We start from the raw sequence: 56079 nt of genomic DNA on the forward strand, positions 1-56079 counted from the left end.
GTCAGGATGATTCCACCGGAGGTGATGGCGGAGCATCGCGCCGCCGCGGCGCTGGCGGACGAGCGTCCGGTGAGCCGGATCGCCGCTGCCGTGATCATTTGCGTCTGGTGCCTCTCGATCGCCCTCGCGGCCTGGCTGGCCTATCGCCTTGTCGCAGCCTGAAAGGCGCCGCGGCGCGTCCCGCATGCGCCTTTCCCTCGATCTCGGTTGCAAATCGGAACGGCGCCTTCGATAGAGGGTTTCCAGACTGGACCCGCGCCCGCCTTGATGTGGCGGGCATGATGGTTCATATGTAAACTAATTCGATCGAGCCGTGAGGCTTTGCGGAGGGCAGGATGGATCTCGAGGAAGCGCAGAGCACCCCGCGCGAGAGCATGGACTATGACGTCGTCATCGTCGGTGCCGGCCCGGCCGGCCTCGCCGCCGCGATCCGTCTGAAGCAGCTCGACGAGACCATCTCCGTCGTCGTGGTCGAGAAGGGCGCCGAGGTCGGCGCGCATATCCTCTCGGGCGCGGTGATCGATCCGATCGGCCTCGACAAGCTGCTGCCCGATTGGCGGCAGGACGAGGCACGGCCGCTGCATACCCAGGTGACCGAGGACGTCTTCCTGTTCCTCACCGAGCCCAACGGTATCCGCCTGCCGAATTTCGGCATGCCGAAGCTGATGAACAATCACGGCAATTTCGTCGGCTCGCTCGGCCTGGTGACGCGTTATCTGGCGGCGCAGGCCGAGGCGCTCGGCGTCGAGATCTATCCGGGCTTCGCTGCGGCCGAGCTGCTCTATAACGAGGACGGCTCGGTTGCCGGCATCGCCACCGGCGACATGGGCATCGCCAAAGACGGCACGGTCTCCGATCGTTTCACCCGTGGCATGGAGTTGCGCGGCCGCTATACGCTGCTCGGCGAGGGCGCGCGCGGCTCGCTGTCCAAGATCGCGATCAAGCGCTTCGCCCTGGACGAGGGCCGCGAGCCGCAGAAATACGGCATCGGCCTCAAGGAGATCTGGCAGGTCAAGCCGGAGAAATTCCACAAGGGCAGGGTCCAGCACTCATTCGGCTGGCCGCTCGACAATGGCACCGGCGGCGGCTCGTTCCTCTACCATTTCGACGACAACCTCGTCTCGGTCGGCTTCGTCGTGCATCTCAACTACGAGAACCCGACGCTCTCGCCCTTCGACGAGTTCCAGCGCTTCAAGACCCACCCGCTGATTCGCGACACGTTCGAGGGCGGCAAGCGCCTGTCCTACGGTTCGCGCGCCATCACCGAGGGCGGTTGGCAATCGGTGCCGAAGCTGACCTTCCCGGGCGGCGCGCTGCTGGGCTGTGCGGCGGGCTTCGTCAACGTGCCCCGCATCAAGGGCAGCCACAATGCCATCCTGTCGGGCATGCAGGCGGCCGAGCATCTCGTGCCGGCGCTTGCCGCCGGGCGCGCGCATGACGAGGTCGTGGAGATCGAGACCGGCTGGCGCGCGTCGGAGATCGGTGCCGATCTCAAGCCGGTGCGCAACGTCAAGCCGCTCTGGTCGAAATACGGCACCGTCCTCGGCGTCGTCGCCGGCGGCATCGACATGTGGCTGAACCAGCTCTTCGGCTGGTCGCCCTTCGGCACGCTGAAGCATGGCAAGCCCGACTACGCCACGCTGAAGCCGATCAGCGAGGTCAAGCCGATCGTCTATCCGAAGCCGGACGGCAAGCTCTCCTTCGACAAGCTGTCATCGGTCTTCCTGTCCTCGACCAATCACGAGGAGGATCAGCCGGCGCATCTGAAGTTGACCGACCCTTCCGTCCCGATCGTGCAGAACCTGCCGCTGTATGGCGAGCCGGCACGACTCTATTGCCCGGCCGGGGTCTACGAGGTGGTCTACAAGGATGCCGAGGCGAAGACCGAGCCGCGCTTCGTGATCAACGCGCAGAACTGCGTGCACTGCAAGACTTGCGACATCAAGGATCCCGCTCAGAACATTACCTGGACGGTGCCCGAGGGCGGTGGCGGGCCAGGTTACTCGAATATGTGATCGCGCGTGATCTGTTGCGCCTCACAAGAAAAGGGCCGCGCCAAGCCTGGCGCGGCCCTTCTTCTTTGGACTGACTTGGCTCAACCCTTGCGGATCACTTTCGGAGCCGGCTCCGGCTGAGGCGTGGCGCAACCGGCAACAAATCCAGAAAGCAACATGACAGTGGCAACGGAGAGAACGATCTTTTTCATTGGAATGATCCTGAACGAATCGTCGCGACAGATGCGAGCGCCAAGATGTTAGAAGCGAATGCTTGACGGCTTGTAGGGGCGGCGCGCCCGAATTCGTCTGTCAGGCCAAGCTTTTGCTCGATTGTTGCGCGGCTGCTACGCCTCCCGGCTTGCCGCTCCGGCCTGCTTGCCGACATGCCCGGAAAGAGCCATTTTGAGCGCCTATGCGAAATGGTCGCAGTTTCGCCAAGCGAAGGGCTAGTCTTGGAGCGGAAGACACTTCGTTCCAGGTCGTCTCGGGTGGTAGTGAATCTGTCTTCAATCAGCATGTCGACCATGGTCGGGCGGAACGCCGCATTCCCCCTTCGCCGATGATGGTTTAGCGAGGCGACGGACCGAGGAGATTGCCAGTCGTGACGTTTCGGATGAACGGCCGTGGGCGCAGCGCCACATTGGCCCTGGCGCTGCTGATCGCGCTCAATGTCGGCGCCTCGGCACAGGCGACGACGACTCGCACCACCGAGCCGCTCGAACCGGCCGATAGCCTGGAGGGCAATTACCTCGCGGCCATCGTCGCCGGTGCCGGGCGCGACCTTGGCGCGGCCTCGGTCTATTTGCGCGAGGCGATCAAGGGCGATCCGCAGAATAACGACCTGCTCGAGCGTGCTTTTGTCGCCTTCCTCGCCGATGGCTCGATGAACGATGCGTTCCGCGCCGCCGAGAAGCTGATCCAGCGCGATCCCTCCAACGGACTCGCCCAGCTCGCGATCGGCATCCGCGCCATCAAGCAGAAGAATTACTCCTCCGCCCGCAACCACCTGCAGCGCGGCGGACGCGGCCGCTCCGCCGACATCACCGCGACCTTGCTCTCGGCCTGGTCCTATGCCGGTTCCGGCCAGACCAACCGCGCCATGGAAGCGCTGGACCGCCTGAAGGGCGAGCCCTCCTACAATCTCTTCCGCGACTACCATGCCGGGCTGATTCTCGACATTGCCGGCCGCAAGCAGGATGCCGAGAAGCGGCTCAAGTCGGCTTATGACGCCGAGAAGACCACTTTGCGCCTCGTCGATCTCTGGGCCCGCTTCCAGGCGCGCAATGGCGATTTCGAGGGCGCGGCCGCGACCTATGGCGGCTTCGACCGGCTGCTGCCGAACCACCCGGTGATCCGCGACGGGCTTGCCCGCGTCGCCGCCAAGGAGCAGCTCCCGCGCACCGTCGCGACGCCGCAGCAGGGCGCGGCCGAGGTGCTCTACGGCCTTGCCAGCGCCGGCAACCGCCAGGGCGACGAGGCGGCTGCGCTGCTCTATCTGCGCTTCGCCATCTATCTCGATCCCAATCATGACCTCGCCGTCCTGACGCTCGGCGACATCCTGGAGCGCGGCAAGCAGCTCGAGGACGCGGTCGCGGTCTACAAGGGCATGCCGGCCAATTCGCCGCTGCGTCCCAATTCCGAGATCCAGGCGGGCCTCGCGCTCGAAGCGCTCGGCAAGTCGGACGAGGCGGTCAAGCATCTCGAAGGGCTGATCGCGGCCAAGCCTGACGACGTCGACGCGCTCTCGGCGCTCGGCAATATCTATCGCTCGCGCAAGCGCTTCGCCGAGGCAGCCGAGGCCTATGACAAGGCGATCGCCAAGATCGGCACGCCCGGCCGCGCCAACTGGGACCTCTACTATTTCCGCGGTATCGCTCGCGAGCGCATCAAGCGCTGGTCGGAGGCCGAGGAGGATCTGCGCAAGGCGCTGGAGCTGATGCCGGAGGCGCTCGGCCGCGAGCGCGCGCTGGTGCTGAACTATCTCGGCTATTCGCTGGTCGACCAGCACCTCAAGCTCGACGAGGCGCTCGGCATGCTGCGCCGCGCCGTCGAGCTGCGGCCGCGTGACGGCTACATCACCGATTCGCTCGGCTGGGCCTTCTATCGGCTCGGCCGCTACGAGGAGGCGGCGCGCGAGCTCGAGCGCGCCATGGAACTGCGCCCTTCCGACCCGGTGATCAACGACCATCTCGGCGATGTCTACTGGCGCGTCGGCCGCAAGCTCGAAGCGACCTTCCAATGGAACGCGGCCCGCGACCTTGGTCCCGAGCCCGAAGATCTGGTCAAGATCAAGAAGAAGATCGAGAGCGGCCTTGAGGAGCCGCCCTCCGCCAACGCCGCCGATCCGAAGAAGGATGGCGGCTGAGCCTGCCCTGACGCGTGACCGCTCCGCTCACGACCCGCGCCCGCGCCAAGATCAATCTCAGCCTGCGGATTCTCGGCCGGCGCGCCGACGGCTACCATGAGCTCGAAAGCCTGGTCGCCTTTGCCGGCGTCGGTGACACGCTGACGCTGGACCCGGGCGAAGCCCTGTCGCTGACGCTGAGCGGGCCGCGCAGCGCCGGCCTCGCGCCGGATGATGGCAACCTCGTCCTGCGCGCCGCGCGCGCGCTTGCCGATGCCGTTCCCGGTCTGCTTACGGGCAGCTTCCACCTCGTCAAGCGGCTGCCGCTCGCCTCCGGCATCGGCGGCGGCTCGGCCGATGCGGCGGCGGCGCTGCGCCTGCTGGCGCGGCTGAACGGGCTCGCTTCATCTGCTCCGGAACTCTCGCGCGCGGCCGCTTCGGTTGGCGCCGATGTCCCCGTCTGCCTCGAATCGCGCGCCCGCGTCATGGCCGGCATCGGCGAGCGCCTCGGCCCGGCCCTGCGCCTGCCACCGCTCTTCGCCGTGCTGGTCAATCCGGGCGTTCCGGTCGAGACCGCCGCCGTGTTCCGCGCGCTCGGCCTCGCCCCCGGGCAGGCGTTGCCGGCGCGCGGAAAGGCGGAGGTCCAGCCGGCAGGGCAGGGCGATTCGCCCGCCGAATTGATCTCGTCGCTCTCCCGCTCCGGCAACGATCTCGAACCGCCGGCGCTGCAGGTGGCGCCGATGCTGTCCTCGCTCCTGTCACGTCTCGCCGCGCTGTCCGGCTGCCGGCTCGCCCGCATGTCGGGCTCGGGCGCGACCTGCTTTGCCCTGTTCGACGATTGCCGGCAGAGCGCGGCGGCGGCGAAGCTTTTGTCCGACGAACGGCCGGATTGGTGGGTGAAGCCGACTATGCTGAGATAGGCTCGTTCTGCAGGAGCCTGGGCCATGCTGGCGACGTCCTTTCTCGCCTTTGTCGGTGTTTCGCTGGTTGTCATCATCACGCCCGGGCCGGACACCGCGCTGACGATTCGCAACACCTTGCTCGGCGGCCGCGCCGGCGGCGTCTCGACGGCCTTCGGCGTAGCCGTCGGCCAGACGATCTGGGCGTTGGCGACGAGCATCGGCCTCGTCGCGCTGCTGGTGGCGAGCGAGCCGCTCTTCCGCACCATCCAGTATGCCGGCGCCGCCTATCTGATCATTCTGGGCATCCAGTCCCTGCGCGATGCGTTCCGCGCAAGTGCGGGGCAAGAAGCTGCGATCGAACTGCGGCCGGCCCGCCGGCTCAGCTCCATGGCGGCTTTTCGCCAGGGCCTGATCAGCGATCTCGGCAATCCGAAGATGGCGGTGTTCTTCGCCAGCCTGTTGCCGCAATTCGCGGCCGGCGGCGATTTCGCGACGCTCTTCCTGCTCGGCCTGATCTTCGCGGCAATGACCTTCGCCTGGCTCGCCGCCTACGCTCTGGTCGTCGCCAAGGCCGGCGACGTGCTGCGCCGCTCGCAGGTGCGGCGGGTCATCGAGGCAGTGACGGGCGGGCTGCTGCTGGCGCTTGGGCTGAGGATCGCCGCGGAGCAGCGCTGACCGGGCTCAGAGCATTTTCGCGCGAAGCGGCTGCAGGTTCGCGCAAAGAAAATGCGTTAAACCAAAGAGATGGAGCACTAGCGCGCTTCGGAGAAGAAGTGCGCTAAAGCATTTTCGAGCGAAGTGGATACCGGTTCGCGTGAAGAAAATGCGTCAAAACAAAGAGATAGAGTATTTCCGCGATTCAGAGAAGCGCGGAAATGCTCTAGTGTGCCCGCGCCACGCAGAAATCCACCGCGTCGTTGAGCGCCTGCTTCATCGGCGAAGCCGGGTAGAGGCCGAGCGCGTCCTTGGCCATCTTGGCGTAGTGCTGGGCCCGCTCGATCGTGTCGTCGAGCGCCCGGTGGCGCCGCATGATCGCCTGCGCCTCCTCGAGATCGCCGTCGCGGATCTCGCCCTCCTGCAATGTCCGGCGCCAGAAGGCGCGCTCGGCCTCGTCGCCGCGACGGAAGGAGAGCACGACCGGCAAGGTGATCTTGCCCTCGCGAAAATCGTCGCCGGTATTCTTGCCGAGCTTGGCGGCGACCCCGCCATAATCGAGCGCATCGTCGATGAGCTGGAAGGCGATGCCGAGATTGAGCCCGTAGCTGCGGCAGGCGGCGGCGCTCGCCTTGCTCGCCTCGGCGATCACCGGCCCGACCTCGCAGGCGGCGGCGAAGAGCTCGGCCGTCTTGCCGCGGATCACGGCGAGATACTCGTCCTCGCTCGTCTCGGTGTTCTTGGCGACGGAGAGCTGCAGCACCTCGCCCTCGGCGATCACGGCCGCGGCGGTGGAGAGGATGTCGAGCGCGCGCAGCGAGCCGACCTCGACCATCATCTTGAAGGCCTGGCCGAGCAGGAAATCGCCGACCAGCACGCTTGCCTCGTTGCCCCAGAGCATGCGCGCCGCCAGCTTGCCGCGGCGCATGTCGCTCTCGTCGACGACATCGTCATGCAGCAGCGTCGCCGTATGCATGAACTCGACGGAGGCCGCGAGCTTGACATGGCCCTCGCCGCGATAGCCGTTGAGGATCGCCGTCGCCAGCGTCAGCATCGGCCGCAGCCGCTTGCCGCCCGAGGAGATCAGGTGGTTGGCGACCTCGGGAATCATCGTCACTTCGGAACCGGTCCGCGACAGGATCATCGCGTTGACCCGCTCCATATCCGCACGCACCAGGCCGACGAGCCCGTCGATGCTGGCCTGTCCGGCTTCCTTGTCTTCGAACGGTACGACGACGCCCACGCTGCTGCTCCGGCCTGTTGTTGCGCTGCAAAGCGCACATTGCCTTGCCACAACCGTTGCATGGGTGACCAGCCCCCGCAATTGCACTTTGACGCCGCACCCGCCTCTTTCCGTGCAATCAAGGGCTTGCGCCCGCGCCCATGCTCCGTCTCCATGGCGCCATGCACGAACTCTTGCGCACCAATGATCTCGTTCTGCTCGGCGCCATCGAGGCCCTGCTGACCTCGGCGAATATCGACAGCCTGATCACCGACCAGCATATGAGCGCGCTCGAAGGCATGACCGGCGCCTTCCAGCGCCGCCTGCTGGTCCGTGAGGCCGATCGCATGCGGGCTCGCGCCTTGTTGATCGAGGCCGGATTCGGCGGCGAATTGCGCGATGGCTGAGGCGATCCGGCTCGGAGAGATCGTCGAGGACAGGCTTCTCGACGGCAGGCTCGTCCTGCGCCAGCCGAAGCAGGGCCACCGCGCCGGCAGCGACGCGATCCTGCTCGCGGCGGCGTTGCCCGCGACATTCGCCGGCGCCCTGGCCGATTTCGGCGCTGGCGTCGGCACGGTCGGCCTCGCGGCGGCGATCCTGCGCCCGGATCTGGCGGTGACGCTGATCGAGCGCGAGCCGGAGCTTGCGGCGCTGGCCGCCGAAAATACCGCGCTCAACGAGCTGTCGGATCGCGCCCAGGTCGTGGCCGCCGACGTCGCCGCCCTTGCCGCGTCCGGGCTCGCGCCGGCCAGCTTCGGCTGCGTCGCGATGAACCCGCCCTTCTTTTCAGCCCATGAGGCGCGGCCGTCGCCGGTCGCGAATCGGCGGGTCGCGCATGTCGCCGATCAGCCCCTGGCGCTCTGGCTCAAGGCAGCCAGGCGATTGCTGAAGCCGGCGGGCCATGTCGCGATCATCCATCGCACCGGGGCTCTCGCGGATATTCTTGCCGGGCTCGCGACCGGCTTTGGCGCCGTCGCCATTCGGCCGGTTCATGCCGTCGCGGATCGACCTGCCATCCGGGTCATCGTCACCGCCGAGTTCGGCAGCCGCAAGCCAATGGCGCTGCTGCCCGGCTTTGTCCTGAACGGGCCGGATGGCCGCTTCACCGAGCTCAGCGAAGCGGTCCATCGCGGCAGGGCGTCATTGCCCTGACGCTTGAGCATTTTCGAGCGAAGTGGACACCGGTTCGCGTGAAGAAAAATGCGCCAAGACGAAGAGAGAGCACTTCCGCGCTTCGAAAAAGGGCGGAAATGCTCTCGCGCCTCAGTAGCAGACGCGCCGTGGGCCGATGACCCAGCCCCAGCCATTCCAGTAGCGGCCCGGCCGAACGACGCAACGTGGCCCCCAATAGGGTGCGCCATAGCCGTAATAGGCCCGGCGATAGCCATAATACGGTCTGTAGCCACCACCCCAACGCGGGCCATAGCCGTAGGCGTGGCGATAGCCATAGCCCGGGCCGTAGCCGAAATACTGGGCCGAGGCCGGCGTGGCGGTCAACGCGATGCCGCCGAGGCTGGCAGCCGCCGCAACGCCGAGAAGCAGTTTGCGAAACATGACGCATCTCCTCTCAAGTGCATGGCGGACGGGGTGATGCCGAGGCATTCGGGTGCCGCCATGACGGGGAGGCTAGGCCGCAAAAACTGAACGGCGCGAAACCGCGCCGTTCAGGAAAACTTCATCATTCAGTCGCGAGGGGCGGCTTGTGCGCCAGCTGCGCTCAGCGGCAGACCCGCACCGAGCGGACGACCCAGCGATAGCCGTTCCAGACGCGGCGGTTGCTCCAGAAGCAGCGCGGGCGATAGACCGGGCGGCCATAGTAGCGGCGCGGGCCGTAATAATACTGCGCCTGCTGGAGCAGATCGGCCCCTGCCTGCGCCTGCGTGGCCTGGATCGGGCCGGCGCTGACGGGCGCGGCCGAAGCCGGAGCGACGGTGAAAGCGGCGAACATGAGGGTAAGGGCGCCGAACAGGGCTGCGACAAGGCGTGACGAGAGCATGGGCTGGACTCCTGCGGTGCCGCCGGCCCGTCTCAAGCGCTCGCCCCGAACGCCGCGGACCGCACGGTTCGAACGGACACTAGCCCTTCGATCATGAATGAAATCTGTCTGTGCCATACAGGTTGACGTTCAGTCAGCTCCGCCTGCGCTTGACCTCTGCCGCCGCTGGCCCCTAAGCACGCCCCGAACGTCAGGACATTTGGAAGGCTCAAGCTTTGGCCGCCGCTTCGCTCTCCGACCCGCTGAACCCGACCCGCTCGTTCCAGGGCCTGCTCCTGACCTTGCAGCGCTTCTGGGCCGAACGCGGCTGCGTCATTCTCCAGCCGTATGACATGGAGGTCGGTGCCGGCACCTTCCATCCGGCGACGACGCTGCGCGCGCTCGGGCCGAAGCCCTGGAAGGCCGCCTATGTCCAGCCTTCGCGCCGACCCAAGGACGGCCGCTACGGCGAGAACCCGAACCGGCTCCAGCATTACTACCAGTTCCAGGTCATCCTGAAGCCGTCGCCGCCGGACCTGCAGCAGCTCTATCTCGACTCGCTGAAGGCGATCGGCGTCGACCTCGCCCTGCACGATGTCCGCTTCGTCGAGGACGATTGGGAAAGCCCGACGCTCGGCGCCTGGGGGCTCGGCTGGGAATGCTGGTGCGACGGCATGGAGGTCAGCCAGTTCACCTATTTCCAGCAGGTCGCCGGCGTCGAATGCGCGCCCGTGGCGGGCGAGCTGACCTACGGACTCGAGCGCCTGGCCATGTATGTGCAGGGCGTCGAGAACGTCTACGACCTCAATTTCAACGGGCTCGAAGGCGAGGACCGCATCAGCTACGGCGATGTCTTCCTCCAGGCCGAGCAGGAATTCTCGCGCCATAATTTCGAGCACGCCAATACCGAGATGCTCTTCCGCCACTTCGCGGACGCCGAGGCCGAGTGCAAGGCGCTGCTCGAAGCGGGCGAAGCCGGCAACGGCAGCAACGATCTGCAGCACAGGCTGGCGCTGCCGGCCTATGACCAGTGCATCAAGGCGAGCCACGTCTTCAACCTGCTCGACGCGCGCGGCGTGATCTCGGTCACCGAGCGCCAGAGCTACATCCTGCGCGTGCGCGAGCTCGCCAAGGCCTGCGGCGCCGCCTGGCTCAAGACCGCCGGCGGGGGAGCGAACTAAGGGTCTGTACCCACTATGGATGCCGTTCCGATCGGGCCAAAATGCCCGAGAACAAGGATGAGCCCGCCGCCCGATGCCCCAGGCATCGGGCAAGGGGCCGACACAGTTGTCGGGCTTTTTCGCCCGACCCCGAAGGGGCGCGGGCCTTTTGATCGGCCGGTGCGTCGCGCGGCCTTGCAAACCGGACGGTTTGCTGCGGCCACGCTCCTGCCCGCCGATCAAAATGCCCGGCGTCAGAACGCCATCCATAGTGGGTACAGACCCTAATGCCCGATCTTCTGCTCGAACTCTTTTCGGAAGAGATCCCCGCCCGCATGCAGCGTCGCGCGGCCGAGGACCTGAAGAAGCTCGTCACCGATGCACTGGTCGAGCGCGGCCTCGTCTATGAGGGCGCGCGCGCCTTCGCGACGCCGCGCCGGCTCGCGCTCCACATCGCCGAATTGCCGGTGCGCGGCCGCGACGTCCGCGAGGAGCGCAAGGGCCCGCGCGTCGGCGCGCCCGATGCCGCGGTGCAGGGCTTCCTCAAGGCGGCGGGCCTCGCCTCGCTCGACCAGGCGACCATCGTCAGCGATCCGAAGAAGGGCGATTCCTATGTCGCCATCATCGAGAAGCCGGGGCAGGAGACCGTCGCGGCCATTGCCGAGATCGTGCCGGAGGTCATCCGCGCCTTCCCCTGGCCGAAATCGATGCGCTGGGGCAAGGCCTCCGCCGCCGGCGCCAGCCTGCGCTGGGTCCGCCCTCTCCATTCGATCCTCTGCACCTTCGGGCCGGAGACCGAGGAGCCGGAGGTGATCCGCTTCGAGGTCGACGGCATCGCCTCGGGCAACACCACCTATGGCCACCGCTTCCACGCGCCCGGCGCGATCCCGGTGAAGCGCTTCGACGATTACGTGAGCAGCCTGGAGAAGGCCAAGGTCGTGCTCGATGCCGACCGGCGCAAGGAAATCATCCTCGCTGATGCCCGCAACCTCGCCTTCGCGCAGGGGCTGGAGCTGGTCGAGGACGAGGGGCTCCTGGAGGAGGTCGCCGGCCTCGTCGAATGGCCGGTCGTGCTGATGGGTTCCTTCGAGGAGCGCTTCCTCGACATTCCCGGCGAGGCGATCCGCGCCACGATCCGCGCCAACCAGAAATGCTTCGTGCTGCGCGATCCGAAGACGGGCGCGCTGGCCAACAAGTTCATCCTGGTCTCGAACCTTGTCGCCAGCGACGGCGGTGCGGCGATCACCGCCGGCAATGGCCGCGTGGTGCGGGCCCGCCTCTCCGACGCCGCCTATTTCTGGCAGACCGATCGCGGCCCGCTGCCCGATCTCGACACCTTCGCGGAGAGCGCGGCGAAGCTCGGGCTCGACCTGTCGAAGCCGCTCGATCAGCGCATGGCCAAGCTCGACAAGCTCGGCGTCGTCTTCCACGCCAAGCTCGGCACGCAGGGCGAGCGCGTCCAGCGCATCGCGGCGCTGGCCAAGGAGCTCGCTCCTATCGTCGGCGCCGATCTGGCGCTGGCGGAGCGCGCGGCAAAACTCGCCAAGGCCGACCTGCCGACCGAGATGGTCGGCGAGTTCCCCGAGCTGCAGGGCCTGATGGGCCGGAAATATGCCGAGTTGCAGGGCGAGAACGCCTCGGTCGCTGCGGCGGTCGAGGAGCACTACAAGCCGCTCGGCCCCTCCGACCGGGTGCCCAGCGATCCGGTCTCGGTCGCGGTGGCGCTCGCCGACAAGCTCGACACGCTGGTCGGTTTCTGGGCCATCGACGAGAAGCCGACCGGAAGCAAGGATCCTTACGCGCTGCGCCGGGCGGCGCTGGGTGTGATCAGGCTGGTGGTCGAGAATGGGGTGCGTCTGGCGCTCGCCACCATCGCAGAGGATGCCGACCTCCTTTCCTTCTTCCACGACCGCCTCAAGGTCATGCTCCGTGACCAGGGCGCGCGGCATGATCTCGTCGATGCCGTGCTCGCCGGCTCCCCTTCTTCCGCAAGCGGAGAAGGGCGGGCCAATGACGACCTCCTGCTCATCACCCGCCGCGTCGAGGCGCTTGGCCGCTTCCTCGAAACCGAGGACGGCAGGAACCTGCTCGCCGGCTATCGCCGTGCCGCCAACATCCTCAAGGCCGAGGAGAAGAAGGACGGCGAGGGCGCCTTCGCTGGTGCGTCGGACCTGCAGCTCATCGCCGAGGCTGGGTTGATCGAGGAGAAGGCGCTCGCCGTCGCGCTCAGCCAGGCGACACCGAAGGCCGAGGCCGCCATCGCCGCCGAGGATTACGAGGGCGCCATGGCCGCGCTCGCCGAGCTTCGCCCGGCGGTCGATGCCTTCTTCGACAAGGTCACGGTCAACGATCCCGATCCGGCCCTGCGCGCCAATCGCCTCAAGCTGCTGAACCAGCTGCGCGAGGCCACCCGCGCCGTGGCGGATTTCTCGCGCATCGCGGGCTGAACGGGCGCGGAGGCGCCCGTGATGGTCGGGCCTGACCCGACCATCTCATGAAAGTGGGGCTCTCATGGATCGAGCCTCCTCCGCGTCATGCTCGGCCTTGTGCCGAGCATCCACGTCTTGAACACCGCCCTCGATCGGCGAAGACATGGATGGTCGGGACAGGCCCGACCATGACGAAAAGCCCGCAAAATCGTGGCAAAAGCGCAGCCGGCTCAGCACTTGCCGGAACCAAATCCTAAACTGCGACGTTCTGTCCTGCGGAGATCAGCGTGCGAATTCGCGCCCGCGACGCTCCGGGGGGCCGGCTTGCGGCCGCGATAAAAGGATTTGAGACATGGCTATTCTGATATCGCTTCTGATCACCATCCTGGTCATCGGTCTGGTGCTCTACCTCGTGCGCATGCTGCCGCTCGATGCCCAGATCAAGAACATCGTCCAGATCATCGTCATCGTGATCGGCATTATTTCGCTGCTGCGCTACCTCGCCGTATTCTAGCATCGTTCCTAAAAGTGGTTGCTCGGCTTTCGCCGGCAACGATGCGACGACACGCAACAATTCCGAGTAGATTGACGCGCGTGCCGGGTTGATCCACTCTCTTATCGGTCACGAGGCCCCGGACTTGACGTCGCGGGGCCTTTTCCGATTCGAGAGCCTGGCGATGAATTCGCAGAACCGCACGACCCATATCCGCCTGACCTCCCACCCGGAACCCGGCAGCGCCGCCGCGCGCTTCCCGATCCGATGGGGCGCAGAGACTCCGGCGGAGCGCGGCCCGATCATCGCCTCGACCACCGCGCCGGGTGACCGCAACGTGATCGGCGCCCATGGCGGCTCCTATTCGGTCTATCGTGCCTTGGCGATCTCGGCGCGCGCGCTCAACCCGGCGCAGCGCCCCGACCTGACCAACACCCAGCCGACCACCGAGATCCCGCAGCAGCCGCAATGGTCTCAGGCGGGCAAGATCGTCTCGCTCGATCCGTTCGGCCATCGCGTCGCCCAGGATTTCGGCCAGCTGATCGGCGAAGGCATCGACATCCGTCCGACCATCGCCATCACCCGGGCGCGGCTCAACCTGCCGGAGATCCTCGCCGCCATGGCCGGCCACAGGCTCGCGGCCGACGAGGGCATCCTGCACAAGTCGGGCGATATCAGCGTCACCAAGATCGCGGTCGATCCGGTCTGGCACCTGCCGGGCATCGCCGAGCGCTTCGGCACCAGCGAGAAGGAGCTGCGCCGCACGCTCTTCGAGCAGACCGGCGGCATGTATCCCGAGCTCGTCACGAGGCCGGACCTGCACGTCTTCCTGCCGCCGATCGGCTCGATCACCTGCTACATCATCGGCGAGATCTCGGCGATCACCGACCCCCGCCGCAAGGTCGCCTGCCGCGTCCATGACGAGTGCAACGGCTCGGACGTGTTCGGCTCCGATATCTGCACCTGCCGGCCCTATCTCGTGCATGGCATCGAGGAATGCGTGAAGGAGGCTCAAGGCGGCGGCGTCGGCATCATCGTCTACAACCGCAAGGAGGGCAGGGCGCTCGGCGAGGTCACCAAGTTCCTCGTCTACAATGCCCGCAAGCGCCAGGAGGGCGGTGACTCGGCCGCGACCTATTTCGAGCGGACCGAATGCGTCGCCGGCGTGCAGGATGCCCGCTTCCAGCAGCTCATGCCGGATGTCCTGCACTGGCTCGGCGTCACCCGCATCGACCGGCTGATGTCGATGTCGAACATGAAATACGACGCCATGGTCGAGAGCGGCATCGAGATCGGCGAGCGCGTCGCGATCCCGCCGGAGTTGATCCCGCCCGACGCCTCGGTCGAGATCGAGGCCAAGAAGGCGGCAGGCTACTATGCGCCCGATGGCACGCCTGGCGACAACGCCTTGAAGGCGACGGTCGGTCGCGATCTCGACAAGTTCTGAGGGACGATGCCCGATCGTGACCCTGAAGCCGCGCGCCTCCTGCTCAAGCCCGCCACGATTCGCGAGCGAGCCCATGAGATGCTCCAGCTCGGCCTTGCCGGCCGCCTCGAGCATTTCTCGGTGCATCCCGAAAGGCTCTCGGCCTGCGCCGATTATGTCCTCGCGCTGATCTCCGAGGCCTATCCGACGCTCGACATCCCGTTCCATGCCCGCTGGCGCCATTTCGTGGTCGGCGGCAGCGATCGCTGGCACGCGCTCGACCGCAAGGCCCGGTTCGCCGATACCCTGGCACGCGGGCGCGCCGCTTACGATCTCGCGGTCGTCAGCGTGCTGCTCGATGCCGGCGCCGGCCCGGACTGGCGCTATCGTGACGCGCTGACGGGCAATGCGATCGGCCGCTCGGAAGGGCTGGCGCTGGCCTCGCTCGACATGTTCGCCGCCGGCCGGTTTTCCAGCGATCCGGACAGCCCCTTGCAGGCCGACGCCACCGCGCTGAAGCGGCTCGACGCCCAGGCGCTCGCGGACGGTTTCCAGGCCGGGCCGGACAATCCCCTGCTCGGGCTGGAAGGCCGCGCAGCGCTGCTCAACCGCCTCGGCGAAGAGCTGGAGCGCCAGGGGCTGAGCCGCCCCGGCGATCTCTTCGACAAGATCAGCGCGACCGCTGCCGGCGTCTCGGTGCGCGCCAGCTATATCCTCTCCGAAGTGCTCACCACCTTCGGCGGCATCTGGCCGGCACGGCTGGCGCTGGCCGGCATCCCGCTCGGCGATACCTGGCGCCACCCGCTGGTCGCGCAGGAGGCCAAGACGGCCGGCTACATGCCTTTCCACAAGCTCTCGCAATGGCTTTCCTATTCGCTGATCGAGCCCTTGCAATGGGCCGGGATCGCCGTGCTCGATGTCGACGAGCTCACCGGCCTGCCCGAATACCGCAATGGCGGGCTCTTCCTCGATTTCGGCGTGATCGCGCTCAAGGACGAGGCCGATGCGAGCCGGGCGCATGAGGTCGGCTCGACCCTCGTGGTCGAGTGGCGGGCGCTGACCGTGGCCCTGCTCGACGAGATCGCCGAGACGATCCGCGAGCGGCTCGGCCGTACCCGCGAGGAGCTGCCGCTCGCCAAGGTCCTGGAAGGCGGCACCTGGGCGGCCGGTCGCCGCATCGCCAGGGAAAAGCGGGACGGTGGCGGTCCGCCCTTGACCATCGTCAGCGATGGCACCGTATTCTGAGTTCGAGGGCCAACGATAGCTCCAGCCTCATCCTGCATCTCAGGATGATGGCTGGGAGAAACGACGAGGGGCAAAGCGAATGACCACGCATACCGACGGCGTAACCGTCGTCGACCATCCGCTGGTGCAGCACAAGCTGACGCTGATGCGCGAGAAGGAGCGCTCGACCAAGAGCTTCCGCCAGCTCCTCAACGAGATCGGCATGCTGCTCTGCTACGAGGTGACGCGCGACCTGCCGATCGAGATGATCGAGATCGAGACGCCGCTGACCAGGACAATGCAGCCGATCATCGCCGGCAAGAAGCTGGTCTTCGCGCCGATCCTGCGCGCCGGTGTCGGCTTCCTCGACGGCATGCTGGAGCTCGTCCCCGCTGCCCGCGTCGCCCATATCGGGCTCTATCGCGACCCCGAATCGCTCCAGGCGGTCGAATATTATTTCAAGGCGCCGTCCGATATCGCCGATCGCATGATCGTGGTGATGGATCCGATGCTGGCGACCGCCAATTCCGCCGTCGCCGCGATGGATCGCCTCAAGGAGCGCGGCGCCAAGGACCTGCGCTTCGTCTGCCTGCTGGCGGCGCCGGAGGGCATCGCGCACCTGCGCGGCGCCCATCCGGACGTGCGCATCTGGACGGCGGCCATCGACGAGAAGCTCAACGACCACGGCTATATCGTGCCGGGCCTCGGCGATGCCGGCGACCGGATGTTCGGGACGAGATAGCCCGAGCTTGAAACTCGGGCGATATGCACCTACCTTTCGGGCATATCGCCAGGAGTTTTGCCATGACATCCGTCAGCGCGCTCGACATGGTCGGCGGGCAGGCCGTGATCGGGCGGCCGATCAGCACGAGCCGTGACCTGATCGACGCCGTGCGAAGCGGCCTTCCAGTCCGCGCGATCGAGCATCTCATCGAGAGCGGCCGGATGACGCTGGCCGAGATCGATCTCGCCGTACTGCCGCGCAAGACGCTGAGCCATCGCCGCAAGATCGGCACGTTGACCATGGAGCAATCGGATCGGCTGATCCGGGCGGCCCGCGTCATCGCCGAGGCCGAGGAGACGTTCGGCTCGCAGGAGAAGGCCGGCAAATGGCTGCGCCGGCCGACGGCGGCGCTGGATGGCGAAAAGCCGATCGCCCTGCTGGACACCAGCGAGGGCGCGACCCAGGTCGAGGCGCTGCTCGGCAGGATCGCGCACGGCATAGCGGCCTGATGCGGGTCTGGCGCGTCAGCCGGGCCGCCTTCGCCGATCTCAGCGGCGAGGGCGCCAGGCTCTATGGCGGCCGCTGGAATTCGCCGGGACGCCCGCTCGTCTACACCGCCGAGAACCCGGCCCTCGCTATCCTCGAAGTCCGGGTCCATCTCGATCTCGAGCCGGATCTCATTCCGGATGACTATGTTCTGGTCGAGATCGACATTTCCGGCAGTCAGATCGCCGAGCTCGAAGCTATGCCGGACGACCCGAGGGCATTCGGCGACGAATGGCTCGCCGGGGTGAGGACGCCGCTCCTGAAGGTCCCTTCCTTCATCGCGCCGCGTAGCTTCAATCTCCTGATCAATCCGGCGCATCCAGGCTCCACGGAGATCAGGCTCGTGGGAACGCAGCCTTTCGATTTCGACCGGCGGCTCTGGCTGCCTCTGACTGCCACCACGCCATGAAGATGCACCGCGCGAAAAGGCCCGCCCCGTTGCCGGAGCGGGCCCGATCCTGAAGCGGCCGGGTCTCGGAGATCAGCCGCTTCGGATCATGCGGTGATCTTATTCGATCACCTGCACGATGCGGCGGGTCTGCGGCTCGACCAGCACGACGCGGTTGTTCACGACGGTGTAGCGATACTCCGAGGCGGCGCCGTATTCGCGCGGAACCTCGCGATAGACCACGCCCTCGCGCGGCAGCACGGTGCCGACCGCTACGGGCTCACCATAGGTATAGGACGGGACCCGCTGCTCGACCACATAGGTACGGAAACGCGGGGTCTGGTCGCCGATGATCGCGCCGACAACCGCACCGCCGACACCGCCGACGACGGCGCCGACCGGGCCGCCGACGATCGCGCCGCCGACCGCGCCGCTCGTGGCGCCGGCAGCCGCGCCGCCAGTCGCACCCTGCGGGTTCTGGGCCAGGACTGCGGTGGCCGGCATGACGGCAATCGCAGCAACAAGAGCAAGCTTCTTAAACATCACCATTCTCCCTTCCAGTTGGAAAGCTGGGGGGAGAACCGGGAATGGCTGATCAGGTTCCCTTATCACAGGGTAACGAGATGTTACCGACTGCGACACGGTTTCGGATTATCGTGCAATATCAACGGGAAGGGCGATGGCGACCTGCGCACCGCGCGCGGCGATATCGATCGTCTCGATTCGCACTGCCGGCTCTTTCGGGGTGGCGAAGAGCTCGTTCACCGTCGCTTCCTCAGACAGGAACAGGAAATCCGCATGGCCGCCGCGCTCCGGATAGGCGTCGATCGCGTGCCAGGTGCCGCGGCGGAAGATGACGCCCGTGCCGTCCAGGCGGAAGGCGCGCAGATCCTGTGGCGCCGGCGCCGCCAGGTCGGGCGATGCGACGACGATGATGGCGGGCGGGCCGGGCAGCGGCAGCCGGGCCTCGGTGACATGCAGGTGCCGCTCGATCATGCCGACGACCAGAGGGCGGGCGTGATAGCGCACGATCTGCAGCCGCGGGGCGCCTTCGGCAGCGAAGGGCTTGATCCAGATATCGTAGCCCTCGCGCCCGGCATCGCGCGGCCCCTCCGGCGCGAGCAGCCAGCCATAGGGCGCGAAGGCCTCGGCGCTGAGCGGTTCGACTGGGAGCGTGAAGGGCGGGCCCATGGCGCGATCCTAGAGCATTTTCGAGCGAAGTTGGCACCGGTTCGCGTGAAGAAAATGCGATAAAACAAAAGCTTGGAGCATTTTCGCAATTCGAGGAAACGCGGAAGTGCTGTTGCGCCCGGCGGCCAAAAGAAAACGGCGGGCCGTGAGGCCCGCCGTTCAATTCACCGCCGGACGATGCCGGTCGGCCGGTTTACTTCGGCGCGGCAGCCAGAGTCGGGCTGAGCTTGTCGGCGTCGCGCTTGATCAGCGCAGCGAAGCCGGCGGGGGTGCGCTCCTCGGCGCTCGGCATCACGGTGCCGAGGTCGAGCAGGCGCTTCTTGACGGTCTCGTCCTTCAGCGCCTTGTCGAGCGCATCGACCAGCTTGTCGACGGCCTCCTTGGGCGTGCCCTTCGGCGCGGCAATGCCGTTCCAGGCCTCGATCTGGTAATCCGGCAGGCCGGCTTCCTTGGTGGTCGGCACGTTCGGCAGGGCCGGCGAGCGCTCGGCCGAGGCGATGGCATAGGCCTTGATGTTGTCGCCCTTGACCTGCTCGGCGACGGAGACGATCTGGTCGCACATGAAGTCGATCTGGCCGGAGACGAGGTCGTTTAGCGCCGGGCCGGTGCCGCGATAGGCGACGGCGTTGAGCTTCGGCACGCCGAGCTGGCCCTTGAGCAGGGTGCAGGTCGTCCAAGAGACCGAACCGACGCCGGCATGGGCCTCGTTGAGCTTGTCGGGGTTCGCCTTCACATAGGCGACGAACTCCTTCAGGTCCTTCGGCTCCAGGTTCTTGCGCGCCACGATCAGGATCGGCGTACCGCCAGCGAGGCCGATGGCCTGCATGCCGTTGATCGGGTCGTATTTCAGGCCGGGATAGGTCGCCGGCGCGGCCGAGAACGTGCCGAGATGGCCCATCGCGATGGTGTAGCCGTCCGGCGTCGAGGTCAGCGCGCGGGCAATGCCCGTGGTGCCGCCGGCGCCGGCGACATTCTCGACCACGATCTGCTGGCCGAGCGTCTTCGACATGTGCTCGCTGACGATGCGGGCGATGATGTCGGTTGGGCCGCCGGCTGCGAAGGGCACGATCATGGTGATCGGCTTCGTCGGATAGGTGCCCTGTGCCTGCGCCCCGCCGGTAAAGGCGAGGGCGAGGGACGCAGCGAGGCCAAGCATAAGCTTCTTCATTGAGAACGATCCTCCCTAGATCAAACTGAGTGTGAAGTGGCGTCGAATGAGGGTCGCCGCAACCCCGTCATTCGGTGAAGACCTCGTCGCGCTTCTTCGACATGGCCGGCATCAGCGCGATCGTGAGCACGATGACGGAGACGACGAGGAGGCCGGCCGAGATCGGCCGCTCGACGAAGGTCATGAACGAGCCGCGCGAGATGATCAGCGCCTGGCGCAGCTTCTCTTCCATCAGCTTGCCCAGCACGAAGCCGAGCAGCATCGGCGCCGGCTCGAAGCCGAGCTTGATCAGGATGTAGCCGAACAGGCCGAACAGCGCGGTGAAGGCGACGTCGACCGGCTGGTTGTTCACCGAGTAGATGCCGATGCAGCAGAAGATCAGGATCGCCGGGAACATCAGGCGATAGGGCACCTGCAGCAGCTTCACCCACAGCCCGACCAGCGGCAGGTTGATGACCAGCAGCATCAGGTTGCCGATCCACATAGACGCGATCATGCCCCAGAACAGTTCCGGGTTCTTGGTCATGACTTGGGGGCCGGGGATGATGCCGTGGATGGTCATCGCGCCGACCATCAGCGCCATCACCGCGTTCGGCGGGATGCCGAGGGTGAGCAGCGGGATGAAGGCGGTCTGAGCGCCAGCGTTGTTGGCCGATTCCGGACCGGCGACACCCTCGATCGCGCCGCGGCCGAAGCGCGACGGGTCCTTGGCGATCTTCTTCTCGATCGTGTAGCTCGCGAATGGGCCGAGCACCGCGCCGTTGCCGGGCAGGATGCCGAGGATGGCGCCGATGCCGGTGCCGCGCAGCACCGGGTTGATCGACTGCTTGATGTCGTTCCAGTCCGGCAGCAGGCGGCCGATCTTGGCCTTGACCACGTCACGGGTCTCGGGATTCTCCAGATTGCGCAGCACTTCGGCGAAGCCGAACACGCCCATCGCCAGCACAGCGAAGTCGATGCCGTCCGAGAGCGGCGGGAAGCCGAAGGTCATGCGCTCCTGGCCGGTCTCGAGGTCGGTGCCGACGGTGGAGAGCAGCAGGCCGAGCATGATCATGCAGAAGGCCTTGAGGATCGAGCCGCGCGCCAGCACGACCGCGAAGCACAGGCCCATCACCATCAGCGAGAAATACTCGGCCGGGCCGAAGAGCAGGGCGAGCCGCGTCAGCGGCGCGCCGAGCGCGGCGATGACCACGGTCGCGACGCAGCCGGCGAAGAAGGAGCCGAGCGCGGCGGTGCCGAGCGCGACACCGGCGCGGCCCTGCTTGGCCATCTGGTGGCCGTCGAGCGTGGTGACGACCGAGGTCGCCTCACCGGGGATATTGACCAGGATCGCCGTGGTCGAGCCGCCATATTGCGCGCCGTAATAGATGCCGGCGAGCATGATCAGCGCGCCGACCGGATCGAGCCCGAAGGTGATCGGCAGCAGCATGGCGATGGTGGCGATCGGCCCGACGCCGGGCAAGACGCCGATCAGCGTGCCGACGAGGCAGCCGACGAAAGCCAGCGCGAGATTCTGGAGGGTGAGCGCGACGCCGAAGCCGAGCGTCAGATGCGAGATCATTTCGCTCATGGTCTCAGATCCCCAGCAGCCAGGGCGCGAGCGGGATCGGCAGGCTCAGCGCGTATTTGAACAGGAGCGCGCAGAACAGCGTCATCACGATCGCAAAGATGATGAGCTCCTTCCACTTCTTGTCTTCCGCCGCCAGGCCGGAGACGAGCACGACCAGCGGGCCGGAGACGATGAGGCCAAGCTGCGGCACCTTGATCGGCCCGAAATCGAAGCCGCGGATCGTGAGGCCGAACAGAACCGCACCGCCGAGCACGAAGATGACGCCGCGCCAGGACCAGCCGGAGAGCTTCTCGCCATTGTAGCGCAGCGCGCTCAGCGCCAGCAGCGCGCCGAGCCCGATGCAGATCGTCGCGATCGCCTTCGGCAGCATGCCGGCGCCGATCTGGCGCAGCGAACCCATCGGCAGGTCCCAGGACAGGAAGATCGCAAGCGCACCCAGCGCGATGATGAAGAGGCCGGCGGCCAAATCCTGTTGCGAGCGTATCCGCAAACTCTGCGCCCGCTCGATTCTGTTTAAACTCATCAGGGTCCTCCGGCTTTCGACCCAGTGCGGGTCGCGCGTTTCATGTTTTGCATCGGCAGGGTGAATGGAAGGACGTTGCTCTCGTCGATCAAGGTGACGCTCTCGCGAAGGATCGACAGGAAATCGTCACGCGCCCCGAGCTTCTGCTGCGGCCGCCAGGCGACGCCGACCAGTGCGCCGGGCGGCGGCGGGTCCAGCATCGCGCCGCGCAGGCGCCGCATCGTCACACCCGGGAAGCTCAGGCGGGAGACCCAGTCGGGCGCCAGTGCCATGCCGAGCCCGGCGGCGACGGCCGACATCATCGCCGGCTTCTCGGTCGCCTCGATCGTGACGTTCGGCACTGCGCCGACGCTTTCGAAATAGCTCATCACCAGGTCATAGGCGTAGGGCCGGATGCGTTTCGAGGGCACGACGAAGGGCTCGCCGACGAGGTCCTGCATCGTCAGGCTTTCGCGCGCGGCGAGCGGATGCGTCTCGTTGAGCACGACGATCGGGCGCTCGACGCGTAGGACCTCGAAGGCGCAATCGGTCGGCTTGCGCGGTGGCCGCGCCAGCGCCAGGTCGAGCTTGCCCGCCTCCAGCATCTGGATCAGCGCTCCGGTCATCGCCTCGACGAACTTGATCTCGACGCCGGGATGACGCTGGCGGAAGGCGACGAGCGCCTCGGGCACGAAGCTGGAAGAAGCCGCATCGATCGCGCCGACGCGCAGCATCTTGCTGGAAGCGAGCGAGGCTTCGCGGACGGCGCGCGAGGCATGGGTCATCTTGACAAGGATGCCCTTGGCCTCTTCGAGCATGATCAGCCCGGCGCGCGTCAGCGCGACCTGCCTCGTCGTCCGGGTCAGCAGGGCGACGCCGAGTTCATCCTCGAGGGCGCTGATCTGGCGTGACAGGGCCGGCGGCGCCAAGCCGAGCCGCTCGGCCGCGCGGCCGAAATGCAGCTCTTCTGCCACGGCGATGAAGCACCGCAGTTGCCGCACATCCATGCTGTCGTTCGCTCCCCGTTGGCGTATCGTAACCCGATATCTTCCAGGTCTTCTCGTTGGCTCTCCCGGCATATGCCGATAAAGCCACCGTAGGGCAATTCATAATTTTTAGGCAACAATGCCGGGGGCGAACCGGTCGGATCTAGTACTTTCGGCTCGGGTTGCGGCGAAACAGCCGACCGTCGATCAGGGCGAGGCCGAGGAAGATCGCCGCCATGCCCAGGAGATGCCGCGGCAGCAGCACCTCGCCGAGAAGCCCGGCTCCCAGGAGGATGGCGCTGACCGGGATCAGGAAGGTGACCAGCATGGCGTTGGTGCCGCCGGCGCGGCGCATGATCTGGAAGAAGATCACATAGGCCAGCGCGGTCGAGAGCACGGCGAGGCCGATCAGCGCGCCCATTGCGGTGGCCGAGGGCGCCGGCAAGGTCCAGGGCGGATTGAGGAGCAGCACCAAGGGCAGCGACATCGCCGTGGTGGCGCTGAGCTGGCCGGTTGCGGTCACCAGCGGCGGCAGCTCCTTGAAGCGGCGGCCATAGAGTCCGGCGAAGCCATAGGACAACGCTGCCCCGAGGCAGGCGAGCTGCGGCAAGAGCGCCCCACTGAGGCCGCCAACCGCATCCGGCCCCATCAGGATGGCAACGCCGATGAGCCCGGCGAGCACGCCGCCGATCTTCAGTCCGGTCGCCTTCTCGTTCTTGCCGAAGATATGGGCGACGATGACGCCGAAGACCGGCGTGGTCGCGTTCAGGATCGCGGCGAGCCCGCTGGCGATCTGCGTCTGGCCCCAGAAGATCAGCGCGAACGGGATGAGGTTGTTGAGCAGCCCCATGCCGAAGAAGGCGAGCCATATTCCGCGGCCGACGGCCATCGAAAGTCCGAGCGCCCGGACCGCGACATGCAGCACCGCGGCTGCGAGCGCCACCCGCACCAGCACGACGGCGAGCGGCGGCCATTCAGCCACGGCGATCTTGCCGAAGAAGAAGGCGCCGCCCCAGAGCACCGACAGGATGACGAGCAGCAGCCATTCGCGCGCGCCCATGGCGGGGGCGGAGGTTGCGGGAATGGCGCTCATCGGGACTGCCTTTCGGATGCCGGGCAGGTCATCTGGCCCGGCATCTCGCTATGGCGTGGCAGCAGCCTGAGCCACCCGCTTCCTGCTCAGGCCGCCTCGGCGTCGCGTGCGGTCCACATCTTCTGGAAGGCCGGGCGGGCATGCAGCTTGTCGAGCCAGGCCTTGACGTTCGGGGCGGCGTCGAAGAGCTGCTGGGCCGGCTTGGCGTAGCGGATGATCTCGCCGACATTGATGTCGGCCACGGTGAAGCGCCCGCCCATCACATAGCCGCCGCCCTGCGCGAGCTGCCGGTCGAGCACGGCGAAGGGGGCGGGCAGGGCCGCGAGCGAGGCGGCGACGATCGCCGGATCGCGCTTCTCCGGCGGATAGGCGGCGAGGTGGTAGGACAGGTTGAGCGCATGCGTCTCGCATTCGTTGGCGGCCCAGAGCGACCACATCGTCGCGAGCCCTTCCTCCTGCGCATCCTTCGGGGCCAGCGGCCCGCCATGCTTGCGGGCGAGGTAGAGGTTGATCGCCAGCGATTCGTTCAGGACGAAGCCGTCATCGTCGATCGCCGGGATGCGCGCGTTCGGGTTGACCTTCAGGAATTCGGGGCTGCGCGTATGCAGCGGCGCATCCGCGGCGTTCGGATCCGGCAGGCGATAGACCTGGATCACCGGCACATGATTGAAGGCGAGGCCGAGCTCGTTGGCGAGCCAGATATTGCGCGTCGCGCGCGAGCGATAGCAGCCGTAGATCGTCAGCGTCATGGGTCAGGCTTCCGGTATCGAGAGGGGAAGACAATTCTCCGGCCCGGCAGGATCGGAGATGATCTCTCTACGGAGGTCACGGCGCCTGGCGCAAGGTCTCGCGCGCGATGATCAGGCGCTGGATCTCCGACGTGCCCTCGTAAATGCGGGTGATGCGCGCGTCGCGGGCATAGCGCTCGACCGGGAAGTCGCGGCAATAGCCGGCGCCGCCATGGATCTGGATCGCGCTGTCGGTGCAGCGATGCGCGGCCTCCGAGGCGAAGAGTTTTGCCATCGAGGCTTCCTTGGCGAAGGGCTCGCCCCGGTCCTTGCGCGCGGCGGCGTCGAGGATGAGCAGCCGCGCCGCGTGCAGGTCGAGCTCGCGATCGGCGATCATCCATTGCAGCCCCTGGAAATCGGCGATTGCCTGGTCGAACTGCCGGCGCTCCCTGGCATAGGACTTCGCTGCATTCATTGCCGCCCGCGCGATCCCGAGCGAGACCGCGGCGACGCCGATGCGCCCGCCGGCGAGCTCGCCGACCGCGACGCGGAACCCGTCATTCTCCTTGCCCATCAGGTTGGCGGCGGGGATGCGGGCGCCGTCGAAATGGATCGTGTTGGTGGCGGAGCCGGTCTGGCCCATCTTCTTCTCGGCCTTGCCGACGCTGACGCCGGGCGTATCCGCCGGCACCAGGAAGACCGAGATGCCCTTGCCCTTCGGTGCCTCCGGGGCGGTCACGGCCCAGACCACGAAGAGTCCGGCATATTCGCCGCTGGTGATGTAGATTTTCTGGCCGTCCAGCAGATAGGCGTCACCATCGCGCCGCGCCCGCATGCGCATGCCCGCAGGGTCGGAGCCCGCGCCGGCCTCCGTCAGGCAGAAGGCGCCGGCGGGATAGGTGCCGTCAGCCAGCCGCGGCAGATAGGCCGCCTTGTGCTCGGCCGAGCCGACTGCCTGGATGACCTCGCCGACCATGTTGGTGACCGAGGTCGTGACCGCGGTCGAGGCACAGGCCGCCGCCAGTTCCTCGAGTGCCAAGGCGAAGGCGACGGTGCCGGCTTCGCTGCCGCCGAACTCGGCGCGCACATTCAGCGCCATGAAGCCGTTTTCGGCGAGGGCCTTGAGATTGGCGAGGAATTCGGTGCGACCCTCGCCGCGATCGAGCTTTTCGGCGAGCGGCGCCAGCCTGTCGGCGGCGAATTTGCGAGCCGTCTCGCGGATCAGCTCTTCCTCGTCGCTGAGAGCGAATTGCATGGCGTCCTCGTCGTTTCTCGTTGCGTTGGAGCTTAGAGGGCGGGGCTCGCGGCGCCAACATGCGCAGCCGATCGAGTGGCCTGACCGGGAAAGCCCCCCAGGCGCCGAAAACGGCCGGCGATCCTTACGCATTTTTTATTTGACGCACGGGTCGGCCGGGTGCATTCCGCCCGCGCTGCCGGCCTTCATGGATGGCGGCTTCACAGGAACTCCCAGCGCAATGCCAACCGACAGTCCAAGCCGACAGTCGATGCCGTCTGCCGCCGCCTCGCGCGCCTGACCGGAGAACCCGGCTCGCCTGCGATCGGCCCTGACGGCCGGTCGAAAAGGATAGAGCCATGAATGCCATTGCCGAAACCCCGGCGCGCGACCTGTTCGCGACCACGCTCGCCCGGACGCTGGCGCAGGAACATGTCGCCGACATCGTCGAGACGCTGAACGAGCAGGACGCCGATACGCTCGCCGCCGTGCTGCTCGCGTTGCCTTTCGGGCGGGCGGTCGAGGTGCTCGACCAGCCCGAGCTGGACGAGGCCGCCGAGGCGCTCGCGCTGATCCCCGAGGAGCGCGCCGCCATCTTCCTGTCGGAGATGTCGGCCGATCGCGTCGCCGATGTCGTGCAGCGCCTCGGCGAGCCGCTGCGCCAGCGCCTGCTCGCCCGCGTCGATCACGGCACGCGCTCGGCGCTGACGCAGCTGCTCGCCTATCCCGAGGGCAGCGCCGGCTCGATCATGACGACGGAGTTCGTCAGCGTGCCGACGACCTGGACCGTCGCGCAGACGCTCGACCATATCCGCCATGTCGAGCGCTCGCGCGAGACGGTCTATGCGATCTACGTGCTCGGCTCGGTCACCGGCAAGCTGGTCCAGGCGGTCACGCTGCGCCGGCTGATCAGCGCCGATCCGCGTGCGCCGGTGGCCTCCATCGTGCCCGAGCGCCGGCCCATCCATGTCCTGCCGCAGACCGACCGCGAGGAGGTCGCGCGCCTGATCTCGAAATACAACCTGCTCGCCGTGCCGGTGGTCGATGCCGCCGACCATGTCATCGGCATCGTCACGGTCGACGACGTCATCGACGCCATGATCGCGGAGACGACCGAGGACGTGCAGAAGCTCGGCGGCATGGAGGCGCTCGACGAGCCTTATCCCGACATCGGCTTCGGCGCGATGATCCGCAAGCGCGCCGGCTGGCTCAGCATCCTGCTGGTCGGCGAGATGCTGACCGCCTCGGTGATGCAGCATTTCGAGGGCGAGCTCGAGAAGGCGATCGTGCTCACCCTGTTCATCCCGCTGATCATGAGCTCGGGCGGCAATTCCGGCTCGCAGGCGACATCGCTGATCATCCGGGCGCTGGCGCTCCGCGAGATCAGCCTGAAGGACTGGTGGCGCGTGGCGCTGCGCGAATTGCCGACCGGGCTGACGCTCGGCGCGATCCTCGGCGTCATCGGCCTCGCCCGCGTCGTGCTCTGGCAGCAGGCCGGCTTCTACGATTATGGCGAGCACTGGCTGCTGATCGCCGCGACCGTAGGCGCCACCCTCGTCGGCATCGTCACCTTCGGCTCGCTGACCGGTTCGATGCTGCCCTTCGCCCTCAAGCGTCTCGGCTTCGATCCCGCCAGCGCCTCTGCGCCCTTCGTCGCGACGCTGGTCGATGTCACCGGCCTGGTGATCTATTTTGGCATCGCCGCCGTGATCCTGGGCGGAACATTGCTCTGATCAAGCCTTGTGCCGTGGGACATTGTCGTCAGGTGAGGGCGTCCGCGACGACGCGGTTGCGGCCCTCCGCCTTGGCCCGGTAGAGGGCGAGGTCCGCGGCGGCGATCAGCTCTGGCCAGGCGCCGCTGCGATTGTCGCGCAGCGCCGTGCCAAAACTCGCGGTCACCTCGATTCCGGCGCCGGATTCGAGGCGGAAAAGCGGATAGTGCAGTGCCGAGCGCAGCCGCTCGGCGATGTCGCTCGGCGCTTCGCTGTCATGATCGAGCAGGAGGATCGCGAACTCCTCGCCACCGAAGCGTGCGATCACATCGTCCTGCCGCAGCGCCGCGCACAGGCGCCGAGCCGTCTCCTTCAGCACCTCGTCGCCGGCAGCATGGCCATGGCCGTCGTTGATCGCCTTGAAATGATCGATGTCGAGCAGGATGAGCCCGAGCCGCTTCGGCCCGGCACCCGTCTCGGTGAGCCCCGCCGCCAGCCTCTCCAGGGCGCCGCGGTTGAGCACGCCGGTCAGCCCGTCGTTCTCGGCCTGGCGCTTGAGCTGGTCGGTGAGCATGGCGCGTTCCCGGTCGAGCGCATTGCGCTCGATCAGCCTCTGACGCAACGCCTCCAGGGCCTCGAACAGGCTGCGCATCTCGCCCTGCATGCTCCCGCTCGCGATCGGCTCCTCGACCTCGCCATTGGCGAGCGCGACGATCCGGCCGCGAGCCTTGAGGAGCGGGCGGAACAGAAGCTTCTGGCTGGCGATAAGCAGCGACAGCTCCGCGACGAGGGCAAGGGCCGTCGCCGCGGTCACTGCCAGCAGGGCGTTCTGCGCCGCTGCGCCCCTGGCTCGCAGGTCCGCGACGGTGGCGGTCACGAAGGCATCGCGAAGCTGTTCCAGGGGGGCGAAGCTCGGCACGATCCGGTCGGTGAACTGTGCGGGGGTCATGCCGAATTCGCCGGTCGTGCTGGCTGCCAGCGTCTGCTCGACCAGGGCCATTCCCTCGCCGAAGAAGCGCGTCACTGCCGCCTCGTGTGCGGCGGCTACGGCGGGGTCGGGATTTGCGCCGATCCGCTGGCGGGCGAGGTCCCAGAGCGTGAGGACGCGCCCGCGGGTCTGCTCGAAGGCTGCGCGGCGCGCGAAGCTCATGGGTTCGCCATGGGCGATGGGGATGACGAGATGCGAGCCGAGCCGGCCGGCATACTCGCGCAATTCACCGAGCATGCGCATCACCAGCGCGCGGCCGACGAGATCCGGCTCGTCGGCGAGCAGATTGCTCATCGCCGCTTCGATGAGCGGCTGGGTGGCGTCGTAGACCCCGAACATCGTCTCGATGGCGCTCGTGATCTCGGTATTGCTGCGCGCAGAGAAGGGCACGGCCGTCAGCCCGTCGACCTGCTGCCGTGCCCGCGCGAGCGTGCGCCGGAGCTGCTCGGCCCGCGGCTGCAGCGTGGGGCTCGCCGCCACTCGCTCCAGCGCGGCATCGGTGTTGGCGCGGAAGTCGCGCAACCGGCGGCGTGACGGACTGTCGCTGCTCGGCTCCTGGCCCAGCACTGCGTTGGTCGGTCCGCGCTCGGCCGAGATCTGGTTTGCAGCGTTCATCACCTGACGGAAGGCCATCAGCTTCGACAGGCTGGCGCGATTGGCTTCGAGGTCGCGATAGTGGCGGTCGATCAGGCTGAGCCCGAGCGCGAGCGAGCAGGCCATCACGATCGCGACGGCGGCCCAGAACCGATGGCTCAGATTGAGGTGACGCGGACGGACAGGAATTGGCGAGCGCCCGCTAGTGCCTGACATCATGTCGCGCTGGGAGTCATCCTGCCTGAATACGTAAAGAGCTCCACGGGCCGAGCTCTTCGATAGCATAGCAATAAGATTAAGACGCGGTGTCCGCGGCTCTTCGCAGCTGGACCCGGCTTTCGCAACGCGCCTCGGCCGCAGCCCGGCATGCCGCCATGGACAGATCAAGCATCGTGGGGGCTATGATGTGGCATGGAGATCGAGACCGACCGCCTCTCCCTGTGCCCGACGCGCCTTTCCGACGTGCCCGGCCTTTTCGCCTTTCTCGGGGATCCTGCCGCCATGCAGCACACCCATCATTGCGCCACGCTGCGCGACTGCCGCCGCCATGTCGCCGGGCATGAATGGCAGCGCCGCAGGCGCGGCTATGCCCCCTGGACGATCCGCAGCAAGGCCGATGGCGCGATCATCGGCTGGGGCGGCCTGTTCGAGGATCCGTTCGATCCGGGCTGGGGCGTCGAGATCGGCTACTGGTTCGCGTCTTCGGCCTGGGGCAAGGGCTATGCGACGGAGCTGACCAATGCCGCCGTCGCGGTCGCCCGCGACCATCTCCGGCTGCCGGAGGTCCGGGCCTTCGCCAAGCCGGACAATCTCGGCTCCTCCCGCGTGCTGGAGAAGGCCGGTTTCGAGAAACAGCGCTATGTGCCCGAACTGGAGCGCTTTCTCTACAGGCACAGCTTGACCCGCTGAGATCGCTTTCGAATTCGCTGGCATGAGTCGATTGGCGTGGCTGTCGAGAACCGGAGCGGAGCGTACGTCTGTACGTGAGCACCGGAAGCGCAGACGGCCGCGTCAAGCGGCCATGCCAGCAGAATTCGAGAGTGGCCTCAGCCGGCGAGCACTCGCTGCGGCGGGAAGGTGATCTCGACCAGCGTGCCTTCCTTCTTGACGCTGGTGATGGTCATCGCGGCGCGGTTGGCCTCGACCAGGGCCTTGGTCAGCGGCAGGCCGAGACCGGTGCCGCCGGCCTTGCGCGTCGTCGGCACCTGCCGGAACGGCTCCAGCGCGAGTGCGATCTCGCTGTCGTCCATGCCGATGCCGGTGTCGCGTACGCGCAGGATCGCCTCGCCCTGGTCGCCGAGCGCGGTCGAGACGATGACCTGCCCGCCGGCATCGGTGAACTTCACCGCGTTGGAGAGCAGGTTGATCACGATCTGGCGGATCGAGCGCTCGTCGGCGACGACGGGCGGCAGCTTCGGCGAAAGCCCGGAGCGCAGCACGACGCGGCCGCGCTGCGCCTCCGGCTGCAGCAGGCTGACCGCCGAGAGCGCGATCTCGTTCAGGTTGACGCTGACGAAGTCGAGATCGAGCTTGCCGGCCTCGATCTTGGCGAGGTCGAGCAGGTCGTTGACCAGGCTGATGACATAGCCGCCCGACTGGTGGATGTCGCGCAGGTATTCCTTGTAGCGCTCGTTGGCGATCGGCCCGAAGCGCTCCTCGGCCATCACCTCGGCGAAGCCGATGATCGCGTTGAGCGGGGTGCGGATCTCGTGGCTGATCTTGGCGAGCACGTCGGATTTCTGGGCGCTCGCCTTCTCCGCCGCCTTGCGCGCCTCGACCAGCTCGCCCTCGGTCTTCTTCCAGGCGGTGATGTCGCGCAGCACGGCGCAGAAGCGCCGCTCCGCCCCATCGGCGATCTGGCCCATCGTCATGAACAGCGGGATGCGCCCGCCCTGGCGCACGCGACCGGCGATCTCGCGGCCATCATTCATCACCGAGGCGACGCCGCCACCCTTCAGACCTTCAAGATAGTCCAGCGCCGGGCCATGGCTCTCGGGCGCGAAGAGCAGCGTGAACAGCTCGCCGGTGACCTCGCGCTGGTCGTAGCCGAACAGGGCTTCGGCGGTCTTGTTGAGCGAGAGGATGCGGCCGCGCTCGTCGATGGTGACGACGCCGTCGGTCGCAGTGTCGAGCACCGCCATCATCTCGCCGATACGGGCCTCGCGCGCCTCGATATCGAGCCTGAGCGCATCGACACGGGCGGAGATCTCCTCCTCCTCGGCGGCGAATTCCGCCGCGAGCTCGGCTTCCTCCGCCTCCTCCGGCGTCATCTCCTTGATCTCGCCGCCGCCATCGGGGTGGCGGAAGGCCATCAGCGTCGCCGCTTCGCCCAGCCAGGAAATGCTCGACAGCTTGGCATCGACGCTGAGCAGATGTCCGAGCCGGTCGATGAGCACCATCGGCCCGCCTTCGGCCCGCGCCGCGCCCTTGATCAGCCGGCTGACGCCGCCTTTCGAGGCGAGATCGGCAAGATCGGCATAATCCAGCAGGTCGAGCAGGGTCCGGTTGGCATAGAGCGGCTCCTCGCCGCGATTGACCAGCACGGCGATCGGCAGCCTGTCGAGCACGTCGGCATGCGAATTGGGCAGGCGCGGGCGGCCGAGCGCGAGGGCCGGCTCCTCCTGCGGCGCGCCATGCGCCGAGCCGAGCAGCGGCTCGGCGACGGGTTCACTTGCCTCCGACGCGGCTTCGCCGGACGGGCCGGGCTCCGGAGGAATGCGCGCCACGGTCTCCTCGGCCGCGCCTGCTTCCTCCAGCGGCTGCTGCTCGCTTGCCGGGGTTCGCTTGCCCAGGTTGAGGGGGGCGGCCGGAGGCAGGCGCGACTCGATTCCCTCCTCGCCGGCGATACGGGCTCCGAGCGCCTTGGCGATCTCGCGGAAGGCATTGCGTTCGGCCGAGCTGAGCAGCGGCTTCGATGGTTCGAGCACCGGCCTGACCGCGGTCAGGTGGCCGTTGCGCAGCGGTACGACATTCGCGCCGGGGCGGGGCTCGTTCGCCGGCGACGTCGCCTCGGGCGTAGCCTCCGGCTCCGGCTCCGGCTCGGTTGCGGGGGGCACATCGCCCTCGTCGCTGGCTTCGGCGGCAGCCTCGGAATCGCCCAGGGCGAGATCGGGCGCGTCGAGTTCGTTCGGCGGGTTGGCCTCCTCCAGCCTGTCCGCCTCGGACATCAGCTCCTGCGACGCTTCGACCAGCTCTTCGCTTGCCGTTTCGGCGACAGCTTCGCTCGTGCTCTCCACCACGCTCGGGGCGGGTTCGTCCTCGGTCGGCTCGAACTCGGCTGCGGCTGGCACTGCGATCTCGGGAAGCGATTCGCGCTCCGTCATGCGCGCAAGGCCGAAGCCGCGGAAGCCGGTGAGGTTCCGATCGGCGTCGAGGACCGGCACGCCGGAGAGCTCGACGCGGACTCCGACGCTCGGGTCGGCTGTCCGCCACAGCACGGAATAGCCGCTCCAGGTCGCGGAGCCGGCGAGCTTGGCGGGGAGGGTTTCGCCCTGGTCGATGATCTCGCGCCCGATCAGCTCGGACCATGTCCGCCCCGGCATGGACGCAGCTGCGTCACTGCCGATCACCTCGGCGATATCGGGCGATACGCTGGTGAAACGGCCTGCCGCATCGCATTGCCAGAGAAAACGCACGGTCGCGCGCTTCGGCATGGCCGGCGCCGCGGCGGCTGGGCTTTCCGGCTGGGGGGCGGGGGCCGGCGTCGCTGTAGCAGGCGTTTCCGCTGCTGCCGGGGCCTCAGGCGTTGGCGCCGCAGCAGCAGCAGGCGCCGCAACGCCGAGCCGCCGCAATTCAGACGCGGCAATGGTGATCGCCAGGATCGGCGGCTCGCTGCCAGCCGAGAACAGCTTGCAGCCGCAGGTGACCAGCGCGGCGGTGAAGCCCGGCTTCAGCCGCAGCCGCTCGAGCCTGAGGGCCTCATGCGAGGCGAGGCCGCCGGCGAGCAGCTTGAGTCGGTCGCGAGTCGCGAGCGGCAGGGGCGCGCTGTCCCAGTCGCGCCCGAGCAGGGCGCGGGCGGCGGCATTGCCAAAACCCGGCCGCGCGGCCTCCTGGTCCCAGAGAAAGAGCGCGCCGCCAACAGCAAAAGGGGCCAGCGCGGCGTCCTTTGCCGCTTCTGTCCCTAGCCACGCCCAATCCTGTCCGGCTTCGCTCATGTTCGTCTGCTTGTCCGACTCATAACAGCCCACGCCGATATGGCTAACAAAGCATTAATAGCGCCCGGACGATTGCAAATCCACGGAACAGAGCCGATCTCTCCAGCGTCTGATCGAAACAGCGTTAACGCTCCGGGAGCCGGCCCCCGGCATCCGATTGTCATCGCATTGCAATAATGATATTGCACTGCACAATCAGAAGATCGTGTGACCAGCGATTAGGGAGGATCAGTTCATGAACGGCAACACCCCTTACGAGATTCCCACCGAGATGCGCGAGTTCGCCGAGCGCAGCGTCGAGCAGGCCCGCAAGGCCTTCGACGGCTTCATCGATGCCGCGCACAAGGCTGTGGACGGCGCACATGGCTCGGCTGAATCGGCCCGCGCAAACGCCCAGGACGTCACCCGCAAGGCGATGGCCTATGCCGAGAACAACGTCACGGCCGCGTTCGACCTCGCCCAGAAGCTGGTCAAGTCCAAGGACCTGACCGAGGTCATGCAGCACCAGTCCGAGTTCCTGCGGTCGCAGATGACCGCCCTGCAGACGCAGCTCAAGGACATGGGCGCCGCTGCCCAGGACATCGCCAGCAAGGCCGCCGACGCCGCCAGCAAGGCGACGAAGGCGAAGTGAGTCGCGGGCGGCGAGATGCCGCCGGCGGGCCACTGCAATGAGATGGTGGCCGGGTCGAAGGACCCGGCTTCCGCCGTTTGATCGCAAAAGGGAGAACCGCGATGGCTAAGTCCCCTACGCCGAAAGCCGCCTCCAAGACCCCGGTCAGCCTGGCTCCGGTCAAGGCCATGTCGAGCACCGCCGCCGATGACATCGTCGCCGCTCCGGTGCCTGCCCCAGCCGCCGCCAACCCCTCCGCCGCCAAGCCCGCTGCGGCCGCGCCCGCCGCTTCCGCCCCGGCCAAGGCGCCCGAGCCAGCTCCTGCCGCTGCCGCGCCTGCTCCCGCGAAACCTGCCGCTTCTGCCCCGGCTCCGGTCTCTGCCTCGGCTCCTGTTTCTGCCCCGGCACCCGTGGCCGCCACGCCGGTGACGGCGCCGCCGCCCAAGGCCGAAGCCAAGCCCTCCGAAGCCAAGCCCTCCGAAGTCAAGTCCGCCGAGACCAAGCCCGCTGCGCCGGCTCCCGCCGCCACGGCCCCCGCACCTGCCAAGGCTCCGGCGAAGGCCGCCAAGGCCAAGGCGCCCGCGCGTGTCGCCTCGGGCAAGACGAAGATCGAGAAGTCGCGGACGATGGCCAAGCCCGCTGCCACCAAGCCCGCTGCGACAAAGCCCGCCGCGGCCAAGCCGGCTCCCGCTCCCAAATCGGCTGCGCCGACCGTCGCCGCGACCATCGCCAAGGCCGGCGCCGCCGCCGAGAGCGTGGCCAAGGCCGCCATTGCCAATCCTGCTGTTGCCAAGCCTGCCGTTGCCAAGCCGGTGGCGAGCCCCGTCGCGACCCTGACCATCGCCGATATCGGCCGGCCGGTCGTCGAGGCGAGCGCCACCGTTGCCCGCGCCGGCACCGAGGCTGTGGAAAAACTCTCGGCCCCGGTCGTCGAGGCGGTGAAGCAGATGGCGGGTGCGACCCCCGTCGCGGCGTCGCGGCTGCCCAAGCCGCCCGAATTCGCCAGCCTGACGGCGGCGACCTTGATGACCCAGACGCTGGCGCTGACACGCGCGGTCGGCGCGCTCCAGGCCAAGGTGCTGGACCATGCCTGCGCCGAGCTGAAGGCGACGCTGAGCGAGGCCGAGAGGTTGGCCAAGACCGATAGCGCCGCCGATGCGATCGCGTTCCAGGCCAAGGCCCTGCGCCGCGCCTTCGAATCCTATTCTGCGCATCTCAACGATCTGGCGCGCACCGCCCAGACCGCCTTGAAGCAGGATTGACGCAGGAGACTGCATTTTCTGCGTTGCAATCGCGCGGCTGCGGCACTAGGTTCCGCGCCGCTGACCGCCGCGCATGATCGCACGGTCGTGCGAAGGCGCCCAGGGTGCCGTGCAGCCATAGCTCAGTTGGTTAGAGCGCTAGATTGTGGATCTAGAGGTCCCCCGTTCAAGCCGGGGTGGCTGTACCATCCGGATTTTCCTCCCGGCTCCGGGACATGTTCCGGTGGCGGGTAGCGGTCTTCTGTGGGCCGCTACAGCCGGCTCTTGAACCTGCCCAATCACCTCGCCATATCTTGCTCAAGCGGGAGGGTTCGCCTTCCGTCTCGGGGCGCTGCGCCAAGCGGGCCTCGATCGAGAAGAGGCGCCTTTCGGGGGCTTCAGTATGACGCGCACGCCTAGCCTGTCCCACCCCTTCCTGCTCGGGTTCGACGATATCGAACGCGCGCTCGACCGGGTCGCGAAAGGCGCAAGCGAAGGCTATCCGCCCTACAATATCGAGCGGATGCCGCGCACGGAGGATGAGCCGGATCGGCTCCGGATCACGCTCGCGGTTGCGGGGTTTGCTCGCGACCAGCTCGAGATCACGCTGGAAGAGAACCAGCTGACCATTCGCGGCCGCCAGAGCGACGACAAGAGCCGGCAATTCCTTCACCGCGGCATTGCTGCGCGTCAGTTCCAGCGCTCCTTCCTGCTCGCCGACGGCATGCAGGTCCTCGGAGCGGATTTGTCGAACGGTCTATTGGCCATCGATCTGGTCAGGCCGGAACCGGAACGGCTCATTCGGCGTATCGATATCGTTAGTCGAGATTGAGCGAAGATCGGAATGGACGCTCAGCGGTTTGCGTTCGCTCCGGACCTGTAGACCTGAAATCAAGCCGCCATTCGCACTGCTCTGAAGGAGGGCGCGATGACCAACGATGCCAATACTCTTCGTACCTCGCCTCTGACCCCGGCCGAATTCGCGGCGCTGGGCACCGGTGAGGTCGCTTACCTCAAGCCGATGACGTCCGAGGATCTGGTGCGGATTTTCCCGCAGGCTCCGGAGATCCAGCCGGGCCTCAAGCTCTTCGCCCTGCTCTCGGCCGATGGCGCTCCCATCCTGGTGACCGATTCGCGTGAAGCCGCGACGGCCAATGCCTGGGAGCACGACCTCAAGATGGTCAGCCTCCACTGAGTTTCGCCTCAGGCCGCCATCCCTGCGATGGCGGCCTGGAGCCGCGCCAGGTCAGGCGGCGTCGACAGGCGGTGATCGCCATCCTTGATCAGCGTCAGCACGACCGGATCGCCGCTCAGGTGTTCGACCAGCTTCAGCGCCTGCTGCCACGGCACATCCGGGTCCTGCATGCCCTGGAGGATATGGACCGGGCAGCCCGCCGCGATCTCGCCGTTGAACATCAGGTGCTTGCGCCCGTCCTCGATCAGCTTGCGCGTGATCGGCGTCGGATCCGGCGAATAGGCTGATTGCCTGAGCCAGACCCCCTCGCTCATGATCGTGTTGCGGATGTCCTCGGGCATCCGCGCCCACATCAGCTCCTCGGTGAAATCGACCGCCGGCGCGATCAGCACCATGCCGGCCGGCGCCAGCGCCGTGCCCTGCAACCGGCGCGCCGCCAGCAATGTCAGCCAGCCGCCCATCGAGGAGCCGACCAGGATCGGCCGGCTCTGGCAGCGGGCGGTGATCACGGCAAGCGCGTCCTCGAGCCAATGCGAGATCGTCCAGCGTGCGAAATCCGCGCTCGATTCGCCGTGGCCGGCATAGTCGAAGCGCAGGAAGCTGCGCCCGGCCGCGCTCGCCCAGCTCGCCAGAGCCTCGGCCTTGGTCGCCCGCATGTCGGAGACGAAGCCGCCGAGCCAGACCACCGGCGCGCCGGTCCCGGCCTGGTAGAGATGCGCGATCCGGCGGCGTTCCTCGCCGCTGCCGACGTCGAGCCATTGCGGGGCAGGCTGCTCCACCTCAAATCTCCTGTGACGAATCCACGTTACGGAGCAATTATAGGCTGCTTGTGTCGCGCGCACGTGGTCATACTGCCGCCCGAACCGAAGGATCTTTTTGAAACGGTGAGCATGTCCTTCCAGCCAGGCGCGCATCTGTCGCTGCCCTCGACTGAGACCCACCCGCTGAGCGGGCGCACCATCCTGCAGATCATTCCCGATCTCGAGGCCGGCGGCGCCGAGCGCACGGCGGTCGATATCGCCAAGGGATTGACCGATGTCGGCGCCCGCGCCCTCGTCGCCACCGAGGGCGGCCGTCTTGTCGCCGAATTGCAGGCGAAGGGCGGGGTCTGGCTGCCGTTTCCGGCTGCCTCGAAGAACCCGTTCGCCATGGCGATGAACGTCCGCAAGCTGATGCTGCTCTGCAAGCATGAGGGCGTCGAGCTCGTCCATGCCCGCTCGCGGGCGCCGGCCTGGGTCGCGCTCGCCGCGTGCAAGGCGCTGAAGCTGCCCTTCGTCACCACCTATCACGGCTCCTATGCCAGCCGCTCGGCGGTGAAGACGCTGTATAATTCGGTGATGGCGCGCGGCGACGTCGTCATCGCCAATTCCGGCTATACCGCCGACCTCATCCTGGCCAAGCACGGCTTCGCCCGGGATCGCATCCGGGTCGTCCATCGCGGCACCAATTTCTCGTCCTTCGCGCCCCTGGCCGTCGGGCCGGACCGCGTGCAGGCCCTGCGCCAGGCCTGGGGCGTCGAGCCGGATCAGCGCATCGTCCTGCTGCCGGGACGACTCACCGGCTGGAAGGGCCAGCGCGTGCTGATCGAGGCCGCTGCCATCCTGCGCGATGGCGGCGACACCGAGACCGCCTTTATCCTCGCCGGCGACCACCAGGGCCGCGAATCCTATGTGAAGGAACTCGACCAGGAAATCGCCAAGGCGAAGCTCGAAGGCCGGGTCAAGCGTGTCGGTCATTGCGCCGACATGCCGGCGGCGCTGCTCGCGGCCGCCGTGGTCGCGGTGCCCTCGACGGAACCGGAGGCTTTCGGCCGCGTCGCTGTCGAGGCGCAGGCCATGGGCGCGCCGGTCGTGGTCTCCGATCTCGGCGCCGTACCCGAGACGGTGCTCGCGCCGCCGCAGACCATGCCGGCGGAGCGCACCGGCTGGCGCGTGCCGCCGGGCGATGCCGCTTCGCTCGCCGCCAGCCTCGCCGAGGCGCTGGCGCTGCGGCCTTCGGCGCGCGAGGCTCTCGCCCATCGCGCCCGCCTTCACGTCGAGCGCCATTTCTCGCTTGAGACGATGGTGAGTGAAACGCTCGACGTCTATTGCGCGTTGTTGGGGCGGTGAGCGCATTCGCTCTTCCATTGACAACGCGTCGCTTTATGCAATGTGTCTGCATCTTGGCGTCTGATACGCCAATCACAGGAGAATACTGCCATTCGTCGTCCCTTCCGCGCTGCCCCAGCCCCGACCAAAGACGGCCCCCGGGCCAACCGTGATATTCGTGGCGTCCGCGACGTCCAGCTCATCGACGAGTCAGGCGCCAACCGTGGCGTAGTCTCGTTCTTCGAGGCCCTGAAGATTGCCGAGGACGCCGGACTCGACCTGGTCGAGATCGCCCCCAATTCTCAGCCTCCGGTCTGCAAGATCCTCGATTACGGCCGCTTCCGCTTCCTGGAGCAGAAGAAGGCGGCCGAGGCGCGCAAGAAGCAGCGCACGATCGAGATCAAGGAGATCAAGCTCCGCCCCGGCATCGACAAGCACGATTACGACGTGAAGATGAAGGCGATGCACGGCTTCTTCGAGGAAGGGGACAAGGTCAAGGTGACCCTGCGCTTCCGCGGCCGCGAGATGGCGCACCAGGATCTCGGCGTGAAGGTGTTGGAGCGGGTCAAGGCCGATCTGACCGAGGTCGCCAAGGTCGAGAGCGACTGGCAGCTCGAAGGCCGCCAGATGGTGATGGTGCTCGCGCCCAAATGACGAACGCCTGATCGCGCTATGCGATCGGCTTCAGGCCCGGACTTCGCGCCGGGCCTTGTCATGTTCGGCGTCGCGATGCTTCGATCGGGAATCCCGTATCGAGCACAGGTTGCCGTATGTCCCAGCCCAGCATCACCGTCCAACGCCGCAGCCTCGCCGCAGCCTTGCGGCTCGCCGCCAAGTTCGAGCTCAACGAAGGCATCTGCAACCATTTCTCGGTCGCGCTGCCCGACGGCCCCGACGGCAAGCCGCGCTACCTGATCAACCCCTATGGCGTGCACTGGGCCGAGATGCGCCCGTCCGATCTGCTGCTGATCGACGACAAGGGCATGGTGCTGGAAGGGGAGGGCGAGGTCGAGGCCACCGCCCGCAACATCCATATCGCCGCCCACAAGGCCAATCCGCGCCATGTCGCGGTGCTGCATGTCCACATGCCCTATGCCACGGCCCTGACCATGGTCGAGGGCGGCAGGCTGGAAATGGCGCATCAGACCGCCTGCCGCTTCCATGGCCGCACCATGTACCAGGACCATTTCGGCGGGCTGGCGCTCGACGAGGCCGAGGGCGAGGCGATCGTTGCCGCCAACAAGGCCGACAGCTCGGCCGATATCACCTTCCTCGCCCATCACGGCGTCACCATTGGCGGGCCCTCGGTCGCGGTCGCCTTCGATGATCTCTATTTCCTGGAGCGGGCCTGCAAGCAGCAGGTGCTGGCCATGTCGACCGGCAAGCCCCTGAAGCTGATCCCGCAGCCCGAGATCGAGGCGACGGCGCGCGAATGGCGCCAGGTGCTGGTCTATCAGTCCGAGAAGCATTTTGAGGCGCTGATGCGGATGGAAGGCGTCTGAGGCTTTCTCGGTGTTGAATGCACTTATGGGGGAGGGCGGCCTCGCCTTATTTGAGCGCCGCGAGGCCGCCTGCGCGCTAGCTGACCGAGCGGATGATTTCGCGATAGGCTGCTTCCGGGAAGGCCTTTAGCGTTTGCGTCCTGATATTGCCCTGCATCGCCATCTGCAGGTTGAAGCGGGCCGCAACGGCATCGTCCGGCGCTTCGTAGACGGCGACCATGTCGTATTTGCCCATGGTCATGAAGAACAGCTTGAAATCGCCACCCATGCCCTTGAGCAGCTCCCTGGCGGCATCGAGACGCGTCGGCGAGGCTTTGACGTTGCGCACGCCCTGCTCGGTCCAGTTGGCCAGCATGATGTAGGTCGTCATGGCGTCCTCCCAAGGCCGCCCTGTTCTGACGGAAGGCTTGGCAAAGACAGGTCCGGCCTGGACATGCGCTCTGGGCGGCTTGGAGACCATCCATTGGCCGGACCGCCAGTCTAGCACGGCTCGCGGTGAATGCTGAATCGGGTGAACTGCCTACAAAATCAGCAAAAATCGCCTTCGGGGACGATGCGAATCAGATTGCACGCGGATTAGCCTTCGCCGCGAAGATCCGGAAGCCGAAACGTTGGGGCAGGGCTCATCCGGGCGGGGGCTGAAGGTGGGCGCCAGCAAGGGTTTCGAGGCCGATCCGTCGCTGCCGGGTCTCGTCCGTCACATGCATGCGATCGCGGCCTATCGCGAGGAGCTCGGCCGCCTGCAAGCGTCCTGGGATACGCTGAGCCTGCTCGGCGAGCTCTCCGGCAACGCCACCGAGATGGCGGGCACCCGCGCGGCTTTCGGAGAGCTGAGCGCGGCCCTGCTCCAGCATCTCGCCATTGAGACGCATCGCAAGGCGCTGGCCGACCTGCGGACCAAGGCCCAGAACGGCATCAACATCCTCGTGCGCAACCTGTTCGAGCGCACGGCCGATATCGGCTTCCTCTCCGCCGACGAGCATATCCGCGCCCTGCTGGAGACCGGCTCGGACGATGCCGCGGCGCGTATCGCGCTGGAAGCGCGCTTCAAGGAATATGTCGCGAAATACTCGGTTTATTCCGACATCATCCTGCTCGATCGCGAGGGCGAGGTCCGCGCCCGGCTGGAGCCGCATGCGGCGGCGTCGAGCAATCACGGCATCCGCAATGAGGCGCTGGCCAGCGACGGCGCCTATGTCGAATATTTCGGCCCGCTCGATATCGTCTCGGACGAGCCCCGGCTGGTCTATGCCTGGCGTGTCGAGCGCCCCGGCCAGCGCCCGCTCGGCGTGCTCATCCTGGTCTTCCGCCTTGCCGACGAGATGGACGGCATCTTCCGCAACCTGATCGCGCCCGATGACTGGACCGTGCTCGCCTGTGCCGGCCCGGACGGCACGATCATCGCCAGTTCCTGCCCGATCCAGGCGCCGGCCGGCCTGAAGCTGCCGCCGGGCGCCCTCATTCCCTCGAATAAGCCGCTACGGCTCGGCGGCCGGCAATATCTTGCCGTCGCCTGCGAAGCCGCCGGCTATCAGGGCTATCTCGGACCGGGCTGGAGCTGCATCGGGCTGCTGCCGCTGGAAGCCGCCTTCGAGCGCGAGGAAGGGCAGGCGGTCGAGGGCGTCGATGCCGGCCTGCTCGATTCCGTCACCGGCGATCCCGCGCTGTTCTCCGACGAGCTGCGCACCGTCTCGCGCCAGGCCGGGGTCATCCAGCGTGACCTCAATCGCTCGGTCTGGAACGGCTGGATCAGGCAGACGGATTCGACCGAGGCCAATGTCGCCTTCTCGAAGCTGCTGCTCTCCGAAGTCTCCAATGCCGGCCGGAAGACCCAGGCCGTGTTCGACGCCTCGATCGGCGATCTCTACCGTACGGTGATCGCGGCGATCCTCGAGAAATGCCGCTCGCATGCGGGTTTCGCCATCGATGTCATGGACCGCAATCTCTACGAGCGCGCCAATGATTGCCGCTGGTGGGCGCTGGACGCGACCTTCGCCAAGGCGCTGTCCGAGCCTGCGCCGGAGGCGTTCCGCGCCTGCCGCGGCGTGCTCGGCGCGATCAATGCGCTCTACACGGTCTACAGCAACCTGATCCTGTTCGATGCGACCGGCCGTGCCGTCGCGGTCTCGCAGCCCGGGCACGAGGATCTGCTGGGAACGGCGCTCGACGGCGAATGGGTCGCGCGCACCCTGTCGCTGCGTTCGACACAGGACTATGCGGTCTCGCGCTTCGAGCCGACCGCGCTCTATGACGACGCCGCGACCTATCTCTACGCTGCCGCCATCCCGGGCCGGAATGGAAGGCCGCTCGGCGGCGTCGCCATCGTCTTCGACTCCACCCCGCAATTCGCGGCGATGCTGCAGGATGCCTTGCCGTCCGACGCCGCCGGCAAGCCGCTCGCCGGCGCCTTCGCGCTCTTCCTCGACGATGCCGGCAAGGTCATCGCCTCGACCTCAGAGCGCTTCGCCATCGGCTCGGCCTGCGATCTCGGTGTCGATCTCGGCGGCGTCGCGCCCAAGCAGGACCTCTCGCGCATCATCGCCTTCGAGGGGCGCTACTACGCCATCGGCGCGGTGATCTCGCGGGGCTATCGCGAATACAAGACCAGGGACGGCTATCGCTCTGATGTCGTCGCCGTCTGCGCCGTGCCGCTCGGTGCCGTCACGGCGGCGCGCAGCACGCTCGCGGTCGCTGCGAATGCCAATGCCGCGACGCTCGCCCGCAAACCCGGCGAGGGGGCGGTGACCGAGATCGCCACCTTCCATATCGCCCGGCACTGGCTCGGCGTGCCGGCACGCGAGGTGGTCGAGGCGGTGGATGCCGCCGACATGAAGCCGGCGGCCGCGACGCTCGCGGGCTCGGTCTTCGCCGGCTACAAGCTCTACAAGGGCGCGCCGGTCCCTGTGCTCCGGCTGGAGGCGCGGCTCGGGATCGCCGGCGGCCCGCGCGAGGATCAGCAGATCGTCATCGTCCGCTCGGCCGGCAGCCTGCTCGGCCTCTTGGTCGATGCGCTCGGCACGATTCCGGCGGTGTGCGCGGCCGACATCATGCCGATCAAGGAACTGACCTCCCGAGACGACGTGCCGGCGACAGGCGTTGTCGGCAATGCCGGCAGCGGCGCGGGCATGCTGATGCTGCTCGATGTCGACCGGCTCGGTCTCGATATCCTCGGGCGGACGCCGTTCCGGGCCCAGGCCGCGGAATGAAAAAGCCCTCCCGTGAAGGGAGGGCTTCATGGCGAGGGCCCTGGCCCGAGCCGGATCTATTTGCTCTCAGCGCACCGGCGGCGCGTATTGCAGCCCGCCCTGGGTCCAGAGCCGATTGACGCCGCGCGGCAGGTAGTTGCTCGACTTCTCGCCGAAATGGCGCTCGAAGCTCTCGCCGTAATTGCCGACCGCCTTGATGATGCGCACGGCCCAGTCATTGGTCAGGCCGAGCGACTCGCCGAACTTGCTTTCGACGCCGAGCAGGCGGCGCACTTCCGGGTTCTGCGAGGTCTTCACCATCTCGTCGACATTCGCCTGGGTGACGCCGAGCTCCTCGGCATCGATCAGCGCGAACACGACCCAGCGCACGAGGTCGAACCAGGCCTGGTCATTCTTGCGCACCCACGGGCCGAGCGGTTCCTTGGAGATCACCTCCTGCAGCAGCAGGTGCTCGTCCGGCTTCTGCAGCTTGCCGCGCGTGCCGGCGAGCGAGGAGAGGTCGGTGGTGTAGGCGTCGCAGCGGCCGGCCTCATAGGCGGCGACCGTCTCTTCCAGCGTGGCGAAGGCGACCGTCTCGAACTTGATCTTGTTGGTGCGGCCGTAGTCGGCGAGGTTGAGCTCGGTCGTCGTGCCCTGCGCGACGCAGACCGAGGCGCCGTCGAGCTCCTTGACCTTGGTGACGCCGAGCTTCTTGCGGACGATGAAGCCCTGGCCGTCATAATAGTTCACGGCGGTGAAGCTGATGCCCTGGCCGATATCGCGGCTCAGCGACCAGGTCGTGGTGCGCGCCAGCACGTCGATCTCGCCGCTCTGCAGTGCGACCAGCCGGTTCTTGCTCGACAGCGACAGGTACATCGCCTTGTCCTGGTCGTTGAAGATCGCGGCCGCCAGCGCACGGCAGACATCGGTGTCGAAGCCGCGCCAGACGCCCTTGGCGTCCTGCAGCGAGAAGCCCGGCACGCCTTCGCTGGTGCCGCAGATGATCTGGCCGCGCGCCTTGATCTTGTCGAGCGTCGACTGGCCGGCCTGGGCAAAGGCGGGAATGGCCGAAAGCGCCGCGAGCGCAAGGCCCGCCGCCAGGCTGAGGAGAGAGGTCTTCACGTCATAATCTCCGGGAGGGAAGGCGGCGGCCAATGATCCCGAACTGTTACGATGGTGTGAACATTTTGCGTCCGGCGCGGCCGCATGCGACGAAAGGGCCGCCAAAGATCGATTCGGCCTGCATTTTCGTCTTTGCGCGCCTGCACTTGCCAGGGCCGGGCTTTTCTGTCATACGCGCGGCCTTCGATCGCCCGGCTGATAAGGGCTGCCGTGGCGGTCGTACTTTGCTTCCAGCAAGCAAAACTTCAGCGGCGCATTTCGCGCGTCCGCGACCATTTGAGGAGCTGAAATGCCCAAGATCAAGACGAAGTCGAGCGCTAAAAAGCGCTTCAAGATCACCGGAACCGGCAAGGTGCTCTATGCCCAGGCCGGCAAGCGTCACGGCATGATCAAGCGGACCAACAAGCAGATCCGCAATCACCGCGGCACGACAACGCTCTTCGAGGGCGATGCGGCCAACGTGAAGAAGTACTTCCTGCCGAACGGCTGACGCCCTCTAACCTTCCGGAGATCATCACATGGCTCGCGTGAAACGGGGCGTAACGGCCCACGCCAAGCACAAGAAGACATTCAAGGCCGCCAAGGGCTTCTATGGCCGCCGCAAGAACACGATCCGCGCCGCCAAGGCGGCCGTCGATCGCTCGATGCAATATGCCTATCGCGACCGCAAGAACCGGAAGCGCTCGTTCCGCGCGCTCTGGATCCAGCGCCTCAACGCTGCGGTGCGCGAGCATGGCCTGACCTACTCGGTCTTCATCGGCGGCCTCGCCAAGGCGGGCCTCGAGCTCGACCGCAAGACCCTCTCGGCTCTCGCCATCGACGACGCTGCTGCCTTCACGGCCGTGGTCGAGACGGTGAAGGGCGTGCTCGGCGCCGAGGCCAAGGCCGCCTGAGCGGCTTTTGCCGAATTGAATTGGAAAAGGCCGGCAGCGATGCCGGCCTTTTTCTTTTGCGATGGTTGCAGTGCACAACCGACGCCATTCCGGCGTGAGCGGCAGGTGTGAATAGCGCGACATCGCGACCCCGTCATTGCTTCGCTCCGCTCGCAATGACGGGAAAGTCACGGCTGCTGCGTCCGACGGCCTATACTTCTCTCTTGAGGTTCAGGACGCTTCCAGCAGCAGCCGGCGCAGCTTGCGCACTGCGCTGCCCGGCGTGGTCAGCACCGGCTTGCCGGTCATGGCGGCGAGGGCAGGTGCCACGCGCGCCAGGCTGAACTGTGCCAGCGCGATCGTATCGCAATCCTTCAGCTCCTCGGCCGCCAGCAGCGCCAGCCGGTCGTGCTCGCCGGTATCGCCACGGTCGAGCGCCGCCATCGCGCCCTCCGCCAGCTTGGGCACGAGGCGCAGGCTGGCCGGGAATTCTGGCGGCATCGATGCCAGCGTCGGCCCGAAGCTGGCGAGCAGGCCGAGCGTGCCGCCGAGCGCCTCCGCCTCCTCGATCATCGCCTCGTTCGGCTTCAGCACCGGCATCGGTGCGAGCGCCCGCTGCACCGCCTCGATACAGGGGCCGAAGGCCGAGCAGGTGAACAGGATGCCGTCCGCGCCCGTGCGCTTCGCATAGTCGCCGAGCGCGAGGAAGCGTTGCGTCATCGCCTCCGTGAGCTTGCCGTCGCGCGCCAGATCGGCCGAGAGCGAATCGTCGAGCAGGTTCATCAGCCGGGCTTCCGGCCAGAGCTCCGCAAAGGCCGCCTCGATCGGAGGCGGCGAGTGGCGCAGGGCGTGGATCAGCGTAATCCGCATCGTTCACCTGATCGGGTAGGGGTATTGCAGGCCGCCGCGCGAGGCGAGGTCGTTCAGGCCGCGCTTGAGTAGCAGCCGCGAGCCGGAGCCGACATTGCGCTCGAAGGCCTCGCCATAATTGCCGACATGCTTGACGATCCGGTAGGCCCAGTCGTTGGTGAGGCCGAGCGCCTCGCCGAACTTGCCGTCGGCGCCGAGCAGGCGGCGCACCTCCGGATTGCTCGACGATTTCAGCTGCTCGTCGACATTCGCCATGGTCACGCCGAACTCCTCCGCGTTGATCATCGCATAGTGCACCCAGCGCACCAGCGCGAACCAGTTCTCGTCGCCACGCCGCACGGCGGGCCCGAGGGGCTCGCGCGAGATCAGCTCGGGCAGGATCGTGAAATCGTCAGGCTTGGCGAACTTCAGCCGCTCGGCGGCAAGGCCCGAGCTGTCGGTGGTGAAGGCGTCGCAGCGCCCGGCCTCCAGCGACTTGACGCCCTCCTCGTTGGTGGCGAAGGCGATGCCCTCGTATTTGAGGTTATGCGTGCGGAAATAGTCGGCGAGGTTGAGCTCGGTCGTCGTGCCCTGCGTCACGCAGATCGAGGCGCCGTTGAGGCCTTTCGCATCGGTGACGCCGAGCGCCTTCCTCACCATGAAGCCCTGGCCGTCATAGAAATTGATCGTCGGCCAGGCCATGCCCTGTGCCGTGTCGCGCGCCATCGTGTAGGTGGCGTTGCGCGCAAGCAGGTCGACCTCGCCGTTCTGGACCACGAGGAAGCGCATTTGCGGCGTGGTCGGTACGAACTTGATCTTGTTGGGATCGTTGAAGATCGCTGCCGCGATGGCGCGGCAGAGATCGATGTCGAGCCCGTTCCAGCGGCCATTGCCATCCTGCACGCCGAAGCCGGGAAGGCCGACATGCATGCCGCAGACGAGCTCGCCGCGCTGCTTCACGCGCTCCAGCGTGTTGCCGCTATTGGTCTGGGCCAGGGCCGAGCTCGCCGCCAGGGCGAGACCGAGGCCCAGGGCAGCCGTCTTCAGTCGTTTGAGCATTTTATATCCCCTCTTTGTTGATTTTGGGCAGGCTTGAAGGCGTGAGGCTCAACGCATCGGCCCGAAAGCTGGCTTGCGGCTTTCGGAAAAGCCGATGCGAAAACAGGACGCTGGATCACCGGACCGGATACGAACTCCGGTCCGACGGTCTAAGCCGCGGTCGCGATCGCCGCGTCGACGGCATCGCCCAGGCGCTCGACGATCGCGTCGAGATCGGCCGGGCCGGCGATGAAGGGCGGGGCGAGCAGGACATGGTCGCCGCTGCGGCCATCGGCCGTGCCGCCCATCGGATAGACCAGCAGGCCGCGCGTCATCGCCTCCTGCTTGATCCTGGCGTTGAGCTTGAGCTTGGGATCGAACGGGGTCTTGCTCGCGCGGTCGGCGACGAACTCGACGCCCCAGAAATGGCCGCGGCCGCGAATGTCGCCGACATGGCGGTGATTGCCGAGCCGCTCGGTCAGGCGCTGCTCGATATGGCCACCCTGCCGGAAGACCTTCTCGACCAGCCCGTCGCGCGCCACGACCTTCTGCACGGCGAGCGCGGCGGCGCAGGCGAGGGGATGGCCGACATAGGTCTGGCTGTGCGGGAACAGGCCCGAGCCGGCCCTGACCGTATCCATGATATGGCCGGCGACGAGCATCGCGCCGATCGGCGCATAGCCGCCGCCGAGCCCCTTGGCGATCGCCATCAGGTCGGGTGCGACGCCTTCCTGCTCGCAGGCATGCAGCGTGCCGGTGCGGCCCATGCCGCACATCACCTCGTCGAGGATCAGAAGCACGCCGTGGCGGTCGCAGATCTCGCGGATGCGCTTGAAATAGCCCGGCGCAGGCGGCGAGACGCCGAGCGTGGCGCCGACCACGGTCTCGGCCAAGAAGGCCGCGACCGTCTCCGGTCCGAGCGCCAGGATCTTCTCCTCGAGCTCGTCGGCGACGCGCAGCCCATAGGCCTCCACCGTCTCCTCCGGACGCCTGCCGCGATATTCATGGCAGGCCGAGATGTGCTGGCCGTCCATCAGCATCTCCTCGAAGGCAACGCGGTCCTTCATCCGGCCGCCGACCGAGAGGGCGCCGAGCGTGATGCCGTGATAGCTCTGCCGCCGCGAGATGAAGTTGACACGCCTGGTCTCGCCGCGCTCGACGAAGACATGCCGCGCCATCTTGAGGCAGGCCTCGATCGCCTCCGAGCCGCTGCTGCAGAAATAGACATTCGCCATGCCGGCCGGCGCCGAGGCGATCAGCCGCTCGGCCAGCTCCTCGGCCGGAGCGCTGGTGAAGAAGCTGGTATGGGCATAGGCGAGCTGGTCGATCTGCGCATGCATCGCCGCCAGCACGTCGGGATGGCCATGGCCGAGGCAGGAGACCGCCGCACCGCCGCTGGCGTCGATATAGTCGCGGCCCTCGCTGTCGCGCAGGAAGAGGCCCTGTCCGCTCGCGGCGGTGGGGTAGGGCTGGTTGAGCAGCCGGTGAAGAACTTGCGTCATGGCTCGCCTCGCTTGCCGGGTCGTGCGGTCTGGAAGGTGTTGAAGGCGTCGAGCTGGGCCTCGCTCTGCGCGATCGCATCGAGCGCCGGGCGCCCCTGCTTGGCCGCGATCAGCGCCGCCAGGCATTCGGCCGCGGCGAACGCAGGCGTCATGCTGTGGAAGAAGGAGGGCGTCTCGGTCCGCACGATCAAGGCCTCGTCCGCCAGCCGGGCGAGCGGCGACATCGCGCTGTCGGTCAGCGCCACCACGGCGGCGCCGCGCCCGCGCGCATAATCGGCCGCCTGCAAGGTGAGCCGGGTATAGGGTGCGACGGAAATGGCGAAGAGCAGGTCTCCCGGGCCGATCAGCCTGAGGGCGTCGATGCCGCGCCCGCCTGCGGTATCGGCGAGGATGGTCGGCGCGCCCGTGAGCGCACGGATGTAGTCGAAAACATAGGCCGCCGGAAAGGCCGAGCGCAGGCCGAAGCAGAAGACGCGCGACGCGGCGAGGATCATCCCGGCGGCGCGCTCGAACCGGGCCAGCGAGTCGGGCTCGCGCAGCGCCTGCATGTGCTGGGCGAGCGCGCCGAACAGATCCTGCGCCAATGCGCCGCCGCCCTCCTGCTCATGGCGCGCGATCAACTCCTCGGCCCGGCCGTGGAAACTGTCCGGCCGCTGCCGCATCGCCGCGGCATGGATGGCGCGCACGGCCTCGAACCCGTCGAGCCCGAGCCGCTGCGCCAGTCGTGTGAAGGTCGCGGGTGTCAGCCCGCTGCGGCGCGCCTGCTCCCTGGTGGTCAGCAGCGCGACATCGGCGGGATGGTCGAGCACCCAGCGCGCCGCCTGCTGAAGCTGCGGCGGCAAGTGCTCGAACTGATCCTTGAGAGCTGCGGTCAGGCGCGATCCGTCCATGACGAGACGCTAGCAGCGTCCCCTGTGGAATGAAACAGATAATTCATAGCGATCAATATGAAGCATATGTTTCATGCGGAGCAGTACCAAGACCGGGCGCCCGCACGGCGGGCTTCAGCGCCGCAGCAGGAGCCCGTCGAGCATCAGATTGAAGGCCTGGATGGCCTTTTGGGAGATTGCCTGCGGATCGGGGGCATTCGCGATCCATTGGGCCGCGTATTGCGTCGCGCCGCAGATCAGGCGCGCCGCCGCCTCGGCATCGATGCGGGCCACGGTGCCGACCTCGATGAGCTTCTCCAGGCTCTCGGTCATCGAGCGGATGCACTCGCTTTGCGACGGCCAATGCCAGGGATCGCCGAGGACGGCGGGTCCGTCGCGCAGCACGATGCGCTGGATCTCAGGCTCGAGCGCCATCTCGATATAGGCGGTGCATTCGTCGCGGAAGCCGGTCCAGGGATCGGGCGCCCGGCCGGAGACAGCGCGCAGGCGCTCGTTCATCTCGCCGTCGATCTCGGCGATCACCGCCCCGAGCAGCCCCTTCTTGTCGCCGAAATGATGGTAGAGCGCGCCCCGCGTCAGGCCGACCGAGGCGGTGAGGTCGTCCATCGAGGTCGCGGCATAGCCGACCGTGCCGAAATCCGACCGCGCCGCGGCGATCAGCTTGGCGCGGGTCTCCGCGATCATGTCCTTGCGTGGCCTGCGCGCCATTCATGTCCCTTTCGCATACGTCTCGTATGTTAATTGACATACGCAGCGTATGCAATTATTCGAGTCACATACGCCTCGTATGTAAATGGCGTTTCGATGTGACGGAGACGTCCATGCCCAACCCTTATCGTGAGATTTTCCGGGCCCCCGGCTCGATCGGCTTTTCCGCTGCGGGTTTCGTCGCCCGGCTGCCGTTCTCGATGGTGACGATCGGCATCGTCACCATGCTGTCGCAGGCGCGCGGCGAGTACGCGCTCGCCGGCGGCGTCGCCGCCACCTTCGCGCTGGCCAATGCGCTGATCGCACCGCAGATTTCCCGCCTGGTCGATCGCTACGGCCAGGGCCGTGTGCTGATCCCGACGACGCTGGCAACGCTCGTCGCGCTCGCCGGACTGATCCTGGCGACGCGCCTCCAGGCGCCGGCCTGGGTGCTCTTCCTCTTTGCCGGCCTCGCCGGGCTGACGCCGAGCATGATGGCGATGGTGCGGGCTCGCTGGACCGAGCTCTACCGCGATACGCCGCAACTGCGCACCGCCTTCGCCTTCGAGTCGGTGGTCGACGAGGTCATCTTCATGATCGGCCCGGTGGTCGCCATCGGCCTCAGTGTCGCCTGGTTTCCGGAGGCGGGGCCGCTCGCCGCGGCCATCCTGCTCGCGGTCGGCATGGCGCTCTTCGTCTCGCAACGCGCCACCGAGCCGCCGGTGCACTCGCAGGAGGAGGTCGGCGGCCGGTCGGTGATCCGTCTCGGTGCGGTGCAGGTCATCGCGCTGCTGATGGTCGCGCTCGGCGCGGTCTTCGGCACGGCCGAGGTGGCGGCTGTCGCCTTCGCCGAGGCGCAGGGTAGCAAGGCCTCCGCCAGCCTCGTGCTCGCCGCCTATGCCGCGGGTTCGCTGATCACTGGCCTCGTCTTCGGCGCGCTGCAGCCTGGCATGCGGCTCGCCAATCAGCTCCTGCTCGCCATTGCCCTGGCGGCGGCAACGACCTTGCCGCTCCTGGTGGTCGGCTCGCTCTGGTCGCTCGGCGCGGTGCTCTTCGTCGCCGGCGCCTCGATCTCGCCGACCATCATCGTCGCCATGGCGTTGATCGAGCGGCATGTCCCGGCCGCCAAGCTCACCGAGGGCATCACCTGGGTGATGACCGGGATGGGCATCGGCATGGCGGCGGGCTCGGCCGTCTCGGGCTGGCTGATCGACCTTTATGGCGCGAGCAGCGGCTTCTGGGTCTCCATCGCCGGCGGCTTCACCGCGCTGCTGATCGTCGGCATCGGCTTCTGCGTGCTGGTCGAACCGAGCCCGGAGCAGCGGCAGCCGGCCTTGGCCTGACGTCCCGGAGAATGGCCGGCGGAGACGCCGGCCATTCTCATGTCTGCATGCTGTCCGCCGCGGCCGGGCGAACCCAGCGCTCGCCGGCGCGTTCGACGATGCAGTCATAGGCCGCCTCCGGCGAATCCACGTAGTGGAACAGGGCGAGATCCTCGGGCCGGATGAAGCCGGCCTCCTTCATCACGTCGAGATGGAGCAGGCCCTGCCAATAAGCCTTTCCGTAGAGCACGACCGGCACCTGTTCCATCTTGCCGGTCTGGATCAGGGTCATGATCTCGAACATCTCGTCGAGCGTGCCAAAACCGCCCGGGAACACGACCAGCGCCGCCGCCCGCATCGCCAGGTGCATCTTGCGCATCGCGAAATAGTGGAAGCGGAAGGTCAGGTCCGGCGTCGACCAGGCATTGGGATCCTGCTCGTGCGGCAAGGTGATGTTGAAGCCGATCGTGACGGCGCCGGCTTCCGTCGCGCCGCGATTGGCCGCCTCCATGATGCCCGGCCCGCCGCCGGTGGCGATGACATGATGATGTCCGGCATCGCCGGGCGTGAGCGCGCCGCCGCGCTCCGAGGCGACGCGCCCGAATTGCCTGGCGGCCTCGTACCAGGGGTCGCCCTCGCGCACGCGCGCCGAGCCGAAGACGACGATGGTCGAGACGATGCCGCGTGCACGCAGCACATCCTCCGCCTTCTGGTATTCGAGCATGAAGCGGGCGCCGCGCGTCGAGTCGCCGAGGATGAAGTCGGAATCGAGCGCCGCCAGCCGGTAGGAAGGCGAGTTCTTCTGGGGCGAGTTGTCACGCATAGGCCTTGCTCTCCGTCGTCGCGCCTCTGATAGCCGGATCAACAGCTCCTTGTCGCCTCGCGCCTGCTTTGAGACGAGATTGTCACGATATTCGGCTCAACAGGTTGATCGGGCGGAATCGTCCCGCCCGTAATGCTTTGCCAGCGAGATTGCCGCGCGCCCGATCGCTTCACGTCGGCTCGACTTGAAGGAAATCGGCCTCGCAGCAAGGATTTGGAGCCCGATGTCGTCCGAAAACCACTGCGCACTTTTCGGCATCAGGCTCTAGCAACTGCGCCGACGACACCCTAGAAGATGCCTCGCAATCGGACCGGACCAGGCATGAACGAGATCGATACCCTCAGCGACAAGCTCCTTGGCGAGATCGCGGCGGCACAGGACGAACCGGCTCTGGAGCAGCTGCGCATCGCGGCGCTCGGCAAGTCCGGTTCGGTCTCGGGCCTGCTGAAGACGCTGGGTGCGATGACGCCGGACGAGCGCAAGGAGAAAGGCCCGCTGATCAACGGCCTGCGCGACCGCGTCCAGGCCGCGCTGGGCGAGCGCAAGGAGGCGCTTGGCGAAGCGGCGCTCAATGCCCGCCTCGCCTCCGAGCGCGTCGATATCTCGCTGCCGGTGCGCGAGGGCCCGGAAGCGCGCGGCCGCATCCATCCGATCAGCCAGGTCATCGACGAGATCACGGCGATCTTCGGCGACATGGGCTTTGCCATTGCCGAGGGCCCGGATGTCGAGACCGACGATCTCAACTTCACCAAGCTGAACTTCCCGGTCGGCCATCCGGCCCGCGAGATGCACGACACCTTCTTCTTCGCGCCCGACGCCAATGGCGAGCGCAAGCTGCTGCGCACCCATACCTCGCCGGTGCAGATCAGGACGATGATCTCGCAGGAGCCGCCGATCCGTGTCGTCTGCCCGGGCCGGACCTACCGGATGGATTCCGACCAGACCCATACGCCGATGTTCCATCAGGTCGAGGGGCTGGTGATCGAGAAGCAGGCCCATTTCGGCCATATGAAATGGGTGCTGGAGGAGTTCTGCAAGGCGTTCTTCGAGGTCGAGGGCGTCAAGATGCGCTTCCGGCCGTCCTTCTTCCCCTTCACCGAACCCTCGGCCGAGGTCGACATCCAGTGCTCGCGCAAGGGCGGCGAGATCCGCTTCGGCGAGGGCGAGGACTGGTTGGAGATCCTGGGCTGCGGCATGGTCCACCCGAACGTGCTGCGCAATTGCGGGCTCGATCCCGATGTCTACCAGGGCTTCGCCTGGGGCATGGGCATCGACCGCATCGCCATGCTGAAATACGGCATGCCGGACCTGCGCCCCTTCTTCGAGGCCGATATCCGCTGGCTCTCGCATTACGGCTTCCGGCCGCTCGACCTGCCGACCTTGGCGGGCGGTCTGACTTCATGACGGGCTGATCGGCAGGCGCAGGAGGGCAGGATGAGCGCGGCGGAATGGGCAGGTTCGCTTGCGGCCTTCATGGTCGTGATGAATCTCGTCTGTCTGGCCATCACCTATTGGCGCCTGCGCCGCCCGCAGAGGGGCTCGGCCCTGCTCGATCGATTGCCGCCGGTCACGATCGTGCGCCCGGTGCGCGGCATCGAGGCTTTCAGCCGCGAAACCCTGAGCTCGGGCCTGAGGCTCGACTATCCGCACTGCCAGACGATCATCTGCGTCGCCGACGCGCATGATCCGATCGTACCGCTGGTCAATGAGCTGATCGCCGAGTTCGGCGCCCGGAAGCTGCGTCTGATCGTCGGCGACGTCGCGGTCAGCGCCAATCCCAAGCTCAATAACTGCGTCAAGGGCTGGGATGCGGCCGAGACCGAATGGGTCATTCTCGCCGATTCCAACGTTTTGATGCCGAAGGACTATATCCAGCGGCTGATGGCCTCCTGGCGGCCCGATTCCGGGCTGGTCTGCTCGACGCCGGTCGGCTCGCGGCCCGACGGCTTCTTCGCCGAGATCGAATGCGCCTTCCTCAATACCTTCCAGGCGCGCTGGCAATATGCCGGCGAGGCGCTCGGCTTCGGCTTCGCCCAAGGCAAGTCGATGCTCTGGAACAAGCCCTTCCTCGACGCCAATGGCGGCATTGCCGCTCTTGCCGCCGAGATCGCCGAGGATGCGGCGGCGACCAAGCTGGTGCGCAAGGCCGGCAAGCATGTCCATCTCGTCGGCCAGCCCTTCGAGCAGCCGCTCGGCACGCGCAGCCTCTACGACGTTGTCCAGCGCCAGTTCCGCTGGGCGCGGCTGCGCCGGGTCACCTTCCTGCCCTTCTTCCTGCCGGAGATCCTGTCCGGGCCGCTGATCCCCTGCATCCTCGCGGGCTTCGCCGCCGCGGCCTTCGGCTTCACGGCCTGGCAGGCGGTCGGCCTCGTGCTGCTGCATTGGTATGTCGGCGAGATGCTGCTCGCCCATGGCGTCGGCTGGTTCATCTCCTGGCGCTTTCCCTTCGCGCTGCTGGCGCGCGACATCCTCTTTCCCGGCATCTGGGCCTATGCCTTCGTCGCCGGCGAGGTGAGCTGGCGCGGCAATGAAATGAAGATCAAGACGGATGGCGAGGACGAGCTCAACGATGCCGTCCCGACTCTGTCCCCTGTCAATCTGAGAAGCGACGGACGGTCATGAAGTTCACTTTGTCCTGGTTGAAGGACCATCTCGATACCTCCGAGACGCTCGACACCATCACCGAGGCCCTGACGCGCGTCGGGCTCGAGGTCGAGGATGTCGAGGACAAGGCCAAGGCGCTCTCGGCCTTCACCATCGCCTATGTCGTCGAGGCGAAGCAGCACCCGAATGCCGATCGCCTGCGCGTCTGCCTGGTCGATACCGGCTCGGGCGAGCCCGTGCAGGTCGTCTGCGGCGCGCCCAATGCCCGCACCGGCATGAAGGGCGTCTTCTCGCCGCCGGGCAGCTACATCCCCGGCAAGGACATCACGCTCGGCAAGGGTGTGATCCGCGGCGTCGAGTCGAACGGCATGCTGGTCTCGGAAGCCGAGCTTCAGCTCTCCGACGATCATGACGGCATCATCGACCTGCCTGAGGATGCCCCGGTCGGCATGTCCTATGCCGTCTATGCCGGGCTCGACGACGCCACGATCGAGATCGCGGTCACGCCGAACCGCGCCGATGCGCTCGGCATTGCCGGCGTGGCGCGCGACCTCGCCGCGTCAGGCCTCGGCAAGCTGAAGACGCCGCAGGTCCAGCCGGTCCGCGGCTCGTTCCCGTGCCCGGTCGACGTCAAGCTCGACTTCGCCGCCGACGACAGGAAGCTCTGCCCCGCCTTCGCGCTGCGGCTGGTGCGCGGCGTCAAGAACGGGCCCTCGCCGGACTGGCTGCAGGCCCGCCTGCGCGCCATCGGCCTGCGCCCGATCAACGCGCTGGTCGACATCACAAATTTCATGACCTTCGACCGCAACCGGCCGCTGCACGTCTTCGACGCCGCGAAGGTCAAGGGCGATCTCACCGTGCGCCGCGCCAAGGCCGGTGAGCAGATCCTGGCGCTCGACGGCAAGACCTACACGCTGACCGACGAGCAGGTCGTGATCGCCGATGCCGAGGGCGTCGAGTCGCTCGCCGGCATCATGGGCGGCGAGCATTCCGGCTGCGACGAGAACACCGTCGACGTGCTCGTCGAGAGCGCGCTCTGGGACCCGCTCAACATTGCCCGTTCCGGCCGCGCGCTCGGCATCAACTCGGACGCGCGCTACCGTTTCGAGCGCGGCGTCGACCCCGATTTCTGCAAGCCGGGCCTCG

54 protein-coding genes and 1 tRNA gene (2 of these 55 only partly in view) are annotated in these 56079 nt (G+C 67.1%); 32 read left to right on the forward strand and 23 right to left on the reverse strand.

What is annotated here, in order from left to right; genetic code table 11:
* The 5 genes from EV560_RS32295 to EV560_RS32315 all read left to right on the forward strand — a co-directional run.
* Positions 1–162, forward strand: partial view of a YkvA family protein gene (locus tag EV560_RS32295; RefSeq protein ID WP_131859974.1) — the 3' portion only. 219 nt of this gene lie to the left of the window's left edge; 162 of the gene's 381 nt are visible here — the last part of the coding sequence; its start codon lies beyond the left edge, outside the window; it ends in the stop codon at positions 160–162.
* Between the two features lie 173 nt (positions 163–335).
* Complete coding sequence (locus EV560_RS32300; RefSeq protein WP_248312315.1) at positions 336–2015, forward strand: electron transfer flavoprotein-ubiquinone oxidoreductase; 1680 nt, start codon at positions 336–338, stop codon at positions 2013–2015.
* A gap of 583 nt (positions 2016–2598) precedes the next feature.
* The gene (locus EV560_RS32305; RefSeq protein WP_248312316.1) at positions 2599–4362 is read left to right on the forward strand and encodes a tetratricopeptide repeat protein; all 1764 of its coding nucleotides are present in this window, start codon (positions 2599–2601) and stop codon (positions 4360–4362) included.
* Positions 4363–4376: 14 nt separating this feature from the next.
* The gene (locus tag EV560_RS32310; protein ID WP_131859975.1) at positions 4377–5261 is read left to right on the forward strand and encodes a 4-(cytidine 5'-diphospho)-2-C-methyl-D-erythritol kinase; all 885 of its coding nucleotides are present in this window, start codon (positions 4377–4379) and stop codon (positions 5259–5261) included.
* Positions 5262–5285: 24 nt separating this feature from the next.
* Complete coding sequence (locus tag EV560_RS32315; protein WP_131859976.1) at positions 5286–5918, forward strand: LysE family translocator; 633 nt, start codon at positions 5286–5288, stop codon at positions 5916–5918.
* Between the two features lie 205 nt (positions 5919–6123).
* Here EV560_RS32315 and EV560_RS32320 read toward each other — a convergent pair whose 3' ends face one another.
* Positions 6124–7140: a polyprenyl synthetase family protein gene (locus tag EV560_RS32320; protein ID WP_131859977.1), complete on the reverse strand. Its 1017-nt coding sequence runs from the start codon at positions 7138–7140 to the stop codon at positions 6124–6126.
* Between the two features lie 140 nt (positions 7141–7280).
* Here EV560_RS32320 and EV560_RS32325 point away from each other — a divergent pair, with 140 nt between their 5' ends.
* Both EV560_RS32325 and EV560_RS32330 read left to right on the forward strand, forming a co-directional pair.
* Entirely contained in the window at positions 7281–7526 is a 246-nt protein-coding gene (locus EV560_RS32325) for a putative signal transducing protein (RefSeq protein ID WP_465247062.1), read from the forward strand.
* A complete protein-coding gene (locus EV560_RS32330) occupies positions 7519–8271 on the forward strand; it encodes a tRNA1(Val) (adenine(37)-N6)-methyltransferase (protein ID WP_131859978.1) in 753 nt (250 codons plus the stop codon). The genes EV560_RS32325 and EV560_RS32330 overlap by 8 nt, the downstream gene beginning before the upstream one ends.
* Before the next feature lie 111 nt (positions 8272–8382).
* Here the strand turns inward: EV560_RS32330 and EV560_RS32335 are convergent, their stop codons facing one another.
* A complete protein-coding gene (locus EV560_RS32335; protein WP_131859979.1) occupies positions 8383–8673 on the reverse strand; it encodes a sulfur globule protein precursor in 291 nt (96 codons plus the stop codon).
* A gap of 163 nt (positions 8674–8836) precedes the next feature.
* Complete coding sequence (locus EV560_RS32340; protein ID WP_207908172.1) at positions 8837–9115, reverse strand: hypothetical protein; 279 nt, start codon at positions 9113–9115, stop codon at positions 8837–8839.
* Between the two features lie 215 nt (positions 9116–9330).
* Here EV560_RS32340 and EV560_RS32345 point away from each other — a divergent pair, with 215 nt between their 5' ends.
* The 8 genes from EV560_RS32345 (at position 9331) to EV560_RS32375 (ending at position 17505) form a co-directional block, all read left to right on the forward strand.
* Positions 9331–10275, forward strand: a complete 945-nt coding sequence (locus EV560_RS32345) for a glycine--tRNA ligase subunit alpha (protein WP_248312317.1) — start codon at positions 9331–9333, stop codon at positions 10273–10275.
* 266 nt (positions 10276–10541) lie between these two features.
* Positions 10542–12701: a glycine--tRNA ligase subunit beta gene (gene glyS / locus EV560_RS32350; RefSeq protein ID WP_131859980.1), complete on the forward strand. Its 2160-nt coding sequence runs from the start codon at positions 10542–10544 to the stop codon at positions 12699–12701.
* Between the two features lie 334 nt (positions 12702–13035).
* Positions 13036–13197, forward strand: a complete 162-nt coding sequence (locus tag EV560_RS35950) for a Thivi_2564 family membrane protein (RefSeq protein ID WP_165923744.1) — start codon at positions 13036–13038, stop codon at positions 13195–13197.
* A 163-nt stretch (positions 13198–13360) separates the two neighbouring features.
* Positions 13361–14623 carry a GTP cyclohydrolase II gene (locus tag EV560_RS32355; RefSeq protein ID WP_131859981.1) on the forward strand — a complete coding sequence of 421 codons (1263 nt, stop codon included), beginning with the start codon at positions 13361–13363 and terminating at the stop codon, positions 14621–14623.
* A gap of 6 nt (positions 14624–14629) precedes the next feature.
* On the forward strand, positions 14630–15847 hold the full coding sequence (locus EV560_RS32360; RefSeq protein WP_131859982.1) for a URC4/urg3 family protein: 1218 nt from the start codon (positions 14630–14632) through the stop codon (positions 15845–15847).
* A 79-nt stretch (positions 15848–15926) separates the two neighbouring features.
* Positions 15927–16568 (forward strand): uracil phosphoribosyltransferase, encoded by a 642-nt coding sequence (gene upp, locus EV560_RS32365; RefSeq protein WP_131859983.1) that lies wholly within the window; start codon positions 15927–15929, stop codon positions 16566–16568.
* Positions 16569–16630: 62 nt separating this feature from the next.
* Entirely contained in the window at positions 16631–17059 is a 429-nt protein-coding gene (gene parS / locus EV560_RS32370; RefSeq protein ID WP_131859984.1) for a type II RES/Xre toxin-antitoxin system antitoxin, read from the forward strand.
* Positions 17059–17505 carry an RES family NAD+ phosphorylase gene (locus tag EV560_RS32375; protein WP_131859985.1) on the forward strand — a complete coding sequence of 149 codons (447 nt, stop codon included), beginning with the start codon at positions 17059–17061 and terminating at the stop codon, positions 17503–17505. Before parS ends, EV560_RS32375 begins: the two co-directional genes overlap by 1 nt.
* A 99-nt stretch (positions 17506–17604) precedes the next feature.
* Here EV560_RS32375 and EV560_RS32380 read toward each other — a convergent pair whose 3' ends face one another.
* From EV560_RS32380 to EV560_RS32420, 9 genes are all read right to left on the reverse strand, one after another.
* Positions 17605–18027 (reverse strand): DUF1236 domain-containing protein, encoded by a 423-nt coding sequence (locus tag EV560_RS32380; protein ID WP_131859986.1) that lies wholly within the window; start codon positions 18025–18027, stop codon positions 17605–17607.
* Positions 18028–18135: 108 nt separating this feature from the next.
* Positions 18136–18675 carry an ureidoglycolate lyase gene (locus EV560_RS32385; protein WP_131859987.1) on the reverse strand — a complete coding sequence of 180 codons (540 nt, stop codon included), beginning with the start codon at positions 18673–18675 and terminating at the stop codon, positions 18136–18138.
* Positions 18676–18868: 193 nt separating this feature from the next.
* Positions 18869–19843, reverse strand: a complete 975-nt coding sequence (locus EV560_RS32390) for a tripartite tricarboxylate transporter substrate-binding protein (protein WP_131859988.1) — start codon at positions 19841–19843, stop codon at positions 18869–18871.
* Between the two features lie 67 nt (positions 19844–19910).
* Complete coding sequence (locus EV560_RS32395) at positions 19911–21413, reverse strand: tripartite tricarboxylate transporter permease (RefSeq protein ID WP_131859989.1); 1503 nt, start codon at positions 21411–21413, stop codon at positions 19911–19913.
* A 4-nt stretch (positions 21414–21417) separates the two neighbouring features.
* The gene (locus EV560_RS32400) at positions 21418–21936 is read right to left on the reverse strand and encodes a tripartite tricarboxylate transporter TctB family protein (RefSeq protein WP_131859990.1); all 519 of its coding nucleotides are present in this window, start codon (positions 21934–21936) and stop codon (positions 21418–21420) included.
* Positions 21936–22922, reverse strand: coding sequence for a LysR family transcriptional regulator (locus EV560_RS32405; protein ID WP_165923745.1), 987 nt, complete (start codon positions 22920–22922; stop codon positions 21936–21938). Before EV560_RS32405 ends, EV560_RS32400 begins: the two co-directional genes overlap by 1 nt.
* A gap of 142 nt (positions 22923–23064) precedes the next feature.
* Complete coding sequence (locus EV560_RS32410; RefSeq protein WP_248312318.1) at positions 23065–23994, reverse strand: DMT family transporter; 930 nt, start codon at positions 23992–23994, stop codon at positions 23065–23067.
* An 86-nt stretch (positions 23995–24080) separates the two neighbouring features.
* On the reverse strand, positions 24081–24743 hold the full coding sequence (locus EV560_RS32415) for a glutathione S-transferase family protein (protein WP_131859992.1): 663 nt from the start codon (positions 24741–24743) through the stop codon (positions 24081–24083).
* Between the two features lie 76 nt (positions 24744–24819).
* A complete protein-coding gene (locus tag EV560_RS32420) occupies positions 24820–25977 on the reverse strand; it encodes an acyl-CoA dehydrogenase family protein (RefSeq protein ID WP_131859993.1) in 1158 nt (385 codons plus the stop codon).
* 338 nt (positions 25978–26315) lie between these two features.
* Between EV560_RS32420 and mgtE the strand changes: the two genes are divergently transcribed.
* Positions 26316–27689: a magnesium transporter gene (gene mgtE, locus EV560_RS32425; RefSeq protein ID WP_131859994.1), complete on the forward strand. Its 1374-nt coding sequence runs from the start codon at positions 26316–26318 to the stop codon at positions 27687–27689.
* 28 nt (positions 27690–27717) lie between these two features.
* Here the strand turns inward: mgtE and EV560_RS32430 are convergent, their stop codons facing one another.
* Entirely contained in the window at positions 27718–29469 is a 1752-nt protein-coding gene (locus EV560_RS32430; protein ID WP_165923746.1) for a diguanylate cyclase, read from the reverse strand.
* 192 nt (positions 29470–29661) lie between these two features.
* On the opposite strand from EV560_RS32430, the gene EV560_RS32435 reads away from it, so the two are divergent.
* Positions 29662–30159 carry a GNAT family N-acetyltransferase gene (locus EV560_RS32435; protein ID WP_131859996.1) on the forward strand — a complete coding sequence of 166 codons (498 nt, stop codon included), beginning with the start codon at positions 29662–29664 and terminating at the stop codon, positions 30157–30159.
* Between the two features lie 137 nt (positions 30160–30296).
* Here EV560_RS32435 and EV560_RS32440 read toward each other — a convergent pair whose 3' ends face one another.
* Positions 30297–33404: a sensor histidine kinase gene (locus EV560_RS32440; RefSeq protein WP_131859997.1), complete on the reverse strand. Its 3108-nt coding sequence runs from the start codon at positions 33402–33404 to the stop codon at positions 30297–30299.
* A gap of 235 nt (positions 33405–33639) precedes the next feature.
* Here EV560_RS32440 and EV560_RS32445 point away from each other — a divergent pair, with 235 nt between their 5' ends.
* The 5 genes from EV560_RS32445 to EV560_RS32465 all read left to right on the forward strand — a co-directional run bounded on the left by EV560_RS32445 (position 33640) and on the right by EV560_RS32465 (position 36450).
* Positions 33640–34035, forward strand: coding sequence for a phasin (locus EV560_RS32445; RefSeq protein WP_248312319.1), 396 nt, complete (start codon positions 33640–33642; stop codon positions 34033–34035).
* Between the two features lie 101 nt (positions 34036–34136).
* On the forward strand, positions 34137–35276 hold the full coding sequence (locus tag EV560_RS32450) for a transcriptional regulator (RefSeq protein WP_131859998.1): 1140 nt from the start codon (positions 34137–34139) through the stop codon (positions 35274–35276).
* A gap of 111 nt (positions 35277–35387) precedes the next feature.
* A tRNA-His gene (locus EV560_RS32455) sits at positions 35388–35464 on the forward strand.
* A 194-nt stretch (positions 35465–35658) separates the two neighbouring features.
* Positions 35659–36087, forward strand: a complete 429-nt coding sequence (locus EV560_RS32460) for an Hsp20 family protein (protein ID WP_131859999.1) — start codon at positions 35659–35661, stop codon at positions 36085–36087.
* 96 nt (positions 36088–36183) lie between these two features.
* The gene (locus EV560_RS32465; protein WP_131860000.1) at positions 36184–36450 is read left to right on the forward strand and encodes a BQ00720 family protein; all 267 of its coding nucleotides are present in this window, start codon (positions 36184–36186) and stop codon (positions 36448–36450) included.
* An 8-nt stretch (positions 36451–36458) separates the two neighbouring features.
* Here the strand turns inward: EV560_RS32465 and EV560_RS32470 are convergent, their stop codons facing one another.
* Complete coding sequence (locus EV560_RS32470; RefSeq protein ID WP_248312320.1) at positions 36459–37229, reverse strand: alpha/beta hydrolase; 771 nt, start codon at positions 37227–37229, stop codon at positions 36459–36461.
* Positions 37230–37340: 111 nt separating this feature from the next.
* On the opposite strand from EV560_RS32470, the gene EV560_RS32475 reads away from it, so the two are divergent.
* The 3 genes from EV560_RS32475 (at position 37341) to EV560_RS32485 (ending at position 40039) form a co-directional block, all read left to right on the forward strand.
* Positions 37341–38558, forward strand: coding sequence for a glycosyltransferase family 4 protein (locus tag EV560_RS32475; RefSeq protein ID WP_131860002.1), 1218 nt, complete (start codon positions 37341–37343; stop codon positions 38556–38558).
* 90 nt (positions 38559–38648) lie between these two features.
* Positions 38649–39191 (forward strand): translation initiation factor IF-3, encoded by a 543-nt coding sequence (gene infC / locus EV560_RS32480; protein WP_131860108.1) that lies wholly within the window; start codon positions 38649–38651, stop codon positions 39189–39191.
* Positions 39192–39307: 116 nt separating this feature from the next.
* On the forward strand, positions 39308–40039 hold the full coding sequence (locus EV560_RS32485; protein WP_131860003.1) for an aldolase: 732 nt from the start codon (positions 39308–39310) through the stop codon (positions 40037–40039).
* A 76-nt stretch (positions 40040–40115) separates the two neighbouring features.
* On the opposite strand, the gene EV560_RS32490 is transcribed toward EV560_RS32485, so the two are convergent.
* Positions 40116–40409, reverse strand: a complete 294-nt coding sequence (locus tag EV560_RS32490; protein ID WP_131860004.1) for a GYD domain-containing protein — start codon at positions 40407–40409, stop codon at positions 40116–40118.
* 274 nt (positions 40410–40683) lie between these two features.
* Here EV560_RS32490 and EV560_RS32495 point away from each other — a divergent pair, with 274 nt between their 5' ends.
* Positions 40684–43245 carry a chemotaxis protein CheW gene (locus EV560_RS32495; protein ID WP_131860005.1) on the forward strand — a complete coding sequence of 854 codons (2562 nt, stop codon included), beginning with the start codon at positions 40684–40686 and terminating at the stop codon, positions 43243–43245.
* 66 nt (positions 43246–43311) lie between these two features.
* Here the strand turns inward: EV560_RS32495 and EV560_RS32500 are convergent, their stop codons facing one another.
* Positions 43312–44346: an amino acid ABC transporter substrate-binding protein gene (locus EV560_RS32500; protein ID WP_131860006.1), complete on the reverse strand. Its 1035-nt coding sequence runs from the start codon at positions 44344–44346 to the stop codon at positions 43312–43314.
* A 289-nt stretch (positions 44347–44635) separates the two neighbouring features.
* Between EV560_RS32500 and rpmI the strand changes: the two genes are divergently transcribed.
* Both rpmI and rplT read left to right on the forward strand, forming a co-directional pair.
* A complete protein-coding gene (rpmI, locus tag EV560_RS32505; RefSeq protein WP_131860007.1) occupies positions 44636–44836 on the forward strand; it encodes a 50S ribosomal protein L35 in 201 nt (66 codons plus the stop codon).
* Between the two features lie 28 nt (positions 44837–44864).
* Positions 44865–45239, forward strand: coding sequence for a 50S ribosomal protein L20 (gene rplT, locus EV560_RS32510; protein ID WP_131860008.1), 375 nt, complete (start codon positions 44865–44867; stop codon positions 45237–45239).
* Positions 45240–45449: 210 nt separating this feature from the next.
* Here the strand turns inward: rplT and EV560_RS35955 are convergent, their stop codons facing one another.
* The 5 genes from EV560_RS35955 to EV560_RS32530 all read right to left on the reverse strand — a co-directional run bounded on the left by EV560_RS35955 (position 45450) and on the right by EV560_RS32530 (position 50205).
* Positions 45450–46088: an aspartate/glutamate racemase family protein gene (locus tag EV560_RS35955; RefSeq protein WP_165923747.1), complete on the reverse strand. Its 639-nt coding sequence runs from the start codon at positions 46086–46088 to the stop codon at positions 45450–45452.
* Between the two features lie 3 nt (positions 46089–46091).
* On the reverse strand, positions 46092–47126 hold the full coding sequence (locus EV560_RS35960) for an amino acid ABC transporter substrate-binding protein (RefSeq protein ID WP_165923748.1): 1035 nt from the start codon (positions 47124–47126) through the stop codon (positions 46092–46094).
* 149 nt (positions 47127–47275) lie between these two features.
* The gene (locus tag EV560_RS32520; RefSeq protein WP_131860009.1) at positions 47276–48607 is read right to left on the reverse strand and encodes an aspartate aminotransferase family protein; all 1332 of its coding nucleotides are present in this window, start codon (positions 48605–48607) and stop codon (positions 47276–47278) included.
* Positions 48604–49497, reverse strand: coding sequence for a MurR/RpiR family transcriptional regulator (locus EV560_RS32525; RefSeq protein WP_131860010.1), 894 nt, complete (start codon positions 49495–49497; stop codon positions 48604–48606). The genes EV560_RS32520 and EV560_RS32525 overlap by 4 nt, the downstream gene beginning before the upstream one ends.
* Positions 49498–49611: 114 nt before the next feature.
* The gene (locus EV560_RS32530; protein WP_131860011.1) at positions 49612–50205 is read right to left on the reverse strand and encodes a TetR/AcrR family transcriptional regulator; all 594 of its coding nucleotides are present in this window, start codon (positions 50203–50205) and stop codon (positions 49612–49614) included.
* Positions 50206–50318: 113 nt separating this feature from the next.
* On the opposite strand from EV560_RS32530, the gene EV560_RS32535 reads away from it, so the two are divergent.
* Entirely contained in the window at positions 50319–51527 is a 1209-nt protein-coding gene (locus EV560_RS32535; protein ID WP_131860012.1) for an MFS transporter, read from the forward strand.
* A 37-nt stretch (positions 51528–51564) separates the two neighbouring features.
* Here EV560_RS32535 and EV560_RS32540 read toward each other — a convergent pair whose 3' ends face one another.
* Positions 51565–52329: an LOG family protein gene (locus tag EV560_RS32540; RefSeq protein ID WP_131860013.1), complete on the reverse strand. Its 765-nt coding sequence runs from the start codon at positions 52327–52329 to the stop codon at positions 51565–51567.
* A 321-nt stretch (positions 52330–52650) separates the two neighbouring features.
* Here EV560_RS32540 and pheS point away from each other — a divergent pair, with 321 nt between their 5' ends.
* The 3 genes in view from pheS to pheT are tightly spaced (at most 30 nt apart) and all read left to right on the forward strand, a layout consistent with a single transcriptional unit that may run on beyond the window.
* Entirely contained in the window at positions 52651–53733 is a 1083-nt protein-coding gene (pheS, locus tag EV560_RS32545) for a phenylalanine--tRNA ligase subunit alpha (RefSeq protein ID WP_131860014.1), read from the forward strand.
* A gap of 30 nt (positions 53734–53763) precedes the next feature.
* The gene (locus EV560_RS32550) at positions 53764–54951 is read left to right on the forward strand and encodes a glycosyltransferase (RefSeq protein ID WP_131860015.1); all 1188 of its coding nucleotides are present in this window, start codon (positions 53764–53766) and stop codon (positions 54949–54951) included.
* Positions 54948–56079, forward strand: the beginning of a protein-coding gene (pheT, locus tag EV560_RS32555) for a phenylalanine--tRNA ligase subunit beta (protein WP_131860016.1). It continues 1292 nt past the right edge of the window; the window shows 1132 of its 2424 coding nt (coding positions 1–1132); the start codon lies at positions 54948–54950; the stop codon falls past the right edge of the window. Before EV560_RS32550 ends, pheT begins: the two co-directional genes overlap by 4 nt.

This window comes from Allobosea sp. BK604, assembly GCF_004341515.1.
Classification (GTDB): domain Bacteria; phylum Pseudomonadota; class Alphaproteobacteria; order Rhizobiales; family Beijerinckiaceae; genus Allobosea.

Bases quoted from the DNA above. Each gene is read 5' to 3' on its own strand.
- EV560_RS32420 (WP_131859993.1), bottom strand. From the start codon at position 25,977: ATGCAATTCGCTCTCAGCGACGAGGAAGAGCTGATCCGCGAGACGGCT.
- EV560_RS32530 (WP_131860011.1), bottom strand. From the start codon at position 50,205: ATGGCGCGCAGGCCACGCAAGGACATGATCGCGGAGACCCGCGCCAAG.
- EV560_RS32315 (WP_131859976.1), top strand. From the start codon at position 5,286: ATGCTGGCGACGTCCTTTCTCGCCTTTGTCGGTGTTTCGCTGGTTGTC.
- EV560_RS32325 (WP_465247062.1), top strand. From the start codon at position 7,281: ATGCTCCGTCTCCATGGCGCCATGCACGAACTCTTGCGCACCAATGAT.
- rpmI (WP_131860007.1), top strand. From the start codon at position 44,636: ATGCCCAAGATCAAGACGAAGTCGAGCGCTAAAAAGCGCTTCAAGATC.
- EV560_RS32400 (WP_131859990.1), bottom strand. From the start codon at position 21,936: ATGAGTTTAAACAGAATCGAGCGGGCGCAGAGTTTGCGGATACGCTCG.
- EV560_RS32340 (WP_207908172.1), bottom strand. From the start codon at position 9,115: ATGCTCTCGTCACGCCTTGTCGCAGCCCTGTTCGGCGCCCTTACCCTC.
- EV560_RS32465 (WP_131860000.1), top strand. From the start codon at position 36,184: ATGACCAACGATGCCAATACTCTTCGTACCTCGCCTCTGACCCCGGCC.
- EV560_RS32435 (WP_131859996.1), top strand. From the start codon at position 29,662: ATGGAGATCGAGACCGACCGCCTCTCCCTGTGCCCGACGCGCCTTTCC.
- EV560_RS32440 (WP_131859997.1), bottom strand. From the start codon at position 33,404: ATGAGCGAAGCCGGACAGGATTGGGCGTGGCTAGGGACAGAAGCGGCA.
- EV560_RS32390 (WP_131859988.1), bottom strand. From the start codon at position 19,843: ATGAAGAAGCTTATGCTTGGCCTCGCTGCGTCCCTCGCCCTCGCCTTT.
- EV560_RS32475 (WP_131860002.1), top strand. From the start codon at position 37,341: ATGTCCTTCCAGCCAGGCGCGCATCTGTCGCTGCCCTCGACTGAGACC.
- EV560_RS32520 (WP_131860009.1), bottom strand. From the start codon at position 48,607: ATGACGCAAGTTCTTCACCGGCTGCTCAACCAGCCCTACCCCACCGCC.
- EV560_RS32335 (WP_131859979.1), bottom strand. From the start codon at position 8,673: ATGTTTCGCAAACTGCTTCTCGGCGTTGCGGCGGCTGCCAGCCTCGGC.
- EV560_RS32550 (WP_131860015.1), top strand. From the start codon at position 53,764: ATGAGCGCGGCGGAATGGGCAGGTTCGCTTGCGGCCTTCATGGTCGTG.
- EV560_RS32395 (WP_131859989.1), bottom strand. From the start codon at position 21,413: ATGAGCGAAATGATCTCGCATCTGACGCTCGGCTTCGGCGTCGCGCTC.
- EV560_RS32485 (WP_131860003.1), top strand. From the start codon at position 39,308: ATGTCCCAGCCCAGCATCACCGTCCAACGCCGCAGCCTCGCCGCAGCC.
- EV560_RS32415 (WP_131859992.1), bottom strand. From the start codon at position 24,743: ATGACGCTGACGATCTACGGCTGCTATCGCTCGCGCGCGACGCGCAAT.
- EV560_RS32405 (WP_165923745.1), bottom strand. From the start codon at position 22,922: ATGGATGTGCGGCAACTGCGGTGCTTCATCGCCGTGGCAGAAGAGCTG.
- EV560_RS32355 (WP_131859981.1), top strand. From the start codon at position 13,361: ATGAATTCGCAGAACCGCACGACCCATATCCGCCTGACCTCCCACCCG.
- EV560_RS32535 (WP_131860012.1), top strand. From the start codon at position 50,319: ATGCCCAACCCTTATCGTGAGATTTTCCGGGCCCCCGGCTCGATCGGC.
- EV560_RS32460 (WP_131859999.1), top strand. From the start codon at position 35,659: ATGACGCGCACGCCTAGCCTGTCCCACCCCTTCCTGCTCGGGTTCGAC.
- EV560_RS32375 (WP_131859985.1), top strand. From the start codon at position 17,059: ATGCGGGTCTGGCGCGTCAGCCGGGCCGCCTTCGCCGATCTCAGCGGC.
- EV560_RS32540 (WP_131860013.1), bottom strand. From the start codon at position 52,329: ATGCGTGACAACTCGCCCCAGAAGAACTCGCCTTCCTACCGGCTGGCG.
- EV560_RS32330 (WP_131859978.1), top strand. From the start codon at position 7,519: ATGGCTGAGGCGATCCGGCTCGGAGAGATCGTCGAGGACAGGCTTCTC.
- EV560_RS32300 (WP_248312315.1), top strand. From the start codon at position 336: ATGGATCTCGAGGAAGCGCAGAGCACCCCGCGCGAGAGCATGGACTAT.
- mgtE (WP_131859994.1), top strand. From the start codon at position 26,316: ATGAATGCCATTGCCGAAACCCCGGCGCGCGACCTGTTCGCGACCACG.
- upp (WP_131859983.1), top strand. From the start codon at position 15,927: ATGACCACGCATACCGACGGCGTAACCGTCGTCGACCATCCGCTGGTG.
- EV560_RS32490 (WP_131860004.1), bottom strand. From the start codon at position 40,409: ATGACGACCTACATCATGCTGGCCAACTGGACCGAGCAGGGCGTGCGC.
- EV560_RS32445 (WP_248312319.1), top strand. From the start codon at position 33,640: ATGAACGGCAACACCCCTTACGAGATTCCCACCGAGATGCGCGAGTTC.
- EV560_RS32430 (WP_165923746.1), bottom strand. From the start codon at position 29,469: ATGATGTCAGGCACTAGCGGGCGCTCGCCAATTCCTGTCCGTCCGCGT.
- EV560_RS32450 (WP_131859998.1), top strand. From the start codon at position 34,137: ATGGCTAAGTCCCCTACGCCGAAAGCCGCCTCCAAGACCCCGGTCAGC.
- glyS (WP_131859980.1), top strand. From the start codon at position 10,542: ATGCCCGATCTTCTGCTCGAACTCTTTTCGGAAGAGATCCCCGCCCGC.
- EV560_RS32360 (WP_131859982.1), top strand. From the start codon at position 14,630: ATGCCCGATCGTGACCCTGAAGCCGCGCGCCTCCTGCTCAAGCCCGCC.
- EV560_RS35950 (WP_165923744.1), top strand. From the start codon at position 13,036: ATGGCTATTCTGATATCGCTTCTGATCACCATCCTGGTCATCGGTCTG.
- EV560_RS32380 (WP_131859986.1), bottom strand. From the start codon at position 18,027: ATGTTTAAGAAGCTTGCTCTTGTTGCTGCGATTGCCGTCATGCCGGCC.
- EV560_RS32385 (WP_131859987.1), bottom strand. From the start codon at position 18,675: ATGGGCCCGCCCTTCACGCTCCCAGTCGAACCGCTCAGCGCCGAGGCC.
- parS (WP_131859984.1), top strand. From the start codon at position 16,631: ATGACATCCGTCAGCGCGCTCGACATGGTCGGCGGGCAGGCCGTGATC.
- EV560_RS35955 (WP_165923747.1), bottom strand. From the start codon at position 46,088: ATGCGGATTACGCTGATCCACGCCCTGCGCCACTCGCCGCCTCCGATC.
- pheS (WP_131860014.1), top strand. From the start codon at position 52,651: ATGAACGAGATCGATACCCTCAGCGACAAGCTCCTTGGCGAGATCGCG.
- rplT (WP_131860008.1), top strand. From the start codon at position 44,865: ATGGCTCGCGTGAAACGGGGCGTAACGGCCCACGCCAAGCACAAGAAG.
- EV560_RS32410 (WP_248312318.1), bottom strand. From the start codon at position 23,994: ATGAGCGCCATTCCCGCAACCTCCGCCCCCGCCATGGGCGCGCGCGAA.
- EV560_RS35960 (WP_165923748.1), bottom strand. From the start codon at position 47,126: ATGCTCAAACGACTGAAGACGGCTGCCCTGGGCCTCGGTCTCGCCCTG.
- EV560_RS32525 (WP_131860010.1), bottom strand. From the start codon at position 49,497: ATGGACGGATCGCGCCTGACCGCAGCTCTCAAGGATCAGTTCGAGCAC.